The 57,671-nt window shown below is 45.1% G+C and carries 47 protein-coding genes, 7 tRNA genes and 1 other RNA gene (1 of these 55 running past the window's edge); 43 read left to right on the top strand and 12 right to left on the bottom strand.

Going from position 1 to position 57,671, the window contains the following annotated elements; genetic code table 11:
• Window positions 1–1,270: the 5' portion of a BamA/TamA family outer membrane protein gene (locus ABDW33_RS28295; protein WP_343693453.1), read on the bottom strand. Its footprint begins 1,142 nt before the window's first position; the window shows 1,270 of its 2,412 coding nt (coding positions 1–1,270); its start codon is at window positions 1,268–1,270; its stop codon lies beyond the left edge, outside the window.
• Window positions 1,271–1,376: 106 nt separating this feature from the next.
• On the opposite strand from ABDW33_RS28295, the gene ABDW33_RS28290 reads away from it, so the two are divergent.
• Window positions 1,377–2,108 (top strand): RNA methyltransferase, encoded by a 732-nt coding sequence (locus ABDW33_RS28290; protein WP_343693452.1) that lies wholly within the window; start codon window positions 1,377–1,379, stop codon window positions 2,106–2,108.
• Here ABDW33_RS28290 and ABDW33_RS28285 read toward each other — a convergent pair.
• Window positions 2,101–3,333, bottom strand: a complete 1,233-nt coding sequence (locus ABDW33_RS28285; RefSeq protein WP_343693451.1) for an FtsX-like permease family protein — start codon at window positions 3,331–3,333, stop codon at window positions 2,101–2,103. The genes ABDW33_RS28290 and ABDW33_RS28285 overlap by 8 nt on opposite strands.
• Window positions 3,334–3,428: 95 nt before the next feature.
• On the opposite strand from ABDW33_RS28285, the gene ABDW33_RS28280 reads away from it, so the two are divergent.
• Window positions 3,429–4,718, top strand: a complete 1,290-nt coding sequence (locus ABDW33_RS28280; RefSeq protein WP_343693450.1) for a DUF5103 domain-containing protein — start codon at window positions 3,429–3,431, stop codon at window positions 4,716–4,718.
• A gap of 44 nt (window positions 4,719–4,762) precedes the next feature.
• On the opposite strand, the gene ABDW33_RS28275 is transcribed toward ABDW33_RS28280, so the two are convergent.
• The 3 genes from ABDW33_RS28275 to ffs form a co-directional block, all read right to left on the bottom strand.
• Window positions 4,763–6,085: an NAD(P)/FAD-dependent oxidoreductase gene (locus ABDW33_RS28275; RefSeq protein ID WP_343693449.1), complete on the bottom strand. Its 1,323-nt coding sequence runs from the start codon at window positions 6,083–6,085 to the stop codon at window positions 4,763–4,765.
• A 264-nt stretch (window positions 6,086–6,349) separates the two neighbouring features.
• Entirely contained in the window at window positions 6,350–7,000 is a 651-nt protein-coding gene (gene fsa / locus ABDW33_RS28270; protein ID WP_343693448.1) for a fructose-6-phosphate aldolase, read from the bottom strand.
• A gap of 248 nt (window positions 7,001–7,248) precedes the next feature.
• Window positions 7,249–7,348: signal recognition particle sRNA small type (ffs, locus tag ABDW33_RS28265), an RNA gene on the bottom strand.
• A gap of 280 nt (window positions 7,349–7,628) precedes the next feature.
• Between ffs and ABDW33_RS28260 the strand changes: the two genes are divergently transcribed.
• Both ABDW33_RS28260 and ABDW33_RS28255 read left to right on the top strand, forming a co-directional pair.
• Window positions 7,629–8,075, top strand: a complete 447-nt coding sequence (locus tag ABDW33_RS28260; protein WP_343693447.1) for a DUF5684 domain-containing protein — start codon at window positions 7,629–7,631, stop codon at window positions 8,073–8,075.
• Between the two features lie 84 nt (window positions 8,076–8,159).
• Complete coding sequence (locus ABDW33_RS28255) at window positions 8,160–8,642, top strand: RDD family protein (protein ID WP_343693446.1); 483 nt, start codon at window positions 8,160–8,162, stop codon at window positions 8,640–8,642.
• Window position 8,643: 1 nt separating this feature from the next.
• On the opposite strand, the gene ABDW33_RS28250 is transcribed toward ABDW33_RS28255, so the two are convergent.
• Window positions 8,644–9,375: an RDD family protein gene (locus ABDW33_RS28250; protein ID WP_343693445.1), complete on the bottom strand. Its 732-nt coding sequence runs from the start codon at window positions 9,373–9,375 to the stop codon at window positions 8,644–8,646.
• A gap of 47 nt (window positions 9,376–9,422) precedes the next feature.
• Between ABDW33_RS28250 and ABDW33_RS28245 the strand changes: the two genes are divergently transcribed.
• The 5 genes from ABDW33_RS28245 (at window position 9,423) to ABDW33_RS28225 (ending at window position 14,781) form a co-directional block, all read left to right on the top strand.
• Entirely contained in the window at window positions 9,423–10,406 is a 984-nt protein-coding gene (locus ABDW33_RS28245) for a stage II sporulation protein M (RefSeq protein ID WP_343693444.1), read from the top strand.
• Window positions 10,403–11,236, top strand: coding sequence for a DUF4129 domain-containing protein (locus ABDW33_RS28240; protein ID WP_343693443.1), 834 nt, complete (start codon window positions 10,403–10,405; stop codon window positions 11,234–11,236). Before ABDW33_RS28245 ends, ABDW33_RS28240 begins: the two co-directional genes overlap by 4 nt.
• Before the next feature lie 71 nt (window positions 11,237–11,307).
• A complete protein-coding gene (locus ABDW33_RS28235) occupies window positions 11,308–12,462 on the top strand; it encodes a DUF4350 domain-containing protein (RefSeq protein WP_343693442.1) in 1,155 nt (384 codons plus the stop codon).
• Window positions 12,462–13,442 carry a MoxR family ATPase gene (locus ABDW33_RS28230; protein WP_343693441.1) on the top strand — a complete coding sequence of 327 codons (981 nt, stop codon included), beginning with the start codon at window positions 12,462–12,464 and terminating at the stop codon, window positions 13,440–13,442. Before ABDW33_RS28235 ends, ABDW33_RS28230 begins: the two co-directional genes overlap by 1 nt.
• Window position 13,443: 1 nt before the next feature.
• Entirely contained in the window at window positions 13,444–14,781 is a 1,338-nt protein-coding gene (locus tag ABDW33_RS28225; protein ID WP_343693440.1) for a DUF58 domain-containing protein, read from the top strand.
• Here the strand turns inward: ABDW33_RS28225 and ABDW33_RS28220 are convergent.
• From ABDW33_RS28220 to ABDW33_RS28210, 3 genes are all read right to left on the bottom strand, one after another.
• Window positions 14,770–15,405: a hypothetical protein gene (locus ABDW33_RS28220; protein ID WP_343693439.1), complete on the bottom strand. Its 636-nt coding sequence runs from the start codon at window positions 15,403–15,405 to the stop codon at window positions 14,770–14,772. The genes ABDW33_RS28225 and ABDW33_RS28220 overlap by 12 nt on opposite strands.
• A 258-nt stretch (window positions 15,406–15,663) precedes the next feature.
• Complete coding sequence (locus ABDW33_RS28215) at window positions 15,664–16,662, bottom strand: nitronate monooxygenase (RefSeq protein ID WP_343693438.1); 999 nt, start codon at window positions 16,660–16,662, stop codon at window positions 15,664–15,666.
• 18 nt (window positions 16,663–16,680) lie between these two features.
• The gene (locus ABDW33_RS28210; RefSeq protein WP_343693437.1) at window positions 16,681–17,268 is read right to left on the bottom strand and encodes a riboflavin synthase; all 588 of its coding nucleotides are present in this window, start codon (window positions 17,266–17,268) and stop codon (window positions 16,681–16,683) included.
• A 128-nt stretch (window positions 17,269–17,396) separates the two neighbouring features.
• Here ABDW33_RS28210 and rpsU point away from each other — a divergent pair, with 128 nt between their 5' ends.
• The 17 genes from rpsU (at window position 17,397) to ABDW33_RS28125 (ending at window position 30,331) form a co-directional block, all read left to right on the top strand.
• Window positions 17,397–17,594, top strand: a complete 198-nt coding sequence (gene rpsU, locus ABDW33_RS28205; protein ID WP_343693436.1) for a 30S ribosomal protein S21 — start codon at window positions 17,397–17,399, stop codon at window positions 17,592–17,594.
• 79 nt (window positions 17,595–17,673) lie between these two features.
• Window positions 17,674–18,618: a tyrosine-type recombinase/integrase gene (locus tag ABDW33_RS28200; RefSeq protein WP_343693435.1), complete on the top strand. Its 945-nt coding sequence runs from the start codon at window positions 17,674–17,676 to the stop codon at window positions 18,616–18,618.
• Window positions 18,619–18,871: 253 nt separating this feature from the next.
• The gene (raiA, locus tag ABDW33_RS28195; protein ID WP_116851500.1) at window positions 18,872–19,171 is read left to right on the top strand and encodes a ribosome-associated translation inhibitor RaiA; all 300 of its coding nucleotides are present in this window, start codon (window positions 18,872–18,874) and stop codon (window positions 19,169–19,171) included.
• Between the two features lie 274 nt (window positions 19,172–19,445).
• Window positions 19,446–19,519 (top strand) — tRNA-Thr (locus ABDW33_RS28190).
• An 83-nt stretch (window positions 19,520–19,602) separates the two neighbouring features.
• Window positions 19,603–19,684 (top strand) — tRNA-Tyr (locus ABDW33_RS28185).
• Between the two features lie 122 nt (window positions 19,685–19,806).
• Window positions 19,807–19,879, top strand: a tRNA-Gly gene (locus ABDW33_RS28180).
• Window positions 19,880–20,062: 183 nt separating this feature from the next.
• A tRNA-Thr gene (locus ABDW33_RS28175) sits at window positions 20,063–20,134 on the top strand.
• A 37-nt stretch (window positions 20,135–20,171) separates the two neighbouring features.
• Window positions 20,172–20,247: transfer RNA gene (locus ABDW33_RS28170), tRNA-Tyr, on the top strand.
• Between the two features lie 69 nt (window positions 20,248–20,316).
• Window positions 20,317–21,504, top strand: coding sequence for an elongation factor Tu (gene tuf / locus ABDW33_RS28165; RefSeq protein WP_116851501.1), 1,188 nt, complete (start codon window positions 20,317–20,319; stop codon window positions 21,502–21,504).
• Between the two features lie 114 nt (window positions 21,505–21,618).
• Window positions 21,619–21,689: transfer RNA gene (locus ABDW33_RS28160), tRNA-Trp, on the top strand.
• Window positions 21,690–21,785: 96 nt separating this feature from the next.
• Window positions 21,786–21,977: a preprotein translocase subunit SecE gene (gene secE / locus ABDW33_RS28155; protein WP_343693434.1), complete on the top strand. Its 192-nt coding sequence runs from the start codon at window positions 21,786–21,788 to the stop codon at window positions 21,975–21,977.
• Between the two features lie 2 nt (window positions 21,978–21,979).
• On the top strand, window positions 21,980–22,570 hold the full coding sequence (gene nusG / locus ABDW33_RS28150; protein WP_072360736.1) for a transcription termination/antitermination protein NusG: 591 nt from the start codon (window positions 21,980–21,982) through the stop codon (window positions 22,568–22,570).
• A gap of 149 nt (window positions 22,571–22,719) precedes the next feature.
• The gene (locus ABDW33_RS28145) at window positions 22,720–23,400 is read left to right on the top strand and encodes a response regulator transcription factor (protein WP_343693433.1); all 681 of its coding nucleotides are present in this window, start codon (window positions 22,720–22,722) and stop codon (window positions 23,398–23,400) included.
• 6 nt (window positions 23,401–23,406) lie between these two features.
• Window positions 23,407–24,768, top strand: coding sequence for a HAMP domain-containing sensor histidine kinase (locus ABDW33_RS28140; RefSeq protein ID WP_343693432.1), 1,362 nt, complete (start codon window positions 23,407–23,409; stop codon window positions 24,766–24,768).
• A gap of 83 nt (window positions 24,769–24,851) precedes the next feature.
• Window positions 24,852–26,138, top strand: coding sequence for a TolC family protein (locus tag ABDW33_RS28135; protein ID WP_343693431.1), 1,287 nt, complete (start codon window positions 24,852–24,854; stop codon window positions 26,136–26,138).
• 10 nt (window positions 26,139–26,148) lie between these two features.
• Window positions 26,149–27,243: an efflux RND transporter periplasmic adaptor subunit gene (locus tag ABDW33_RS28130; protein WP_343693430.1), complete on the top strand. Its 1,095-nt coding sequence runs from the start codon at window positions 26,149–26,151 to the stop codon at window positions 27,241–27,243.
• A 1-nt stretch (window position 27,244) separates the two neighbouring features.
• The gene (locus ABDW33_RS28125; RefSeq protein ID WP_343693429.1) at window positions 27,245–30,331 is read left to right on the top strand and encodes a CusA/CzcA family heavy metal efflux RND transporter; all 3,087 of its coding nucleotides are present in this window, start codon (window positions 27,245–27,247) and stop codon (window positions 30,329–30,331) included.
• An 82-nt stretch (window positions 30,332–30,413) separates the two neighbouring features.
• Here the strand turns inward: ABDW33_RS28125 and ABDW33_RS28120 are convergent, their stop codons facing one another.
• Entirely contained in the window at window positions 30,414–30,980 is a 567-nt protein-coding gene (locus tag ABDW33_RS28120) for a DUF1579 domain-containing protein (RefSeq protein WP_343693428.1), read from the bottom strand.
• Window positions 30,981–31,420: 440 nt separating this feature from the next.
• On the opposite strand from ABDW33_RS28120, the gene rplK reads away from it, so the two are divergent.
• From rplK to ABDW33_RS28055, 13 genes are all read left to right on the top strand, one after another.
• Complete coding sequence (rplK, locus tag ABDW33_RS28115; protein WP_072360740.1) at window positions 31,421–31,864, top strand: 50S ribosomal protein L11; 444 nt, start codon at window positions 31,421–31,423, stop codon at window positions 31,862–31,864.
• Between the two features lie 46 nt (window positions 31,865–31,910).
• Window positions 31,911–32,600 (top strand): 50S ribosomal protein L1, encoded by a 690-nt coding sequence (rplA, locus tag ABDW33_RS28110; protein ID WP_072360742.1) that lies wholly within the window; start codon window positions 31,911–31,913, stop codon window positions 32,598–32,600.
• Window positions 32,601–32,640: 40 nt separating this feature from the next.
• A complete protein-coding gene (rplJ, locus tag ABDW33_RS28105; RefSeq protein ID WP_343693427.1) occupies window positions 32,641–33,171 on the top strand; it encodes a 50S ribosomal protein L10 in 531 nt (176 codons plus the stop codon).
• 101 nt (window positions 33,172–33,272) lie between these two features.
• The gene (rplL, locus tag ABDW33_RS28100; RefSeq protein ID WP_083720868.1) at window positions 33,273–33,644 is read left to right on the top strand and encodes a 50S ribosomal protein L7/L12; all 372 of its coding nucleotides are present in this window, start codon (window positions 33,273–33,275) and stop codon (window positions 33,642–33,644) included.
• 248 nt (window positions 33,645–33,892) lie between these two features.
• Window positions 33,893–37,702, top strand: coding sequence for a DNA-directed RNA polymerase subunit beta (gene rpoB, locus ABDW33_RS28095; RefSeq protein WP_116851511.1), 3,810 nt, complete (start codon window positions 33,893–33,895; stop codon window positions 37,700–37,702).
• A 126-nt stretch (window positions 37,703–37,828) separates the two neighbouring features.
• Window positions 37,829–42,124, top strand: coding sequence for a DNA-directed RNA polymerase subunit beta' (gene rpoC / locus ABDW33_RS28090; RefSeq protein WP_343693426.1), 4,296 nt, complete (start codon window positions 37,829–37,831; stop codon window positions 42,122–42,124).
• A gap of 96 nt (window positions 42,125–42,220) precedes the next feature.
• A complete protein-coding gene (locus ABDW33_RS28085; protein WP_343693425.1) occupies window positions 42,221–42,907 on the top strand; it encodes a DUF4397 domain-containing protein in 687 nt (228 codons plus the stop codon).
• 182 nt (window positions 42,908–43,089) lie between these two features.
• Complete coding sequence (locus ABDW33_RS28080; RefSeq protein ID WP_343693424.1) at window positions 43,090–43,704, top strand: OmpH family outer membrane protein; 615 nt, start codon at window positions 43,090–43,092, stop codon at window positions 43,702–43,704.
• Between the two features lie 177 nt (window positions 43,705–43,881).
• Complete coding sequence (locus tag ABDW33_RS28075) at window positions 43,882–45,315, top strand: amino acid permease (protein WP_343693423.1); 1,434 nt, start codon at window positions 43,882–43,884, stop codon at window positions 45,313–45,315.
• An 884-nt stretch (window positions 45,316–46,199) separates the two neighbouring features.
• Entirely contained in the window at window positions 46,200–47,189 is a 990-nt protein-coding gene (locus ABDW33_RS28070) for a FecR domain-containing protein (protein WP_343693422.1), read from the top strand.
• Window positions 47,190–47,369: 180 nt separating this feature from the next.
• Window positions 47,370–50,561 carry a TonB-dependent receptor gene (locus ABDW33_RS28065; RefSeq protein WP_343693421.1) on the top strand — a complete coding sequence of 1,064 codons (3,192 nt, stop codon included), beginning with the start codon at window positions 47,370–47,372 and terminating at the stop codon, window positions 50,559–50,561.
• Window positions 50,562–50,631: 70 nt separating this feature from the next.
• Complete coding sequence (locus ABDW33_RS28060) at window positions 50,632–51,996, top strand: hypothetical protein (RefSeq protein WP_343693420.1); 1,365 nt, start codon at window positions 50,632–50,634, stop codon at window positions 51,994–51,996.
• Window positions 51,997–52,061: 65 nt separating this feature from the next.
• A complete protein-coding gene (locus ABDW33_RS28055; protein WP_343693419.1) occupies window positions 52,062–52,823 on the top strand; it encodes a hypothetical protein in 762 nt (253 codons plus the stop codon).
• Window positions 52,824–53,127: 304 nt separating this feature from the next.
• Here ABDW33_RS28055 and ABDW33_RS28050 read toward each other — a convergent pair whose 3' ends face one another.
• Window positions 53,128–54,465 carry a S41 family peptidase gene (locus ABDW33_RS28050; RefSeq protein ID WP_343693418.1) on the bottom strand — a complete coding sequence of 446 codons (1,338 nt, stop codon included), beginning with the start codon at window positions 54,463–54,465 and terminating at the stop codon, window positions 53,128–53,130.
• Window positions 54,466–54,490: 25 nt separating this feature from the next.
• Window positions 54,491–55,000, bottom strand: coding sequence for an RNA polymerase sigma-70 factor (locus ABDW33_RS28045; RefSeq protein ID WP_343693417.1), 510 nt, complete (start codon window positions 54,998–55,000; stop codon window positions 54,491–54,493).
• A 124-nt stretch (window positions 55,001–55,124) separates the two neighbouring features.
• Here ABDW33_RS28045 and ABDW33_RS28040 point away from each other — a divergent pair, with 124 nt between their 5' ends.
• From ABDW33_RS28040 to ABDW33_RS28025, 4 genes are all read left to right on the top strand, one after another.
• Window positions 55,125–55,733 carry a DUF4254 domain-containing protein gene (locus ABDW33_RS28040; protein WP_343693416.1) on the top strand — a complete coding sequence of 203 codons (609 nt, stop codon included), beginning with the start codon at window positions 55,125–55,127 and terminating at the stop codon, window positions 55,731–55,733.
• 3 nt (window positions 55,734–55,736) lie between these two features.
• On the top strand, window positions 55,737–56,741 hold the full coding sequence (locus ABDW33_RS28035; protein WP_343693415.1) for a glycosyltransferase family 9 protein: 1,005 nt from the start codon (window positions 55,737–55,739) through the stop codon (window positions 56,739–56,741).
• An 80-nt stretch (window positions 56,742–56,821) separates the two neighbouring features.
• A tRNA-Gln gene (locus ABDW33_RS28030) sits at window positions 56,822–56,892 on the top strand.
• Window positions 56,893–56,948: 56 nt separating this feature from the next.
• Window positions 56,949–57,671: carbon-nitrogen hydrolase family protein (locus tag ABDW33_RS28025; RefSeq protein WP_343693414.1), on the top strand; the 723-nt coding region annotated here is incomplete at its 3' end.

The following is a 57,671-nucleotide window of genomic DNA, read 5'->3' as shown; positions in this document are numbered from 1 at the left end:
TACCACCATTCAAACTCACATTCAGCTGGGTGGCTGACCGGCCTACATTCAGGTGTTTATAGTTCAGACTGATACCACTACCTACCAGGTAGTCAGATGATGTACTCACCTCAAAGTTGGCTCCCAGTTCCTGTCTGCGCTTAGGGGCCAGGAAGAGGTAGGTCTCCAGCGTATTAGGTTTTGTTTTGCTTTCTCGGAACTGCAGGGTCACGAATTGCCATGCACCCAGATCGTACAAATGACTGATGGCATCGTTGGTCTTTTGCTGAGAATAAAGCTGTCCGTTGTGCAGGCTGATAGAGCGTTGTATCACACTCGGTTTGAACATATTCTGGCGGTAGCGGATGATGAGGTCATTGCGTACCAGGCGCTTGAATAAAGTATCGTTGGTATTACCGTAGCTGGGATAATCCGGATAAACGTACACACTGTCCAGGTGATATTGCTGATAGCGGGTACTGGAGTCGTCCGGGTTCCTGATTTTTACAGCGATATCCATTTTCGGGTTATCCTGTCCTTTCTTTTCGTTATATACATTGATGATCCCTTCAAAAGGGTTCATGAGGTTGCGGAAGAGCGTTTTGTGGAGTGTATCGATCTCGAATTCGATCGCATCCCGGTCGAATTTATAATAACCAGCATTGCGTACTACCCGCATGAGTCGTTCCCTTTCGCTGCCCAGCAGTTCCTGTTTATAAGACATGCCTGTTTTGATGAGGGAGAGTTTTTCATTTTCCTGCACCAATTTAAGGATAGCAGAATCGGGTATTTCGTAAGTAATGCGGTTGATCACGAAGTTTTTGCCGGTATTTACCTGGTAGGTCACGCTGGTCTTTTGACGCTTTGTTGTTTCCTTATAGTCAACTGTTGCGTAAAAGTAGCCCTGGTTATTCAGGTAGCTCAGCATCCTTTTTACAGATTCCCTGGTTTTGACAGAATCGTAAATAACAGGTTCTTCCAGATTTCGCTTGGAAAGCATGAGGTTCCAGAACCAGTTGGATTTTTTCTCTTTATTTTTCTGGTTGTACAGCCATACTTTAATGCGGGTACCGAGGAAGGAGGTATTGGCCTGCTGCATCATCAGCTGCTTGGAAGAAAGGGATACGCGGATGTCCTGTTTTTCGGCGGAGGTAGCATCACCCTTTACATTCACCGTGTTTTCGATGTAGAGTTGCTGGTTTTTTTGCAGGTATTTTGTATTGGAACAGGCAGCCAGCACCAGTATGGTTATCGTTGCAAGAAGAAGATTCTGAAAGGGTGGCCGCTGCATCAAGTCAATACAATGTTTATTGTTTATAGCAAGAATTCCATGACGTACATAGAACCTTTCCCTGTGTGGCTTTGCCGATTAAAAGAATTCATGTAGGTTTGGCCCTATGTTGTCAAAGGCGCAAATTAAGTATATTCAATCATTACAGCATAAAAAATACCGTCAAAAATCTGGCCAGTTCATTGCTGAAGGTGATAAGATCGTTCCTGAGCTGATCTTCGGGGGAATGGCGGTGAGAGAAGTGTATGCTACGAAAGAGTGGATCAGCGGGCATGCGCACATCTTAACGGGAAAAGTACCAGTGATAGAAGTAGAGGCGCATGTCTTGAAACAATTATCTGCCCTCACAACTCCCAATCAGGCGCTGGCACTGGTGGATATACCGCCGGCAGCACCGCTGGTACTAAAAGGCAGTGTATCTCTCGCGCTGGAAACCATTCAGGACCCCGGCAATATGGGTACCCTGATACGGATAGCAGACTGGTTCGGTATCAAACAGCTCATTTGCACACCTGACTGTGTAGATGTGTATAACCCCAAAACCATCCAGGCAACCATGGGCAGTATTGCCCGGGTCAATATTATCGAAACTGATCTTTTATCATTACTGCATAAAGACGAAGTGCCTTCTTATGCTGCTACCTTGCATGGTACAGACATTACTACTTTCCGGAAACTGGCAGAAGGGGTGATCCTGATCGGCAATGAGTCGAAAGGTCTGAGTGATGCCGTGATTGCGGCTGCGACACACAAGCTGACCATTCCCAGGCTGGGTGGCGCAGAGTCACTGAATGCCGCTGTAGCAGCAGGTATAATCTGTGGAAGGTTGCTTATTTAAATTGTAATGCCTTTACAGGTGTAATCTTCCGTGTAACCATCGCCGGTACCGAAAGGATGAGCAGACATACTGCAAAAGTCCCCATGTTGATAATGAGCACCTGGTACCAGTGCAGGTCGATGGCCGCTGCTGACATGTAGTAACTTTCTTCGTCCAGCTTCAGGAAGCCGGTGGTTTTTTGCAACAGTGCAATACCCACACCCAGTATATCGCCTATTATCAACCCGGCCAGCACGATATAGGCCGCCTGGTAAATAAAGATATTTTGAATCCTGCTATTGCGCATACCGAGTGCTTTCAGGATACCAATCATATTGGTGCGTTCAAGAATGAGGATCAGGATAGCGGTGATCATGTTGATAACTGCTACAATGGTCATAATGATAAGGATGATGACCTCATTTTTGTTCTGTAGTTCCAGCCAGTCAAAGATATTGGGATAGATATCCTGTATAGAACGGACGAATAATTTATCGGGTACCCCATTCACCGCCTCTTCTGCGATTGTATTGATTTTACGATAGTCGTCCACAAATATTTCATAGCCGCCAATGCTACCTGCAGGCCAGTTATTTAGTTTGCGGATCAGTTCCAGGTCGCCGATCACGTAGGTTTTGTCATATTCTTCCACAGCCGTTTTATAGATCCCTGTCACCTTCAGCTTTCTGGCCCTGGGTGGGAGGCCTGCACCCTGTATGAAATAAATGATCAGGGGATCATTCACTTTCAGCTGTAGTTCTTTCGCCATGGTACTGGAAATGATGATTTCCGGTGCATAGCTGCTGTCATTGAAGTGAATGCCGCTACCTGACTGCATAAATTGTTGCAGGTGATTCCAGTTATAATGACGATCTATCCCTTTGAAAATCACCCCGGAAAGATCTTTCTCTGCCTTGATAATGGCCGATTTGGTGGCGTAAGCGTTAACAGTATTAATGCCCTTTACATTTTTCAGGTATTGGACCATAGCGGAATCCGCATCGAAGGGAATTTGTTCTGTAAGGGGACCGGCATTAGGCTGGTACTGGTTAATGTGCATATGCCCCCAGAAACTGAAGATCTTTTGCTGGATAGTCAGTTGAAAACCGTTTACCAGTGCGATTGCCAGTATCATAACAGCCACGCTGATAGCAGTAGCTACCACGGCAATGTTGATGATGAACCTGGAAAAGGAGCCGGACCGGTTAAAAGCGATCCTTCCGGCAATGAAGGATGATAAACGCATGAGACAAATGTATCAAATTTTTAGATGGGTAAAAGGGGGATTTGCCGCTAGCCGGTGAAAAGGTCGTACCTTAACAATTCCATATTAGATAAGTTATGATGATAAAGCCCTACTTCTGTATACCTGTAATCGGGCTGCTGTTATTCTTTTTACCAGCAGTAGCACAGGACAACACCTACGGACCTGGTCACATTTACTACAATAATATCAGGTCTGTAAAGCTGAATCAGTCCGGAGATCAAACCGCATTTCCCATTATCTCCCTGAATGGTGGGGATGCAGTGGACCTGTCGTTTGATGACCTGGATGCAGATGTCAAAGACTACTATTATACATTACAGTTGTGTAATTATGACTGGACACCTGTTAATATCAATCAGCTGGAATACCTGAGAGGATTTTCTGAAAACAGGATTACGAGTTATAAATTTTCAAGTATAGCGCTACAGCGATACACACATTATACACTTTCATTGCCCAATGCGAACTGTATGCCGATCAAAGCGGGTAATTACCTGCTGAAGGTATATACAGACAGTGATACATCGCAGCTGGCATTTACCAAGCGATTGCTGGTAGTAAGTAACAGGGGCGGGTTAAGTGGTGTGATACAGCAACCGGTGTCTCCAAAGGTATTCAAGACAAATCAGAAAGTGAATTTTGTAGTCAGTACAGGAGGATTGAACGTGGTGAATCCATTTGATCAGCTCAAGGTGGTGATCCTGCAGAATTACAGGTGGGATATTCCGATTGTGAATCCCAAGCCAATGTTCATAAAGGGAAATACCATTGAGTATAACGCGGAGCTGGATGTACAGTTTCCGGCAGGGAAGGAGTGGAGATGGATAGATCTGCGTAGCTTTAGATTGCAGACGGAGAGAGTGAAGCGGTCTGAGTATCATCCTGACGGAACAGATGTATATGTGATGCCGGATTATCCGAGGGGAAATACAATGTACTCATATGTGAAGGATTATAACGGCTTGTATTTTTTAGCTACCATCGACAATTATGATCCTTTTTTTGAGGGAGATTATGCTACTACGCATTTTACATTTCCGGCACCGGAGCCTTATGCAGGCTATGATCTGTATCTGATAGGGGAGTTGACGAATTATGAGTATAATGATGCAAATAAGATGGTGTATAACCCGCAGACAAGGGCTTATGAAGGGAAGATGTTTTTGAAGCAGGGTTTTTATAATTATGAATATGCATTACTGGATACCAGGGACCCGTATGCGAGGCCGAGTACGGCGGATACGGAAGGTGATTGGTGGGAGACGGAAAATAGTTATACCATCCTGCTGTATTATAAAGATCTGGGAGGTAGGTATGATGAGTTGGTATCGACGGTTACATTGAATTCAAGATTGAACAGATAAAAATAAAAAGGGGGGTATTTGAAAAAATATCCCCCTTTTATTTTTTATGACTGCACTGTTTGCCTCAATTTCACAATATTCGCAGCGCCTCTTTTTATAATAATTCTCGTACCTCTGTCAAAAGTAAAATACCTGTAGAACCAGTTAGTAAACACGACCAGTTTATTTCTGAATCCCAATAAGCTCATCAGGTGCACCAGCATCCACACGATCCAGGCAAAATACCCGCTGATCTTCATGCCGAAAAACTCTGCAATCGCCTTGTTACGACCAATGGTCGCCATGCTGCCGAGGTCTTTATATTTAAACGGTTTTAAGGCGGATTTCTGTCCCTTGGCCAGCAGGCGAATATTGTGTGCAACATTCACACCCTGCTGAATAGCAACCTGTGCCACCATTGGATAACCTTTAGGGAAGTGTTCAGGATCGTTCAACATCTGTGCGATATCACCTACAGCATAGATATTTTCATATCCTTTCACCTGGTTGAATTCATTGACAGTGATGCGTCCGCCGGGAGCGATGATATCAGTAGCGATGCCATTCAGCGGCACACCTTTTACACCTGCAGCCCAGAGTAAAGATTTACTGTGTAATTTTTCTCCGTTGCTGAGTGTGAGTGTTTCGCCATCATATTCTTTTACGAAGGTGTTGAGGATGACATTCACCCCCAGTTTGTGTAATCCATCCAACGCTTTCTGGGAAGATTTTTCACTAAAGCCGTTCAGTACGCGTGGGCTACCTTCTATCAGGTAGATTTTCATGAGTGATACCGGCAGTTCCGGATAATCTTTTGGCATGATATATTTGCGCAATTCAGCGAAGGCGCCCGCGAGTTCCACGCCGGTAGGGCCACCGCCCACCATAACGAAGTTCAGTTTAGATTGAATTTCGTCGGCATCGTTCAGTAGCAGACTCTCCTCAAATTGCTTGATCACGTAGTTACGGATCTGTACAGCTTCGATGAGCGACTTCATACCAATAGCATGTTCTTCAATCACTTTGTTACCAAAGAAGTTAGTGGTACTACCGGTAGCAATGATCAGGTAATCGTAGTGCAGTTCACCGATACCGGTTTCCAGGATATTATCGGCAGGGCGTACACCTGTTACTTCCGCCATGCGGAAGTAGAAGTTTTTCTGATGTTTGAAGATACCACGGAGCGGGAAAGCGATGCTATCCGTTTCGAGGCCTGCGGTAGATACCTGGTATAATAGGGGTTGAAATAGGTGATAATTGTTTCGATCAAGGAGAACCACCTGTACCGGGGCTCCTTTTAATTGTTTGGCTAGATTAATACCTCCAAAACCTCCTCCAACAATAACAACACGGGGTAATCCTGTATCTGGAACATTCGGCTGAATCATAAAAACATCATTTAGCGATCAATGAATATAAAGGAAGAAATAGCATGCCAATTGGGTAGGCATTGTGTTTTTAAACGCCGGAGTTTATAAATGCATATCAAAGTTATAAAACTTTCAGAAAAAAATGAAAGTTTAGGGCAGGAATTTATGAGGTTCCTGAAAAAGAATTTCTTTTTTGATGAAAAGCCGGTGGGTAGGGGATGTGCAAAAAAAATCCCCGATGTATTTACTACACCGGGGACTTATATACCATCTAAAAGTATACTACATTTTCTTAGCGTCCTCCAGGAACTTAGCCAGACCGATGTCAGTGAGCGGGTGCTTCAGCAGGCCCAGGATTGAATCGAGCGGGCAGGTACAAATATCAGCACCAGCTTCTGCACATTTCACAATGTGGAGGGCGTTGCGGATACTAGCTGCGAGGATTTCGGTTTTGAAGCCCTGAATGCTATAGATCTGAGCGATCTGAGCGATCAGTTCCACACCATCCCATGATGAATCATCGATACGACCGATGAATGGGGACACGAAAGTTGCACCAGCTTTAGCAGCCAGGATAGCCTGACCTGCAGAGAATACCAGTGTACAGTTTGTTTTTATACCGTTGTCAGTAAAATATTTCAGCGCTTTAACACCGTCCTTGATCATGGGTACTTTTACCACGATGTTTGGATGAATAGCAGCCAGTTTCTTACCTTCTTCAACCATTGATTGGAAATCAGTTGAAAGAACTTCAGCACTGATCGGACCGTCTACGAGCTCGCAGATGTCTGCATAATGTTTCAGGATATTCGCTTCACCTTTGATACCTTCTTTTGCCATTAGGGAAGGGTTGGTGGTTACGCCGTCGAGTACACCCAGGTCGTGCGCTTCTTTGATCTGTGCCAGATTCGCTGTATCTATGAAGAATTTCATGGTGAAATGTATTTAGTATGATTTTGTAATTAATTCAACGAAGTAAGTTATGCAACAATTAACACATTGTCAAGCATAATGTATTGCAAATATAGACCCATACCTTTATAGATGAATCTTAAATTTGAAATCAATAAGGAAAAAGCTGAAAATTACTTGGGTCATACCACACAGGCCATTCGTATGAAGAGAATAGTGACAATCAGCTATTGACGAGCGCCTGATGACCTGGAATAAAAAAGAGAAAAAAAAGGCAAGGTACTTACATCGCACCGCTACAACCGCCTACCCTTGCTACATTCCTGTCCTGGGGGAGTTCAGCAGGAGCTGGTCGTATAAGCCTTGCCGGCTGCAAATGTAGGACAATTGCAATAACTTCCAAACACTTTTTAAAAGAATCTATGAAAATCTTAAAAATTGCAGTATTTTGGAGAATACAAAATCATTGTTCGGGACACATTCTGTTATTGTAGCTATATGTTTGAGATCCCCCATTCAGCATTTGGATTGTTGTAGCCATTTTATGAGTATCCCCGACAAGACTTTTCTGAAAAAATATTATATTCTTTTAAAAAAGAATATTTATATTGTTAAAAATTAACCGTTCACCTAAAAATCAATTAACCTCATGGATTCAGCTTACGGCAATGGCTTAGGTAGCATCTTTGCTTTGTTAGGATTTGGCTTCATCTTTACCGGACTGGCAGTTAGCGTTTTTTCTCTCATCTGTCACTGGATGGTATATGAAAAAGCAGGTCAGCCAGGATGGGCCGTAATCGTCCCTATCTATGGTTTCATCGTATTCTGCCGTATCATCGGCAAACCATGGACATGGATCCTTTTATTGATCCCGCCCGTGTGTATTGTAGGTATTTTCATTATCTGGATTGGTGGCTCACTGGCACTGGCAAGGAATTTTGGAAAAGATACCCTCTTTGCCCTTGGCCTGATGTTCCTGCCATTCATTTTCTACGCGATCCTTGCATTTGACAAGAGCATCCGTTATAAAGGGCCTAACGGCGATGATAATACGCTGGATAACCAGATTGAAAGCATCGGCAAGCCTGCATTCTAGTCGTTTTTTGTTGTTTTTTTGCCATATTGATCTGCTGCCGGTTGCTCACAGGACCGGCAGTTCTTTTTTTAAATCTACATTGTTATGTATAACTTTCCGGAGGGGGACATCCTAAAAGAGTTTGATGAAATAATTATTCCACCATCAGCAGACAAGGGAGTCAGACTAGCCAATTACATGATTGACTGGGTTTTATCGTTTATTTTCCTGTTTGTCTTTGCACTGTGCCTGGGGGTAGTGTTATCCATGTTTATAAGCGATTTTGACGGGTGGCTGGACGAGAATGATGGCACTGTCAATGGCGTCTCTTACCTGCTCGCTTTTGCTGTCAGGCCACTTTACTATGTGATGATGGAGGGACTTATGCAGGGACGTACCGTTGGAAAATTAATTACCGGTACAGTTGCCATCCGCCTGGATGGAAAACCAATGACCTGGAAATATGTATTTGGCAGAAGCTATGCCCGTGAAGTGCCTTTTGAGGTATGGTCTGGTTTTGGAACTCCATGGCACGACAAGTGGACCCAAACGACTGTTGTTTACAGGAAAAACCTGATGACAAGGTAATTTATCGGGTGGTGTAATAGTTGTAATCGTTTAGTACCGTCTCCAGGAACTGGAAATGATCCATGTCTGTTTCGATCACTAACACTTCTTTTACTCTTGCTGCTACCCTGCCTACCAGGTCCTTGTTACCAGACTTGATAGCCTGGTCCATCAATACCTTGATCTTGTTCATATCTCTGTCAGACAGGCGAAGGATCTGGGGAAAGTGAGGTTCATAATTCAATGCAGACATATCCCGGTAAATGGTATCCTGTATACTCGATTTGTTTTTGGTATTGACTACAATGGTGCCGGCTACCACATCGCCCAGGCGCTGGTCATAACGGGAACGTACCATTGAGATTATAGGAACGGCACCATTCAGGAAGAAAAAACCCCACGGTGTTTCGATAAGACGGAACACCCAGCGGATCAGGTGCTGGCTGATACTTGGCTTACCACCGTTCATACTCCTGACTTTGAGGCCGAGCAACATTTTTCCGGGCGATTGCCCGTTCATTGTAATTTCGAAAAGCAGGTAATACATGGAAACTGGAACTACACAAAAGAGAATGAGCAGCACAGTCTGCGTATTCGAAGCAAGGTTCAGATTGTTCAGGGTTACATACATAGCTATGATAAAAGCTGCCCTGATGATAATATCAATGAACCAGGCCAGAAACCGCATGAGTATGTTGGCCGTTTGGAATTCCAGCTCTATATTGAAGGATGTAGGTATTTTTACATTAGCCATGTACAAATTTACTAATTAATGTATATGTTTGTTATAATGGATAACCCATGCGTGAGACTACTTTTATAAAGAAAAATTTACCCCGCTGGAAAAAATACCAGGAGGAACCAACCGAGGATCCGGATGAAATGGCTGCACGGTTTACCAGTTTGCTGGATGACCTGGCATATGCCAAAACTTTCTACAGTTTCAGCAAGGTCACAGGTTACATCAATAGTCTGGCAGCAGACATCTACCAACGGATCTACGGCAATCGCCAGGAAAAGGATGGCCGTTTCCAGCGATTCTTCTTATATGAATTGCCCCTGATCTTCCGTAAATATCATCGATTATTATTATTTACCGTCATATTTTTTCTTTTATTCTGTATCATGAGCGCATTTTCTGCTGCCCACGACGAAACTTTCGTAAGAGGCGTGCTGGGTGATGAGTATGTGAGCATGACTGAAAAGAATATCAGTAACGGAGATCCCTTTGGCGTGTACGGTACCGGTGATGAATTTGTTATGTTCACTGAAATCGCGTACAACAACATTTATGTAGCACTTAGCTGTTTTATTGGTGGTATCTTTTTCGGTATTGGCACTTTGTATATCCTCATGAAAAATGGCGTGATGCTGGGGGCTTTCCAATATTTATTTTTTGCCAAGGGGCTGGGACTAAAGTCGGTGTTGGTGATCTGGATCCATGGTACACTGGAAATTTCTTCTATCGTCATTACAGGGGCCGCAGGTCTTGTAATGGTGAGTGGACTGATCTTTCCCGGTACCCGTAAGCGACTGGACGCCCTGAAGAAAACTGCCAGAGATGCAATCAAGATGATGATCTGCCTGATTCCGGTATTCCTGACTGCTGCATTCCTGGAAGGATTCGTGACACGTCATACCAAAATGCCGATAGCGCTGAGTGTAAGTATACTTTTACTCTCGCTTGTATTTATAGTAGGTTATTTCGTGGTATACCCTATTCACGTATACCACAGGGGATTCAGATTAGATGAAGCCGGCAAAGTTATAAAACCTGTGAAATGAGGGAAGGATTGAAAGCATTATTCATTGCATTACTACTATTGCCAGCAGGCCTTTACGCCCAGGATGTAGCAGTCGATTCTGCAGGTCCGGGAGCGGCTCTTATTCCAAAGGTTTCGGCCGATATTGATACAGCAGAGGCCATTGCCCCGGCAACCCCGCTGTATGACGAAGCAGTACCTATGGACGCAGATACGGTAGACGATTATGATCAGGCATCTTCCCTGCTGATCCGCAAGGTTCCTGCCGATGTAAGAGAGAAGTTCAGTAAGGACAAGGAGCTGGTCTATCATCAGCGTTCCCGTAAGGCGGCCCCTTCCAAAATGAATTTAGAGTGGCTGAATGTAATTTTCCTGGGGATTTTTTACTTCTTCCGCGTATTCTGGTGGCTGATTGTCATCTTGGTGCTGGCAGCTATGGCAGGTGCCGGTTTTGTATATCTCCGTAGGAACGGGTATGTATTTAAGTGGGATAAAAAAGAAGCTGTTAAGGAGGACGTTCAGCTGGAAGAAATAGACCATGAAGCCATTGCCTACGAATCTCATATTCAGCAGGCCATTGCCGAAGGAAAATTACGGTTGGCAGTACGCCTGATGTACCTGCAGACAATACGGGTACTGGCCGACAAAGACATCATCGTGTACAGTAAGGACAAAACAAATGCTGCTTACCTGCGCAGTTTGTCGCAGACGCAGTGGCATAAACCGTTTGCAAGGCTGACTGTAGATTACGAATATATTTGGTACGGTGAAGTGCCTTTGAATGGTGAGCAATTCTCGACTATTCAGGGGCAGTTTAAACAATTTTTGAACGAATTAGGCTATATCCGGTGAAAAGAACGATTGGAATAATCATCGCTTCAATATTCTTACTATTACTTTTCATCGTAATAGTAGTTTCCAACATGCAGTCCTTCTCTCGTGATGAAGACCTGCACCTGGAGAAGCAAACATTTTCTTACAAGGATAAAGCTCCCGGCGGCTGTTATGTCATGTTCGAATCACTGCCGTCGTTTTATGACGGAGGACATCCCAGCGTAGTCTCTAAACCATTTGCTGCCAGCGTAAAGAAAGACCAGACCCTGGCTAGTGGAGAAGGTGTCATCTATTACCTGGTGACAAACAAATTGTACACCAGTGTGCAGGATGTGGATGCGATGGTTGAGTTTGCGGACAGGGGAAATCAGTTGTTTATCGCTGCGGTAGACATGGACAGTATACTCATTAGCAGATTATATACAAAGATTTCGGAGACATCTGCCGGCAGCATTTTTGAAAAGCCACATGCGGAAGAGCATTTCGTCAATCGTTCACTGTCGCCCGATTCGGTGTATGCAAGGGATTCCATAAGGGATGGACGTTATTTTACCTTGCTCGATACGGCAAGAACAACCATCCTTGGTACTGATCGCCTCCACAGAGCAAATTTTATAAGGATCAATGTCGGTAAAGGACAGGTTTTTCTGCTGTTGCAACCCTCTATCCTCACTAACTACTTCCTGCTATATAAGCAGAATCTTGGCTTACTGGAGAAAACGGCAGCGTACACATATGGATATGCTGCTGTGTACTGGGATGAATTTTATAAGTATAACCAGTATCCGCACAGTGGGGACTTCAGTCAGTGGAGTGTGCTGATGCGTTATCCTGCCTTGCGCTGGGCCTTGTGGCTGATGGTGGCATTGCTGGCGCTGTATGCCATTTTTGAAAGTAAAAGAAGACAACGAATTATTCCTGACAAAGTGATGTTGACGAATAACTCACTGGAATTCGTGGAGGCCTTGGGGCAGTTGTATTACCAGCAGCATGACAATGCGAACCTGGCGAAAAAGATCACACTGCAATGGCTGGAATTTGTTCGTACAAGATATTATCTGAACACAAATATTTTAAGCGATGAGTTCATTCGTCGTTTATCACACAAAGCAGGTTTGCCATTGGCAGATATAGAAGCAATTATTGACAGCATCCATTTTGTGCAGCTGGCAGATAAGATCACCGATGCATACCTGAAGGAGTTTTATAGTAAAATACAGGCGTTTTATTTAAATACTAAATAATGGAGGAAACAACATTTCATCCCCGTACAGATTTTTTTGCATTGCACCAGGGTGTAGCAGCTATACGGGAACAGATAGGAAAAGTAATTATCGGTCAGCATGAAATGGTGGACCTGCTCATCACCGGTTTGTTGACACAGGGACATGTATTGATTGAAGGTGTACCGGGAGTAGCAAAAACACTGACGGCAAAACTGATGGCGAGATGTATTGACGCTGATTTTTCCAGGTTACAGTTCACGCCTGATATTATGCCAGCCGACGTGTTGGGTACCTCCGTATTCAATCCGGAGACGAGGAACTTTGAATATAAGCGTGGCCCGGTTTTCAGTAACCTGGTGTTGATTGATGAGATCAACCGTGCTCCTGCCAAAACACAGGCTGCCCTGTTCGAAGTGATGGAAGAAAGGCAGATTACCAACGATGGTACTTCGCATCCTTTGCCGGCACCATTTATGGTTGTTGCTACCCAGAACCCGATTGAACAGGAAGGTACTTATCGCCTGCCCGAAGCGCAGCTGGACCGTTTCCTTTTTAAGATCGAGGTGAAATATCCTTCTTTGAATGAGGAGATCACCATGCTGCAGTCTATGCACTTATTCAATGGTTTAAGTGATCTGACCACGATGGTGGATAAAGTGGTGACTGCCAGTCAGGTTATCGAATTCCAGGCACTGGTAAGGAAAGTACATATTGAAGATAAACTGTTGCAGTACATTGCCGCCCTTACACAGGAGACCCGTGTAAATGCTTCCCTGTACCTGGGTGCATCTCCACGTGCTTCAATTGCCGTGATGAATTGTGCAAAAGCAACCGCGGCTATGAATAACCGCGATTTCGTAACACCGGATGATATTGTGAACATGCTGCCCCATGTACTGCGTCACCGTATTATGCTGACACCTGAGCGTGAAATGGAGGGCATCACAACAGACGAAGTGATCGCCCAGATCGTCAAAGCCGTAGAAGTACCGAGGTAATATGAAGAAACTATATCTGGCATTATTCTTTACCACCCGCCTGTATACAATGTTAGGTGCACTGGCGTTGTTATTCATACTGGCGTATTTTTTCCCGGTGTTGTATCCGATCGGCCTGTTGATCGTAGCAGGGTTGGGATTGATGCTGCTGGTAGACCTGTTTTTCCTGTTTACCGCAGGCAGGGAGCCATTCCCTTTGTCGAGGGTGATGGCGCAGCGCTTCAGTAATGGAGATGACAACACCATCCGGCTGCATGTAAAAAACAATTTTCGTTTTCCTGTTATAGTCACTATCCTGGATGAATTGCCCTTTCAGTTCCAGCTGAGGGATTTCAAACAGAAGGCACTGATAAAACCGGGAGAGTCAAAGGAAATTACCTATACACTGCGCCCGGTGGAAAGAGGAGAATACCAGTTTGGCAATACCAACTCATTTATCAGGAGCCCGATCGGATTGGTGCAAAGGCGTATTGTGCAGGAGAATGGGGAAACGGTGAGCGTGTATCCGTCATTTTTACAATTACGCAACTTTGAGTTATACACATTCGAGAATCGCACAGGCGAAACGGGTGTGCATAAGAAAAAGATGATCGGCCAGAGTATGGAGTTCGATCATATCAAAGAATATGTACGTGGAGATGATGTGAGGAGGGTGAACTGGAAGGCGACTGCCCGCAGAGGTGGATTGATGGTAAATAATTATGTAGAGGAGCGGTCGCAGCAGATCTATTGTGTGATTGATAAGGGAAGGGCTATGAAAATGCCTTTTGAGGGCATGACATTACTGGACTATGCCATTAACTCTTCACTGGTATTCAGCAACATTGCCTTGCAGAAAGGGGATAAAGCAGGACTCGTAACGTTGATGGAGCAGCAGGTAGATGTATTACCAGCCAGCAGTAAGAAAGTTCAGCTCAACAAGATACTGGATACCTTGTATGCGCAGGAAACACAGTGGCAGGAGAGTGATTACGAAAAACTGGTGGTAACCCTGCGGAGTCATTTCAATCAGCGTTCCCTGCTGGTGTTGTTTACCAACTTCGAGTCATTATCCGCTTTACAGAGACAGATACCTTACTTACGCCGGTTGTCGAAGTATCATTTGCTGCTGGTGGTATTTTTCGAGAATACAGAATTAAAGAAAATTACGCAGGATACGGCGGTAACAGTAGAGGATATTTACAGGCAGGTGATCGCGCAGAAATTTGCCTACGAGAAAAAGCAAATGGTGCGTGAGCTGGCGCAGTTCGGGATCTTATCCCTGCTCACAACGCCGCAGCAGTTAAGTGTGCACCTGGTCAACAAATACCTTGAGTTAAAGTCCCGTTCACTCATTTAATTTTTTAACAGGAATAGTGGTGAGTGCCTTCAGGCGCTCATCATTTTTGTATATAGCAGTCACGTTTACAGATTGAACAGCAGTTTCATTGTCATTAATCAGCAGGTCCTGTCCTAATAATTTACCTTCACTTACTTCGATGCTTACGGCGCTGGTATCCAGCGGGAATATTCTACCGGAGCTATAGATTCCCTCTACATTCAGATAATAACGAAATCCCCGTTTCAGGCTATCGGCATAATGATGAAAGCGGATGCTATCCAGTTTCGGCAGCGTCAGATCAGTCGTAATAGACTGTGGGATATCTGCGGCAGTAATGGTCAGCTGGATGGTATATTGCTGGCTGACCAGTGTTTTTCTGTCCAGGAGCAGGTAGCCATTTTGAAAGGCACCGCTGCTGGGTACCACTTTGACCCGGTTCCAGTTGTAGTTACCGTGCAGAAAACCATTGGTGGATCTTACTTCACCATTGCTGTAGGCGATATAGAGGCCTATAGGAATTTTATTATAAAGTTCTGGCAGGGCGGTCGAGTCGTAAACGGCTTTGATGGACTTCACTTCTTTTGTCTGGCCGGCGGCCAGGATGGTAAGGAAAATAAGGCAGGTGGTGAGGAATGGTTTCATGCGGGAAAGGTATAAAAAATCGTTCCAAATTTGATGTGACGGTAGTATCGCTATATGTTGTCGACGTTACCAATCCAGCATTATAAGTACACCAAAAGGGCACCAATATATCACCTCAATATCGATTGGATATTGAGGTGATATATTGGTGATGGTTTAGTGACCTCTTAGAGACGTGTTGATATGGGGGCTTCATCGAAGGAGCGCCCTTGTCAACGTGGACTAAAGGTGGACTTGTGTAGTATAATGAATTGATTATTAGAAAGTTTCGCTGATGTCTCTGGCAGTATTCAGGGTGAGCTTCGTTTCTGTGATCAGGTGATGGACAATTTCTTCGATACTGCTGATGTCTTTGACGAGTTCAACGCTTTGGCCGGCGGACCATAATTGCTGGTAGTTCCCGGGTTTTACGGCCTGTTCCAGTTTTTTCATGCCCCTGAGTTGTACGAGCATTTTGAAATATTTGCGGGTACGGGCGTTGTTATTGAGGAGTTTTTCGAACCAGTTTTGTTTGTACCCGATTTTCCGGGCGGCAGGGGTATTAATGATATTGCAGGGGGTACCTGAGAGGCGTTCGGTGAGCACGATATCGTCCATGCCGTAACTGAGGATGGCGTTTTTGTATTCATCGCTTACGGATGCTTCATGACTGGCGATGAAGCGGGTACCTATGGATACGCCGTCGGCGCCGAGCAGGAGGGCGCTGGCTATTTGGCTGCCGTGGGCAATGCCACCGGCGGCCACGAGTATTTTGCCGGGGAAGTGTTCCTGGAGGGAGGGAATGAGTACGTGCATGGGGTAGGGGCCTGCATGGCCACCGGCGCCTGCGGTAACGGCAATGAAGCCATCGCAGCCAGCTTGTGCGGCCTTTTCGGCATGGGCCAGGTTGGTGACATCACAGAGTACTTTGGCGCCATAGCTGTGGGCGGCGGCAATGACTTCTTTCGGACTACCCAGGGAGGTGATGTAGAGGGGAACTTTGGCGTCGGCGCAGATCTGGAGGTGTTTAGAATAGAGTGGGTTTGTTTTTTGAACAATGAGATTTACGCCATAGGTTCCTTGTGGGGTGTGGGTGCGGTGGAGGTTGAGGCGGTCGAGGACCTCTTTGAGCTCCCCTTCACGGCGGTAGTTGAGGGACGGGAATGTACCGGCGATGCCTTGTTCCATGGCAGATCTGACCATAGCTTCGTTACTTACCAGAAACATGGGGGCCATGATCACCGGGTATCGGATGGCCAGGGTTGAGGTCAATTTCATACGTGTATTTTTATAGGCCTAGCTGACTGTTTTCTGCCGTGCGACGTACTTACCCAGGATATCGAATTCCAGGTTGATGATACTGCCGGCGTGAACAGACGATATATTGGTATGTTCGTAGGTATATGGAATAACAGCGATGCTGAATTCATCGTTGGTCACATTGAAAACAGTGAGGCTGATACCATTAAGACAGATGGAGCCTTTTTCCACGATGAGACCAGCGAACTGGGCAGGGAAGTGGAAGCGGTATTCCCAGCTACCATTTAGGGGGGTGCAGGAGAGGCATTCGCCGGTGGCGTCTACATGTCCCTGCACGATGTGCCCGTCAATGCGGCCATTGAAGAGCATGGCTCTTTCCAGGTTGACTTTCTGACCTGGGGTAAGCAGGCCGATATTGCTTTTCTGAAGGGTTTCAGCGACCGCTACAATCTGGTAGAGGTCGTTGTCAATGTGGGTAACGGTGAGGCAAACCCCATTGTGGGCGATGCTTTGGTCTACTTTTAATTCGGGAGTGAGGGAGGAGCGGACGGTGATAACCATATTGCTTCCTTCCTTCTTTGTAGCTATAACTTCGCCTAGTGATTCAATTATTCCTGTAAACATGAAACGAAATTATGGAAAAAAGTGGAGGAGAATGATGACGACAGGCACCCATAAAATTCAAACTTTAGTTTGTTTTTTTTGAATTAAATGGTTTATCTTTGCCTTCCTGAAAAAAAGAGGTATTTATTATGTTAATTATCGATTCTAAAGATTGCGAAAATATTGACAAGGCGCTCAAGAAATACAAAAAGAAATTTGAGAAAGCGCGTATCCTGTTACAGCTGAGAAGCCGTCAATCTTTCACAAAACCTTCTGTTAAGCGTCGTACTGAAGTTCTGAAAGCTGTTTACAAGCAGCAGCTGGCTACAGGTAAATTTGATGCTTAATACCTGATTACGGATAATTCCAACGCAAAATATGTGATGATTGTAAGGTTTTCGTAACTTTACAATCATCAATTTTTTTGTGTTGAGCGAAGTATTACCCCCGGTAGTAGACCGTTTCCTGGCTTATATTCAGCTTGAAAAGCGCTATTCGGCGCATACATTTGCTGCCTACCAGCAGGATCTTATCCAGTTTTTCACTTTTTTACATTCTCAATATGGCGATGTGTCCTTACCAGGCATATCGCATTCACATGTCCGTACGTGGCTGGCTGGATTGATGGAAGAGGGGATGATAGCGAAAACTGTTAACCGGAAAATTTCCACGCTCAAATCGTTTTTCAAATATGCATTGCGGCAGGGGGAGATTGATCAAACTCCCATGACAAAAGTGACGGCGCCTAAGGTAGGTAGCCGGTTACCGCATTTTATAGAAGAAAAGGGGATGCTGGCAATTGAAGATAATCGTAGTCTGCGGAAGGGGGCTGAGAATAAGCCTATATTCGGAGATGATCTGAAGGGGAAAACCCACCGGCTGATTTTTGAGTTACTGTATCATACAGGAATACGATTATCGGAGTTGATAGCTATTAAGGTGAGCCATGTGGATATATCCAGGTTGACGATTAAAGTGCTGGGGAAGGGAAATAAGGAGCGCATCCTGCCAATCAGCCCGATTTTGGCTGCTTTGATAGGGGAGTACCGGGATTGCAAGCGGAAGGAGTTGGCAGAATTTGATATGGAAGTGTTACTTGTAAATCCGGAATCGGGGCGTAAATTATATCCAAAGTATGTATACAATGTGGTGCGGCATTATCTCTCTGCTCACCAGATCACTACGATCAATCAAAAGAGTCCGCATACCTTGCGGCATACATTTGCAACACATTTAATGAACAACGGGGCCGATCTGAACGCGGTGAAGGAGTTGCTGGGGCATTCCAGCCTGGCTTCTACGCAGGTGTATACGCATAATACCATTGAGAAACTGAAGGAGGCTTATAAGAAGGCGCATCCCAGGGGGTAGGGAAAACATTGTTTACGCAGGCTTATAGCAGGGAGGTGAAATTTTCAATTTTCCTGCATTTATATATTAACAAAATATTACTAAATGGTTATGGAAAGAATCGCTTAATTCACTAAATTAGTAATGAGTTCTTTATATGTTGTTTTTCATTTGTCAATACACTCTCATGCCATTAGTAAAAACTGATTGAAAGCCTATGACGTAATGTTACGAGCATGTACAAGATTGTTATAACTAAAAAAAATTTAGTGCTATGAACGTTCAAATTCAAACTGTGCATTTTGATGCGGATTCCAAATTGATTGATCATGTGAGCAAAAAAATCGCGAAGCTCAACACTTTTTATGATAGGATCATCAGCGTGGAAGTTTTCTTAAAGTTGGATGGAATAGCCCATCAAATTAAGGATAAAGTAGCCGAGATAAAAGTGCACATCCCGCGCCAGGACTTATTTGTAAAGCACGAAAGCAAATCCTTCGAAGAATCCTTTGACCTCGCATTTGACTCCGTCGTTAACCAGATCAAACGTACTAAGGAGAAAAAATTTCAGTAAAATCTTAAAAATATTTTGGAATTAATAATCTGTTTACTACCTTTGCCATCCCGAAACAAAAAAGGGATCGGGCAAAGGTAGTAAAGTTCTTTACTGTAGGGCATTTAAGCCCAAACGATCAGGTACTAAAAAAAAGTACGGGTGCTGAAAAAAAAGATTTTGAAAGTTACAAAATACTATTATTTTTGCACCCTCTTAAGACAGCGACTGAGGAGCTAATAAAGCAACGAAAGAAGCACTTAAGAGCAAGTACACCAGATATAATACTTGGTATGCCAGCATAGCTCAGTTGGCCAGAGCTACTGATTTGTAATCAGTGGGTCGGGGGTTCGAATCCCTCTGCTGGCTCCGGAGAAATTCCGAAGCAAACATAATAACACGAGTCCCGCAACGGATGAAGAGGTTTGTAAGGTATTTCGGGAGTAAAGAATGGGCAGGTTCCAGAGCGGCCAAATGGGGCGGACTGTAAATCCGCTGACTACGTCTTCACAGGTTCGAATCCTGTCCTGCCCACAACGTGCAAATGTTCCGCCTTTGCCCAATAGCAATGGCGGAACAGTTTTGTTAAGAAGAGGGGATAAAAGTGAGAGCGCCATAACAATTAAAGAGTTCTTTCTGATATTATTTTAACAAATGCGGGAGTAGCTCAGTTGGTAGAGCGACAGCCTTCCAAGCTGTAGGTCGCGGGTTCGAACCTCGTCTCCCGCTCATAGTTAGTTACGAAATTGCTTCGTGATAACCTTGGGCGGAAAGTTTTGCAGAAGTATTACACTGGTTCCGTTCAGGTAGAATTCTCCAAAGCTTTATGAATATTGTTCGTCGTTCAAACTGGTTTGTAAAAGAACCGGAGGGCTGGTGGGCGATATAAAGTTCTTTAAAAGTAATTAGTATGCTGTTGTAGCTCAGGGGTAGAGCACTTCCTTGGTAAGGAAGAGGTCGAGAGTTCAATTCTCTTCAACAGCTCAAACGGATTTATTCGATAGTCCGGAATCCAACATTTCGTTGTAGCTCAGTGGAAGAGCGGTTTCCGGTAAATGTGCCGGTAATGGTCATGAGTTCAATTCTCATCAGCGGTACAAGTTTGTAAAACCGTTTTAACAAAACACAATCAATACAATCTTTACAAACCATCTAAAAAAAATACAATGGCAAAAGAAACCTTTAAGCGGGATAAACCCCACGTAAACATTGGTACCATCGGCCACGTTGACCACGGTAAAACTACCTTAACTGCTGCCATTACAAATATTTTGGCAAGCAAGGGTCTGGCTGAGAAGAAAGGATATGATGAGATCGATGCTGCACCTGAAGAAAAGGAAAGAGGTATTACCATCAACACTGCACACGTAGAATACCAGACTGCTAATCGTCACTACGCTCACGTTGACTGTCCAGGTCACGCTGACTATGTGAAGAACATGATCACTGGTGCTGCGCAGATGGACGGTGCTATCCTGGTGGTTGCTGCTACAGATGGTCCGATGCCACAAACTAAAGAACACATCCTGCTCGCTCGTCAGGTAGGTGTACCTCGTATCGTTGTTTTCATGAACAAAGTTGACCTGGTAGACGATCCTGAACTGCTGGAACTGGTAGAACTGGAAATCCGCGAGCTGCTGAGCAAATATAACTACGATGGTGACAACACTCCAATCATCAAGGGTTCAGCTACAGGCGCTCTGGCTGGTGAAGAGAAATGGGTTGCTGCTGTAGATGAGCTGATGGCTGCTGTAGATGAATACATTCCTCTGCCTCCTCGTCCAGTTGATCTGCCATTCCTGATGTCTGTAGAAGACGTATTCTCTATCACAGGTCGTGGTACCGTTGCTACCGGTCGTATCGAACGTGGTAAAATCAAGGTTGGTGAACCAGTTGAAATCGTTGGTCTGATCGAAAAGCCACTGACTTCTACTTGTACCGGTGTTGAAATGTTCAAGAAACTGCTCGACGAAGGTGAAGCTGGTGACAACGCTGGTCTGCTGCTGCGTGGTATTGAAAAGAAAGATATCCGTCGTGGTATGGTTATCACTAAACCAGGTACTATCACTCCGCACACTGAATTCAAATGTGAAGTATACGTACTGAGCAAAGAAGAAGGTGGTCGTCACACTCCATTCTTCCAGAAGTATCGCCCTCAGTTCTACTTCCGTACTACGGACGTAACTGGTGAGGTTGAACTGCCAGCTGGTGTTGAAATGGTTATGCCTGGTGATAACATCGGTCTGACTGTGAAACTGATCGCTCCAATCGCTATGGAAAAAGGTCTGAAATTCGCTATCCGCGAAGGTGGACGTACCGTAGGTGCTGGTCAGGTTACTGAAATCGTTAAGTAATCACTTTTTTCAGCATAAAAGCCATTAGCAATTCGCAAATTGCTAGCCGTTAATCAGATTTTTTAGTAAATTCGGTTTCGGTCTGAAATAAGCAAACTGCTAATGGCTTTATACACGGGCATAGTTCAATGGTAGAATAGAGGTCTCCAAAACCTTTGATCAGGGTTCGAATCCTTGTGCCCGTGCAGTGTAAAATTGGTGAAAAGTGAAAGGTGAATTGTGAATTTCATTCGCCATTCGCTTTTCACCTTTCATGTTTTCAAACGGTTAATTTAAAACCAATGAACAAGATCAGAAATTACTTCCGGGAATCCTATCATGAACTGGTGCATAAAGTATCCTGGCCTACCTGGCAGGAACTGCAATCCTCAACAATGATTGTCCTGATCGCTACTGTGGTGATTACCCTCATTGTTTGGGGTATGGACGCCCTTTCTAACGTGGTGTTATCACAGTACTATAAAATGTTCTAATAATGATTGAAGCATCCAATAACCCTGCAGAAGAAACAAATGTTCCGACTCAGGATACCAAATGGTATGTACTGAGAGTGGTAAGTGGAAAAGAAAAGAAAGTAAAAGAATACCTGGATATTGAGGTGCGTCGTTCTGATTGGGGAAATGTAATCACACAAATCTTCTTACCTGTTGAGAAAGTGTATAAAGTACAGGCCGGTAAGAAAGTGATGCGCGAAAAGAACTTTTATCCCGGTTATGTAATGATCGAAGCGATCGATGGTAAAATGACCGATGAGGTAATCCAATCCATCCGCAACGTTTCCGGTGTTATTCACTTCCTTGGTAAAGAAAAGCCGATCGCTCTGCGTAAAGCTGAAGTAAATAAAATGTTAGGTAAAGTTGATGAACTGTCTGATTCCGGACTGACCATGAGCGAGCCTTTCATCGTAGGAGAAACTATCAAGATCATCGATGGACCTTTCAATGACTTTAACGGTATTATCGAAGAAGTAATTGAAGACAAGAAGAAACTGAAAGTAACTGTGAAGATCTTCGGTCGTGCTACCCCAGTGGAATTGAACTTCATGCAGGTTGAAAAAATCAGCTAAAGATTTTAGGTTTTTTAATAGGAGCCGTTCCGCAAGGAGCGGCTTTTTTTTATGCCCCGATATGCGCTGACAAATAGAGGATAGCACCACCTACCATCTTTTAATCTTATTATAATCTCTTATTTTTCAGTAATCGGTACCTTTGCAGGGTGAAGATACTACTGATAGAAGACGAGCCCAAAGTCGCCGCTTTCATCAAAAAAGGACTGGAAGAAGAACAACACCAGGTGGAAGTAGCTTACGATGGAGAAATCGGGCATAAAGCAATCATGCAGCACGATTACGATGTGATCATCATGGATGTGATGCTCCCATATATGAACGGCCTGCAATTAAGCAAAAGCATCCGCGACCAGGGTATCCGTACCCCAGTCCTCATGCTCACCGCCCTCAACAGTACCCCCGATATCGTAGACGGCCTCAATGCCGGCGCAGACGATTACCTGGCCAAACCATTTCACTTCAGTGAACTCCTGGCCAGAACGAACGCCCTGCACCGCCGCACCGCCAAGTTCAAAGCCTCCGCTACCAAACTGAACTTCATGGACCTCACCCTGGACCTCGATACCAAAACAGCCTCCCGGGAAGACAAAGAGATCATCCTCACCGCCAAGGAATATGCCCTGCTCGAACTGTTTATGAAGAACTGCAATAAAGTCCTCTCCCGTGCTTTCATTGCACAAACCGTATGGGGACTGGACTTCGACAGTGGTACCAATACCATCGATGTATATATCAACTACCTCCGTAATAAGATTGAAAAAGGATTCTCCGGCGACAGGTTAATTCATACCGTAGTCGGCATGGGTTATGTGATGAAGACGAAATAACTGGTTATGAAAATACGTCACCGGCTTGCGCTGCAATTCTCTCTTATCTCGGGTTGCATCCTGCTAGTCATCTTTATACTCGTATATCTCCTGCTACAGAGTTATGTGAACAATACCTTCTTTAGTCAGCTGGAAGATCGTGCCCTTATCACTGCACAGGTATTCCTTGAAAAAGACGAACTGGCCAGGAAAAAATGGAAAGACGTTGAAAAGAAATATATACAGGCCATCCCCGGCGAAGATGGTATGATCTACGACGAAGCCAATCAACCCGTGTTCATCGAACCTGGTTCCGTCAATATACCTCCTGCCATTATTCAGGCTGTACGCTACCATAAGAAATATCGTTTTCATCTCAGAGGCAAACCCGCTGTAGGCCTTTATTATACAGATAACCAGGGCAATTTCGTCATCTTCGTTACCGCCGGCAACGAAGCCGGACAGGCACAACTGATGCATAACCTCTGGATCTTAGGGGGCACATTTGCACTCGGTATGCTGATGGTCTTCCTGCTGGGGCAGTGGTTTTCTTACCGTGCCCTGCGCCCTATTAACTATATCAACAGGCAGATGAAAAATATTCGTGCTTCTAACCTGCACGCCCGTGTGAAAAAGAGCCGCAACGATGATGAAATAGATGAACTGGCCAGTAATTTCAATGACCTGCTGGAACACCTGGAAAAGGCGTTTCAAATGCAGCAATCCTTTGTCTCCAATGCATCGCATGAATTGCGCACCCCGTTAACCGCCATTATCACCGAACTGGAAGTCATTCTCCAGAAACAGCGTAACCAGGATGACTATGTCAAAACCCTGCGCTCTGTATTGGATGAATCAGCCAAGTTAAAAACCATTACCAATGGCCTGCTGGAACTCACTCAGGCAGATACTGATACTCATGCAGGTAAAGAACATATCCGGCTAGATGAACTCCTGTGGGATCTGCGGGAAGAATGGGCCAGAAGACACCCGGAACAGTTACTGAATGTGCAGATGCTGCAATTGCCGGAAGACGCAACCAGACTGGAAATTACCGGTAACCGGGAATTGCTGATACTGGCTATTAAGAACATCATTAAGAATGCTTTTAAGTTCTCCAGTAATCAACCTGTAGAAGTCGTACTGGATTGCCAGCAGGAACAGTTGTTAATAACTATTACCGATCATGGGATTGGTATTTCCCCGGATGATGCTGCACGTATTTTCCTGCCATTGTTCCGTGCAAATAATGCACGTATATATCCCGGTTTTGGTATTGGACTATCTATGGCACAGAAGATCATCCAGGCACATAAAGGACATATTACAGTCAGCAGTGAACCCGGTAAGGGCAGTACATTTAACGTTTCCTTCACGACTACACATTAAATCTAATCAGTTTTTAATTTACATCTAACGAGCCCCTAATACAGCCGTTGCAATTTTACATGCGTTAAATCTTAGCAACGATCATGTATTTGAAACGTGTATTATTTCTTTTCCTATATCTGGCAGTCATCACATCTGTAGCGCAGGCACAGATGGATACTGTACGTTATACATTGGCAGATGCCGAAAAGATCTTTCTCGAAAATAATTTATCACTGCTTGCCGGAAAACTGGAAATCCCCATTGCAGAGGCAAAGATCCTGCAGGCAAAAGCATGGCCCAATCCTAACCTGACCATTGATAATATACAGTTGTATACCAATGGTACTACGGAGGCAACACCCCCATTATTTGGTAATTTCTGGCGGGACAGGACTTTTGCTGCACAACTGGAACAGTTAGTCTATACTGCCCGTAAGCGCAAAAAGAACATTGACCTGGAATCCCGCAATAAAGACTTTGCTGCCGGTAATTTCCTGGACCTGTTACAATCGCTGAAGGCCGACTTCCGGCAGACGGAAGCTTCCTTGCTATATCTCCAGCAAATACAGGGCGACCAGTTAGTACAAATAGGAGTAGTAAATACTTTATTGAAAGCCCAGCAAGCCATGTTAAAGCAAGGGAATATTTCACAGACAGAAATGTATCGCATCAAGGCATTGCAGATTTCATTGCAGTCGGATATCAATGCAACGCATGAAGACCTGACAGCGCAGCAGGAACACCTGAAAAACCTGCTGGCATTGAACCCCACCGTTTACCTGGTGTTGGAAGATCCAACGCCTACCGCAGAAATGGTCAGCGAATTACAACAACATCCGTTACAGGAGTTACTCACACAAGCTACACAACACAATGCCGGCATCATGGCCGCTCAGCAGCAGAAAGCGGTGAACGTGGCGGCACTGACTGTGGAAAAGGCAAATGCGGTACCTGACCTGACATTGAATGCTAACTATGAAAGAGCAGGAAATGTACAGAACAACTTTATGGGTGTAGGCGTCAGCATGGACCTGCCTTTTTTTAACAGGAACAAAGGCAATATCAAAGCCGCACAATTAGCCGTGCAGCAAAGTGACCTGCTTGAAAAGAATAAGATTACAGAAGTAAATAATGCGGTGGTTAAAGAATGGACAGATCTGCACAAAGCGATTGGATTGTATGAGAGCATCGATACGGACTACCTGGATAAACTCGATACAATGGTAGAGGGTATCAGCCGCAACTTTGTAAACCGGAATATGAGCCTGCTGGAATTCCTGGACTTCTTCAGCTCATTCCGTGACAGCAAGCAGCAATACTATGCTGCTATTAAGAACATCAGTATCAAAAAGGCTACGCTTAATTACTTAACCGGAACGGAGTTATAAACAACGCATTATGTACCGCATATTTTACATAGGACTGGCAATGGTATTGTTATCTGCCTGTCACAATTCATCTACCACCACAACTACAGAGCAGGCACCGAATACCTGCATTATTTCTCCCAGTCTGAAATCGTTGATCCGGCTGGCACCACTGTCAGAAGCACCTGTACACGGAGAACTGGAACTGACAGGGAGTGTAAGCTATGATCAGGACCACCTGTACCGTTATCAATCACTGGCCAGTGGTGTAGTGAGAGATGTACGTTTCAATCTCGGGGATTATGTGACCAAGGGACAGGTATTGGCAGAAATAAAAACTACAGAACTGAGTGATCAGTCAGCAGAGCTGCATAAGGCGGAAGCCGCGCTGGCATTGTCTGAAAGGCAGCTGAGGGCGACGACCAGCCTGCATGATGACGGCATCGCATCCGACAAGGAACTGCTGGAGGCACAGAATGAAGTGGCCGCGGGTAAACTGGAAATAAACAGGATCAGGGAAACACTCACTATACAGGGCGGCAGTGTGGATAAAGGAGTATTACTGATCCATGCGCCGATGAGTGGTTATATCGTGGGAAAGAAAATGACAACCGGTTACCAGGTGAATGCCGGTGATGATGATCTGTTTATCATTTCTGATCTGAAGAAGGTGTGGGTCATGGCAAATGTGTATGCGGCACAGCTGGGAATGGTAAAAGCAGGACAGGAAGTAGCGATCAGCACGACTGCTTATCCCGGGAAGGTATTTGCAGGTAAGATCGCGCGCCTCTCCAACATCTTTGATCCGGAAGAAAAGGTGATGAAGGCAGTCGTGGAAATAGACAATGCCGGGCTGGAGTTAAAACCGGATATGATGGTGAGTGTGAATGTACATATGAACATGGAAGAGAAGGCATTGGCTGTGCCATTGGATGCGGTGATCTTTGACGACGATAATTACCATGTAGTAGCGTATCACAATGACTGTGACGTACGCGAATTAACCATTGCACCACTCTCGCACGATAAGCAGTATTACTATGTGAATGAAGATGTATTGCACAAAGGTGACACCATCATCAGCCGCAACCAGTTACTGATCTATAACCAGCTGAAAGGAAGATAGTATGAATAAGCTCGTAGAAAAGATAGTTGGCTTTGCACTGAAGAACCATACGTTGGTATTGTTCTTTACTTTCCTCCTGATTGTAGCTGGTGTAGTTGCCATTAAGAATACGTTGATAGAAGCCTATCCGGATGTAACGAATACCCGTGCACGAATTATAACACAATGGCCGGGCAGAAGTGCAGAGGAGATAGAGAAATTTGTGACATTACCTATTACCAAGGAAATGAGTACGATTCCGGGGAAGACGGATGTACGTTCTATATCGCTCTTTGGTTTGTCGGTAGTGACCGTAAATTTCGAGGATAATGTAGAGGATTTTTATGCGCAACAGTACGCGAGTAACCGTATGCGCAATGTTGATCTGCCGGCGGGTGCAGATGCGGAGATCGAGCCGCCTTATGGTGCTACGGGAGAGATTTTCAGGTATGTGATCAGGAGTAAGGACCGGCCTATCCGTGAATTGTCTGCCTTGCAGGAGTGGGTAATCAGCAGGGAGCTTTTATCTGTACCTGGGGTGGCAGATGTAAATAGTTTCGGTGGGGAAGAGAAGAGTTATGAGATCAGGGTGAATCCGACAGAGTTGTCGAATTACGGTTTGACGGCGCTGGATGTATTCCAGGCGATTGGTAAAAGTAATATTAACGTAGGTGGAGATGTGATTCAGAAAGGGAGCCAGGCGTATGTAGTGCGTGGTGTGGGCTTGCTGGAGAAGACGGCTGATATTGAAAATATCCTGATCACGAATGTAAAGGGAACACCGGTATTAGTAAAGAATGTAGCGAATGTAATTGTGACGGGCAAACCCAGGTTGGGAAGAGTGGGGTTGAATGGGGATGATGATCTGGTAGAGGGGATTGTGATCATGCTAAGGGGAGAGAATCCCAGCAAGGTGATTGAGAAATTGCGGGAGCGGATTACAGATCTGAATACGCGTATCCTGCCAAAAGATGTAAAGATAGAGCCGTTCCTTGACAGAACGGAGCTGGTAGATAAGACCATTACAACTGTTACACATAATCTTATAGAGGGGATTTTGCTGGTATCCATTGTTGTGTTTGTGTTTCTATATAACTGGCGAACTACAGTGATCGTGGCATCCGTGATTCCGCTGGCATTTTTATTTGCTTTGCTGATGTTGCGGATCCAGGGGCTGTCGGCTAACCTTATCTCCATTGGTGCAGTAGATTTTGGTTTGTTGCTGGAGGGGACGATGGTGATAGTCGAGCATGTATTCGCCAGTATGGACAAACGTGCCCGCGAGATGGGCATGGAGGCATTCAACGCTATGCCAAAGGATGGGTTCATACGGGATAAAGCGAAAAGTGTGGGCAAGTCTATCCTGTTTGCACAAGTGATATTGATCGTAGCGTTGATGCCTATTTTTACTTTTCAGAAAGTGGAAGGAAAGATGTTTTCGCCGCTGGCGTTTACATTGGGATATGCATTGCTGGGCTCTCTTTTATTGAGCCTGACGTATGTGCCGGTAATGTGTAAGCTGTTGCTGAATAAAAATGTGGTCGATAAGCATAGTGCTGTTACAGAGTTTTTCAGGAAGATCATTTTCAGGTTGTTCCAGTTTGCGACCAGGTACAGGAAGGGTACTATTATCGGGTTCTTTGTATTGCTGGGTGGTTGTATACTGGGGTTTGGCAGTATGGGAACGGAGTTTATTCCCAAGTTGAATGAAGGGGCTATATATATCAGGGCGACGTTGCCAAGTAGTGTGAATCTGGATGAATCGGTGCGACTGACGAAGGAGATGAAGGCGCAGCTACGGAGTTTTGATGAGGTACAGTTCGTGCTCACACAAACAGGGCGGCCTAATGACGGTACGGATCCTACCGGTTTTTTCAACATTGAGTTCCATGTGCAGCTGAAAGATGAGGGGCAGTGGAAGCATCATATTACGAAGGAGCAGTTGTTGGAGCAGATGGAAGCGAAGTTGCGGGTATACCCGGGAATCGTGTTTGGGTTTAGTCAGCCGATCATGGATAATGTGGAAGAGTATGTGGCTGGGGTAAAGAGTGCATTGGTTGCGAAGGTGTACGGCAATGATCTGCCATCGCTGGAGCGGACGGCGGATAGTATAGCAGCGGTGATCAGGGGAATCAGGGGAATAGAGGATGTGAATGTATTCAGGAATATTGGTGCACCGGAGCTGAGGATTAAGTTGAGTGAGGCGAGAATGGCGAGATATGGAATAAGTATGGAAGATGCGCAGGCGGTGGTAGAGATGGCGATAGGGGGTAAGGCGGCTTCTACGTTCTATGAGGGAGAGCGGATGTTTGAGATCAGGGTGCGGTATGATCAGCATTTCAGGCAATCGGAGCAGGAGATCAGGAATATATTGGTACCGGCGGCGGGCGATGCCAAAGTGCCTTTGTCAGAGATTGCGGATATCGGGTTCTTTACGGGGCCGGCGTTTATTTACAGGCAGGGAAGTAGTCGTTATATAGCGGTAGGGTTCTCGGTGAGGGGTAGAGACCTGGGGGGTACGATAGCGGAGGCGCAGGCGAAGGTGAAGAAGCGGGTGAAGTTGCCGGAAGCTTACAAACTGGAATGGGCAGGGGAGTTTGAGAGTCAGCAAAGGGCGACGGGAAGGTTGGCGTATATCGTACCGATATCATTATTGCTGATAGGGTTTTTGTTGTATATCAATTTCAATAACCTGAAGGATACGTTGTTGTCATTGATCACGGTGCCGTTTGCATTTATGGGTGGGTTCTTTTCCTTGTGGATAACGCATACAATTTTTGGTATTTCGGCGGGGATAGGTTTTATCATTTTATTTGGTGTGGGTACGATAGACGGGATTATATTGATATCGGTGATGAAGAGTTACTGGGAGAAGGGAATGCCATTGAAGGAGGCGATAGAGAATGGTGTAAGGGATAGGATCAGGCCGGTGTTTATGATTGCGGTGATGGGGTCTTTGGGATTATTGCCTGCGGCCTTGAGTCATGGTATGGGATCGGAGATACAGAAGCCGTTGGCGATCATGATAGTGGGGGGATTGGTTGTGTGTATGTTGCTAAGTTTGATGGTATTGCCGCAGTTCTTTTACTGGGCGTACAGGAAGAAGTAAGAAAAAAACCGCTATTTGTATTTTGCAAATAGCGGTTTTTTCTTTGTGGGCCTGTGGGTGGCGGGAAAAGCGGCAGTGGGAATTACTTCCTTCTGGTGAGGTGCATTTCCATGCTTTTAATGTCTTTTCCGTCTTTGACGTAGTACATTTCCATGGTATGGTGGTCATTGTCCTGGATGGTGATGACTTCTTTCATCTCGATATCTTTTCCCTGCATGGGATCGTAGGTTTTGCCGGTGAGGGTGAGGGAGTGGGAGGCATCGTTCCAGGTGCCCTGCAGGAGCATGATACCGGTGCCCATGTTGTCGATCCATGAGTTCTGGAAGATCTTTTTGGCGTTGTCATAGGCAAGGAGGCCACGGCCTTCGAATTCCATACCGTCGATGTTGCTTTTGTGGACGGATTCCTGGTAGCGGCCGCCGAGGATCATTTTATTTTCGGCGGTGCCATTGGATTTGGAGGGAGGGGCGCCGGGTGCCATCCAGAAGGTCAGTTCATAGTCCCAGGTGCCATCGGAGTGGGCGAGCATCTGGTGGACTTTTCCCGGGGTCATATAATCCATCCAGGCTTGTTGTGCAGCGGCCTGATCTTGTGCAAAGAGGGGGGCGGCGGCGAGGATGGGGAGACAAAGGAGCAACAGACGTTTCATAATGAGGTGGATTTTAGATATTTAGGTAGTGAATAATAATGGTTTTGGTAAGGTCGGCGATTTTGGTGGAAAAATGAAAGGCGATATAAGAAATAACATAGCGGAAGTGGAGAAGGTTGAGGGCGGGGGCAACAATAAATTTATGTCAGTGAGGCTGGGAATTCCGGTAAATTCCATTAGATTTGCGAGAGAGGGGTGCCGGAACTCTTTGTTAACCTTCCCTATATGCATACATACCGGTATAGTTTTGCAATAGAATTGTAAAATTTTAACCCCAAATAGATGATAATAGCAAAAAGGATGCCCGAAAGCAAATTCTTTTTGTGATTTATTATATTATTATATACCTTTGCATCCCCTTCAAAAGGTAATTTTTTTCTCCTTTTAGCTTTGGGAGTCTCGCAAGAGACGAGACGTTTCACCAAATAAATTATTTAAACATGGCAAAAGAGATCGCTACGTACGTGAAATTGCAGGTTAAAGGCGGCGCGGCCAACCCTGCACCTCCGATTGGTCCTGCCTTGGGTTCCAAGGGTGTGAACATCATGGAGTTCTGTAAGCAGTTCAATGCCCGTACCCAGGATAAGGCTGGTAAGGTATTGCCTGTATTGCTGACAGTTTACACAGACAAGTCTTTTGATTTCGTAATTAAGACTCCTCCTGCAGCTGTACAGTTGCTGGAAGCAGCCAAATTGCAGAGTGGTTCCAAAGAGCCAAACCGTAACAAGGTTGGTAAAGTTACCTGGGCTCAGGTTGAAGCTATCGCTACCGATAAGATGGCTGACCTGAACTGTTTCACTAAAGAGAGCGCCATGAAGATGGTAGCTGGTACTGCCCGTTCAATGGGTATTACTGTGGATGGTAACGCTCCATGGAGCAACTAATTGTTTCACCTGTGTATAACGGGTTAACTTTTTAAAACATTTTGCAATGGCAACTAAGAAAAGAAAAGTAGCTGATACAAAAGTGGACAAGAACAAGATCTACTCCCTGAAGGAGGCGTCCACAATTGTAAAAGACATTAACTGCACTAAATTCGACAGCTCTGTCGATTTACATATCCGTCTGGGCGTTGATCCCAAGAAAGCAGACCAGGCTATCCGTGGTTCCGTAACGCTTCCCCACGGTACTGGTAAAACTAAACGCGTTCTGGTACTTTGCACGCCTGACAAAGAGGCTGCTGCGAAAGAAGCTGGAGCTGATCATGTTGGTTTGGATGAGTATATCCAGAAGATCGAAGCTGGCTGGACTGATATCGATGTAATCGTAGCAACTCCTGCTGTGATGCCTAAGATCGGTAAGCTGGGTAAGATCCTGGGTCCCCGTAACCTGATGCCTAACCCTAAGACTGGTACTGTTACGAACGATGTAGCGGCAGCAGTAAACGAGGTAAAGGGTGGTAAGATCACCTTCAAAGTAGACAAGGCTGGTATCATTCACGCTTCTATTGGTCGTGTATCATTTGCACCTGAAAAGATCGAGCAGAACTCTCAGGAACTGATCAACGCTATTATCAAGCTGAAACCTGCTACTGCTAAGGGTACTTACCTGAAAGGCCTGGCTATGGCGAGCACAATGAGCCCTGCCATCACGGTTGACACTAAATCTGTTCAAAACTAACTGATTCGCCGGCTGGCAGATCGACAAACTGAGAAAAGCTATGAACAAAGATCAAAAAAATGAAGTGATTGAACTGCTGAAAGGTAAGTTCTCTCAATATAGCAACTTCTACATCACAAACACTGAGTCTCTGACTGTTGAGCAGGTTAACAATCTGCGTCGTGTTTGTTTTGACAAGAACGTGGAAATGAAGGTGGCTAAGAACACCCTCATTAAGAAGGCACTGGAATCTCTGGATGCTGAAAAATATGCAGGTGTGTTTGAAGCACTGAATGGTGTAACTGCCCTGATGTTCTCTGATTCTCCAAAGGAACCAGCTGTAATCATCTCTTCTTTCCGTAAGGACAACAAGAAAACCGAAAAGCCTGAGCTGAAAGCTGCTTTCGTAGGTGATGAAATCTACACTGGCGATGCGCAACTGGCTAACCTGGTTAAAATCAAGACTAAGAACGAACTCATTGGAGACGTTATTGGTCTGTTGCAATCTCCTGCTAAGCGTGTTATCGCTGGTTTGCTCGAGAAGGCAAAGAAAGAGGGCGCAGGTGAAGCTGTTGCTCCTGCAGCTGAATAAGCTGGTAGTGGGTGTAACAAACTCACGCTTAATAAATTATGGCTTCCAAGTCACAATATAAATCATCAATCTAACATTCAAATTCTTAAAAACATTATACAATGGCAGACGTTAAAGCATTAGCCGAACAATTAGTAGGTTTAACTGTTAAGGAAGTACAAGAACTGGCAGACGTTCTGAAGAGCGAATACGGTATCGAACCAGCTGCTGCTGCAGTTGTTGTTGCTGCAGGTGGTGGCGAAGCTGCTGCTGCAGAAGAAAAGACAGCCTTCAACGTTATCCTGAAATCTGCAGGTGCTAGCAAACTGAACGTAGTTAAGATCGTTAAGGATCTGACTGGTCTTGGTCTGAAAGAAGCTAAGGAACTGGTAGACGGTGCTCCAAAGGAACTGAAAGCTGGTGTTAGCAAGGCTGAAGCAGAAGACCTGAAAGCTAAGCTGACTGAGGCTGGCGCTGAAGTTGAAATTCAGTAATTCTTTGCTTAAAGATACCTCTTTATAAAGGTCAAAAGTGCTTTTGGCACTTTTGGCCTTCTTCCCTTTGGGAAAGTGTCTTTTTCGGAGCGTCAAAAGGGGGAAATCACCGGGTCGGTGGATTTGACAATTAGGAGAAGACAGAAATTTTTGAGGGTAATTGGCAAAGAATCCTTAATTTCCCCGATTCATGTTGTGATCTACACCTCACAATATTATATAAGTTAATATAACTGCTAACTTCGAATATGTCTCTAAAAAAAGCCCAAACAAGTGAAAGAATAAACTTTGGAAAGATCAAACAAGTAACTGAGACACCGGATCTGTTGGCTATCCAAATTCAATCTTTCAAGGATTTCTTCCAGTTAGAAACCACACCAGACAAGCGTAACAATGAAGGCCTTTTTAAAGTATTCAAGGAGAACTTCCCGATCACAGATACCCGCAATATCTTCAATCTGGAGTTTCTGGACTACTTTGTAGACCCTCCGCGTTATACCATAGAGGAATGTATTGAGCGTGGGCTTACCTATTCTGTACCGCTGAAGGCCAAACTGCGCCTGAGCTGTAACGATGAGGAGCACGTAGACTTCCAGACGATTGTGCAGGACGTGTTCCTTGGGAACATACCCTACATGACTCCGAGAGGTACTTTCGTGATCAACGGAGCCGAACGTGTAGTTGTATCTCAGCTGCATCGTTCTCCTGGTGTGTTCTTTGGTCAGTCTATCCACCCGAACGGTACTAAAATCTACTCTGCAAGGGTGATTCCGTTCAAGGGCGCGTGGATGGAGTTCGCAACAGACATCAATAATGTGATGTATGCGTACATCGACCGTAAGAAGAAATTCCCCGTAACTACGCTGTTACGTGCTATCGGGTACGAAACAGATAAGGACATCCTGCAACTGTTCGGGATGGCTGATGAAGTAAAAGCAGACAAGAAGAGCCTCGATAAATACGCTGGCAAGAAACTGGGCGCCCGTGTACTGAGAAGCTGGGTAGAAGATTTCGTTGATGAAGATACCGGTGAGGTGGTGAGCATCGAACGTAACGAAATCGTGCTGGAGCGTGACAGTATCCTCGACGAAGCAAACATTGAGACAATCGTTGACATGGGTGTGAAGAGTGTATTTGTGCAGAAAGAAGAGGTGAGTGGCGACTTCTCCATCATCTACAATACTTTAAATAAAGATACATCCAACTCCGAGCTGGAAGCCGTTCAGCACATCTACCGTCAATTGCGCGGTGCTGATGCGCCGGATGATGAAACAGCAAGGGGCATCATTGATAAATTATTCTTCTCTGACAAGCGTTATGATCTGGGAGATGTAGGCCGTTATAAGATCAACAGGAAACTGGGTCTGCCTACACCACTGGACATGAAGGTGCTGACCAAAGAAGACATTATCGCGATCATCAAGTACCTGGTACAGCTTACAAACAGCAAGGCGGAAATCGATGACATCGATCACCTGTCTAACCGTCGTGTACGTACCGTAGGTGAGCAGTTATATGCTCAGTTCGGTGTTGGTCTGGCTCGTATGGCCCGTACCATCCGCGAGAGAATGAACGTTCGTGATAATGAAGTATTTACACCAGTAGACCTGATCAACGCGAGGACATTGTCTTCCGTAATCAACTCTTTCTTCGGTACCAGCCAGTTGAGCCAGTTCCTGGATCAAACCAACCCGCTGTCTGAGATCACGCACAAGCGTCGTATCTCCGCGCTGGGCCCCGGTGGTCTGAGTCGTGAAAGAGCAGGTTTCGAGGTACGTGACGTACACTATAGCCACTATGGCCGTCTCTGTACTATTGAAACACCGGAAGGTCCAAACATCGGTCTGATCTCCACCCTTTGCGTACACGCTAAGGTGAATGATATGGGCTTTATCGAAACACCATACCGCAAGGTACAGGATGGTAAAGTTGATATGGAGGCTGTGAAGTTCCTGAGCGCTGAAGAAGAGGATAGTGTGAAGATCGCGCAGGCAAACGCGCCGCTGGATGAAGTGGGTAACTTCGTAAATGATAAGGTGAAATCCCGTGAAACCGGTGACTTCCCAATCCTCGATAGAAGTGAAGTGGAATATATGGACGTTGCTCCGAACCAGATCGTGGGTCTGAGTGCTTCCCTGATTCCGTTCCTTGAGCATGATGATGCCAACCGTGCGTTGATGGGATCAAACATGCAGCGTCAGGCAGTTCCGCTGATCAATCCACAGGTACCTATCGTAGGTACTGGTCTGGAAGGAAAGGCAGCCCGCGACTCCCGTCTGCAGATCACTGCAGAAGGTCGTGGTGTGGTTGAATTCGTTGATGCCAATGAAATCCATGTTCGTTACGAGCGTGACGAAATGCAGAAACTGGTATCTTTCGAAGATGATCTGAAGATCTATCACCTGACTAAATTCGTTAAGACCAACCAGAGCACCTGTATCAACCTGCGTCCTGCCGTTAAGAAAGGGCAGCAGCTGGAATTTGGTGACTTCCTGACTGAGGGTTATGCAACCCGCGGTGGTGAGTTGGCCCTGGGTCGTAACATGAAAGTGGCGTTCATGCCATGGAAGGGTTACAACTTTGAGGATGCGATTGTAATTTCTGAGCGTGTAGGCCGTGAAGACCTCTTCACTTCCATACACATCGATGAATATGAGCTGGAAGTACGTGACACCAAACTGGGTGAAGAAGAACTGACACCAGATATTCCAAACGTAAGTGAGGAAGCGACCAAAGACCTGGATCAGAACGGTATCATCCGTGTAGGTGCACACATCAAGGAAGGCGACATCCTGATCGGTAAGATCACTCCTCGTGGTGAATCTGATCCTTCTCCTGAAGAAAAACTGCTTCGTGCGATCTTCGGTGACAAGGCTTCCGATGCGAAAGATGCTTCCCTGAAGGCACCTCCAAGCACAGAAGGTGTGGTAATCGACAAGAAATTGTTCAGCCGCGCTAAGAAAGATAAGAACTCCAAGACCCGTGAAAAAGCGGCACTGGAGAAACTGGAAAAAGTACACCAGAAGAACGAAGAAGACCTGCTGGAAGTGCTGATGAGTAAGCTGTTGACACTGCTGAAGGACAAGACTTCTCAGGGTATCACCAACACTTACGGTGAAGTATTGATCTCTAAGGGCTCTAAGTTCTCTTCCAAGAACCTGGCTAACATCGACTTCCAGAACGTGAATCCACTGGGCTGGACTACAGACGATGTAACCAACGATCAGATCAACACACTGCTGCATAACTATAACATCAAGTATAATGAAGAACTGGGACGTTACAAACGTGAGAAGTTCAACATCAGCATTGGTGATGAGTTACCAGCGGGCGTACTGAAACTGGCTAAGGTATACCTGGCCAGCAAACGTAAGCTGAAAGTGGGTGATAAGATGGCGGGTCGTCACGGTAACAAGGGTATCGTTGCCAAGATTGTACGTGATGAAGACATGCCATTCCTGGAAGACGGTACACCGGTAGATATCGTACTGAACCCACTCGGGGTACCTTCCCGTATGAACCTGGGTCAGATTTACGAAACTGTACTGGGTTGGGCTGGTCTGAAGATGGGCGTTAAGTTCGCTACACCTATCTTCGATGGTGCTACTACAGAGGAGATCGCAGATTATATCAATAATGCAGGTCTGCCAAGCTTTGGCCATACTTACCTGTATGATGGCGAAACCGGTGAGCGTTTCCACCAGAAAGCTACCGTGGGTGTTATCTACATGCTTAAGCTGAGCCACATGGTGGATGATAAGATGCACGCCCGTTCAATCGGACCATACTCTCTCATTACCCAGCAACCGTTGGGTGGTAAGGCGCAGTTTGGTGGTCAGCGTTTCGGTGAAATGGAAGTGTGGGCACTGGAAGCATACGGTGCATCCAACATTCTGCAGGAACTGTTAACCATTAAGTCTGATGACATTGTAGGCCGTGCCAAAGCTTATGAGTCTATCGTGAAAGGCGATAACATCCCGAAAGCAGGCGTACCGGAATCATTCAATGTATTGATTCATGAGTTACGTGGTCTGGGTCTGGATCTGAAATTTGAATAGTAGTTTAAGCTATAAATAGCTCCAAGCTGCAGGAAGCAGTCCCGAACAAGGGGCGGGCGGCCTGTGGCTTGCAGCTTATAAAGCCGGAACTCTTTTTCCATGTGAATTTTCTTTAAACAACATACAATGGCCATCAAGAAAGAAAATCGTCCTAAATCAAACTTTAATAGCATTACCATTAGTCTGGCGTCTCCGGATAGTATCCTGGAGCGTTCCTATGGCGAAGTGCTGAAGCCGGAAACTATCAACTACCGTACTTATAAGCCGGAGCGTGATGGTTTGTTCTGCGAAAGGATATTCGGCCCTGTAAAGGACTATGAGTGCTACTGCGGTAAATACAAACGTATCCGTTATAAGGGTATCGTATGTGACCGTTGTGGTGTGGAAGTGACAGAAAAGAAAGTACGTCGCGAAAGAATGGGCCACATCCGTCTGGTTGTACCTGTTGTTCATATCTGGTATTTTAAATCTCTTCCAAATAAGATCGGTTACCTGCTGGGTATGAGCTCCAAGAAACTGGAGACTATCGTGTATTATGAAAGATACGTGATTATCCAGGCGGGTGCTAAACAGGAGAAAGGCCTTAACTATGGCGATCTGCTGACCGAAGAAGAATATCTCGACATCCTGGATACCCTGCCAAAGGATAACCAGCTGCTGAGTGACGATGATCCTAACAAGTTCATCGCGAAAATGGGTGCTGAAGCGGTAGAAATGATGCTGGCCAGAATTGATCTGGATAGCCTTTCTTACCAGCTGCGTAACCAGGCTGCTACTGAAACCAGCCAGCAACGTAAAGCGGAAGCCCTGAAACGCCTGAGCGTTGTAGAAGCTTTCCGTGAAGCAAATGGTCGTGTTGAAAACCGTCCTGAATGGATGGTGATGCAATATATCCCTGTTGTTCCACCAGAACTGCGTCCGTTAGTTCCGTTGGATGGTGGTCGTTTCGCGTCTTCTGACCTGAACGATCTGTACCGCAGGGTAATTATCCGTAACAACCGTCTGAAACGCCTGATCGAGATCAAGGCACCAGAGGTGATCCTGCGTAACGAAAAACGTATGCTGCAGGAAGCGGTTGACTCCCTCTTCGATAACAGCCGTAAATCAAATGCGGTGAAAGCGGAAGGTGGTCGTGCACTGAAATCCCTCTCCGATGTACTGAAAGGTAAACAAGGTCGTTTCCGTCAGAACTTGCTCGGTAAACGTGTTGACTATTCCGGTCGTTCCGTAATCGTGGTAGGTCCTGAACTGAAGCTGCATGAATGTGGTCTGCCAAAAGATATGGCGGCAGAGCTGTTCAAACCATTCATTATCCGTAAGCTGATCGAAAGAGGTATCGTTAAGACGGTAAAATCTGCGAAGAAACTGGTAGACAGGAAGGAAGCAGTAGTTTGGGATATCCTTGAAAACGTACTGAAAGGACACCCGGTGATGCTGAACCGTGCTCCAACACTGCACCGTCTCTCCATTCAGGCATTCCAGCCTAAACTGGTGGAAGGTAAAGCGATCCAGTTGCACCCGCTTGTGTGTTCTGCGTTCAACGCGGATTTCGATGGTGACCAGATGGCGGTACACGTACCGTTGAGCAATGCTGCGATCCTCGAAGCACAACTGTTGATGCTGTCTTCACACAACATCCTCAACCCACAGAATGGTACACCAATCACCCTGCCTTCACAGGACATGGTACTTGGTCTGTATTATATCACCAAGGGTAAGAAATCTACCCCTACTGAAAAAGTAGAAGGTGAAGGTATGGCCTTCTATTCTGCTGAAGAGGTAATCATCGCTTACAACGAACAGAAAGTGAACCTGCACGCTAACATCCGCGTAAAGGCCACTATCCGTAACGAGAAGGGTGAGTTGGTGAACAAGCTGATCGAAACCACTGTAGGTCGTGTGATCTTTAACCAGCACGTTCCAAAAGAAGCTGGTTATGTGAACGCACTGCTGACGAAGAAATCTCTTCGTGAGATCATCGGTGACATCATCAAATATACTGACATCCCTAAGACTGCGAAGTTCCTGGATGATATCAAGCAATTAGGTTTCCGTACGGCGTTCCGTGGTGGTCTGTCCTTCAACATCAATGACCTGATCATCCCAGAGGTGAAACAGGTGATGATTGATGGTGCAGCCAGCGAGGTTGACGAAGTATGGGATAACTATAATATGGGTCTGATCACGAATAACGAACGTTATAACCAGATTATCGATATCTGGTCTCGTGTGGATACCAAAGTAACTGAAACGCTGATCCGTGAGCTGGCGAATGACAAGCAGGGCTTCAACTCTGTATACATGATGCTTGACTCCGGTGCGCGTGGTTCCAAACAGCAGATCAAGCAGCTGGCAGGTCTGAGAGGATTGATGGCCAAGCCACGTAAGAGTGGTTCAACTGGTTCAGAGATCATCGAAAACCCGATCCTGTCCAACTTCAAGGATGGTCTGAATGTATTGGAATACTTCATCTCTACGCACGGTGCGCGTAAAGGTCTCGCGGATACGGCGTTGAAAACAGCGGATGCTGGTTACCTGACCCGTCGTCTCGTAGACGTTGCACAGGACGTAGTTATCAACGAGGAAGACTGTGGTACACTGCGTGGTATCGCTACTTCAGCGCTGAAAGACAATGAAGAGATCGTAGAACCATTATATGATCGTATCCTCGGTCGTACCTCTCTGCAGGATGTATTTGATCCTCACACTGAGGAGCTGATCGTTGAAGCAGGTGGTCTGATCGACGAAGATATTGCTCACCGTATCGAAGCAAGTGCAATTGACACTGTTGAGATCCGCTCTGTACTGACTTGCGAAAGCCGCAGAGGTGTGTGTGTGAAGTGTTATGGTAAGAACCTGGCAACCGGTTATATGACTCAGCGTGGTGATGCAGTAGGTATCATCGCAGCACAGTCCATCGGTGAGCCTGGTACTCAGCTGACACTGCGTACCTTCCACGTGGGTGGTGTGGCTGGTTCTACATCTGTTGATACCGGCTTACAAGCTAAATTCGAAGGTACCGTACAGTTCGATGGTCTGCGTACCACTACATACGAAAACAACGAAGGAGATAAAGTACAGGTGGTAATTGGCCGTACAGGTGAATTACGTATCGTAGACGTGAAGAACGATCGTCTGCTGATCACCAACAATATCCCTTACGGTTCTACTCTGCTGGTAAAAGATGGCCAGAAGGTAGCGAAAGGTGATATTATCTGTACATGGGACCCATACAACGCCGTTATCGTATCTGAAATCGCTGGTAACATCCGCTTCGATAGCATCATTGAAGGTATCACCTTCCGTGAAGAGGCTGACGAGCAGACAGGTCACCGTGAGAAAGTGGTTATCGAAACCAAGGATAAGAATAAGATCCCTTCCCTGTTCGTAGATGGTAACAAGGAAGTGAAATCATACAACTTACCGGTAGGTTCACATATCGTAATCGAAGAAGGTGAAGCTGTAAGAGCAGGTCAGGTAATCGTGAAGATCCCACGTATCCTCGGTAAGCTGAGAGATATCACGGGTGGTCTGCCACGTGTAACTGAACTGTTTGAAGCACGTAACCCAAGCAACCCTGCTATCGTATCTGAGATCGATGGTGTTGTTGCCTTCGGTAACATCAAACGTGGTAACCGTGAGATCATCATCGAGAGCCGTGAAGGTCAGATCAAGAAATACCTGGTTCCATTGACACGTCACATCCTGGTACAGGACGGTGACTTCGTGAAAGCGGGTACTGCACTGTCTGATGGTTCTATCACTCCGGCTGATATTCTCTCTATTAAAGGTCCATTTGCCGTACAGGAGTACCTGGTAAATGAGATTCAGGAAGTTTATCGCTTACAGGGTGTGAAGATCAACGACAAGCACATTGAGGTGATTGTACGCCAGATGATGCGTAAGGTGAACATCGAAGATCCGGGTGATACCCGCTTCCTCGAAGGAGATACCACTGATAAGTTTGAATTCTTTGAAGAAAACGACCATATATTCGATAAGAAGGTAGTAACAGAAGCTGGTGATTCAACCGTGTTGAGAGCTGGTCAGATCGTTACCCTGCGCCAGGTAAGAGAAGAAAACTCTCTGCTGCGCCGTTCGGACAGAAAACTGGTAGAGTACCGCGATGCGAAACCAGCTACTTCCAGCCCGCTGCTGCAAGGTATTACCAAGGCGTCTCTGGGTACACATAGCTGGATCTCTGCTGCGTCCTTCCAGGAAACTACCAAAGTACTGTCTTCTGCTGCCATCAACGGTAAGATAGATGACATGCTGGGTCTGAAGGAGAATGTGATCACAGGTCACCTGATCCCTGCAGGTACAGGTTTACGCGAATTCGAAAACATGATCGTAGGTTCCAAAGAAGAATACGATATCCTGGCATCTTCCAAAGAAGTGTTCCAGTTCGACGAAGAAGAATAAGCGAAACGCTCAAACTATAAAAAAATGTCCCGCGCGTAGTGCCGGGACATTTTTTTTACGTGTAACTTTCGGGCAATTTTATAAACAGGTTTGATTGTGAAAAAACTCATTGTACTACTGGTCGTCATAGCAGGGATCTGGGCTTGCAACAAGGATAGCGATAGTTCTATCCCTGTTACTACTTCATATATAAATGTGTTTATTGCCAATCCGGATGCCAGTTATGATGTGGTATTGGATACTGCCACGCTGGGCACCGGTCTGACGCTGGGACAATACACTGACTATAAATCTTTTACTGCAAAGCGTTATAATCTGTACTTCTTTCCTACCGGGAACAGGACGGATACCCTGATCCAGGGACAAATCAGTCTGCGGAACAACCATCATTATTCCGTTTTCTTTGAAAGGAACCGTAATGGTGTATTGCAGCTACTGGCTACAGAAGACCAGGTGGGCACAAATAGCAAAACGGTGGGCTACTTGCGGGTGGTGAATCTGAGTGATTCTTACCTTACTACAGGTGCTTCCATTATATTGGATTTTGATGTGGACAGTACAAGAGCTTATACCAACATAGGTTACCTGGGAGCAAGTGTTTTCAAAGAGATTACACCCGGTGCACATACACTTGATATAAGGAGTGTGTCGGATTCAGTGAGCAGGTTGTATAACAATGCAGCTAATTTCACTATTGAGGCAGGCAAGAGTTATAGTTTTGTTGCTTACGGGAATGTGTTAAAGTCAGATAGTTTCAAAGTAGTGACACTGCAGCATAAATAAATTTCTGAAGCTGTTCACAGGCCATCCTGTCTGCTTTAGAGAATGAGGGGAGCGAGGGTTGTGCTTAAATGTGAAAGAGTTGTTAAGAAACTGTAGACATTAGTATTATAACGTAAAAACCTTATTTTAGCCGTTTAATTTTTAAAATGTATTTAAGGAGATTAAAAAATCCACCTAACAACATGCGCACTAAACAAATTGTGAAAAGCGGATTATTGGCAGCATTCGCAGCCGGAACATTTATGGCTTGTCAACAACCTGCTAAACAGGGGAATACCGAATCAACAACACCTGCAGCAGGTACCAGCGCGTCGGCCGCTTCAAACGGTCTCGTTATTGCTTATGTGGATATTGATACTGTAGAAGCTCATTACAACTATTTCAAGCAAAAGAAAACCGAGCTGGAAACTAATCAACAGGCTATAGAGAACGAACTGCAGGCGAATGTACGTGCATTGCAGAACGAAGCTGCTGATTTCCAACGTAAAGCTAACACCATGACCCAGTCAGAAGGTGAGGCTGCTCAGCGTACCTTGTATCAGAAACAACAGCAACTGGAAGGCAAAGCGCAGAATATGCGTGCCAAGTATGCTGAACAGGAAAACAAGTTCAACGAAGAGCTGCAGAAGCGCCTGAACGATTTCCTTGAGAAATTCAACAGCGACAAGCGCTATGCATACATCATGTCTTACCGCACAGGTGCAAGCAATATCCTGTACAAAGACAAAAAGTATGACATCACTCCGGAAGTAATTAAAGGCCTGAACGAGGCAAATGCAACTGAAGAGAAAAAATAAATAGTTGCTATAGCAAAAACATATAAAAAAGTTTTTAACTTGGAATCCCGTTCCGTGAAGTTTCAGTAGTACTGAAGCGTTTACGGAACGGGATTTTTGGTAGTTACAAGCCAGTTGTTTTTATGAGTAATTCCACGTGGTTACTGGCTGTATACAACAAATCAACTAAAATCTATTATGAGTAACCTGGACACTAATAATCACCAGACGGCTTTCCGTCCCAGCCTTAGTTTGCTGGATGCAACCATGATCGTAGCCGGATCGATGATCGGATCGGGTGTATTTCTTGTATCTGCAGAGATCACCAGGACCATTGGTGGTGCCGGATGGCTGACCCTCATGTGGGTATTAGGTGGAATTGTGACCATTATAGCAGCTGTTAGTTACGGTGAATTATCGGGTATGTATCCACGGGCAGGTGGTCAGTATGTGTACCTGAGAGAGGCTTATAATCCCTTTGTAGCATTTTTATTTGGCTGGACACAATTTGGTGTGATTCAGGCCGGTACGATAGCAGCCGTAGCTGTTGCATTTGCAAAATATTCAGCTTTTATCATTCCATTTTTCAGTGAGGATAACATCCTGTTGGATCTCGGGTTATTTACCGTATCGGCAGCGCAGGTGCTGGCGATCATTTCCATTGTGGTACTCACCTGGATCAACACCAGAGGGATCAGGAACGGAAAGATCATTCAGACAGTATTTACGCTGGCAAAACTGGTGTCGCTGTTTGGTTTGATCGTATTCGGCTTTTTCCTGGGAGCGAAGGCAGAAGTGTGGTCGGCTAACTGGGAACATGCCTGGGATGCAGTGAGTATGACGAAGGATGCAAACGGGCAGATTGTGACAACGGCGTTGTCGGGTCTGGCTTTATTTGGAGCAGTCGCGATTTCAATGAAGGGGTCATTGTTCAGCAGTGATGCCTGGAACAATATCACGTTTATAGCGGCGGAGATTAAGAATCCGCAGCGGAACATAGGCAGGGCTTTATTCCTGGGTACATTTCTGGTAACCATAGTATATGTAAGCGCCAACCTGATGTACATAGCTGTATTACCATTACAGGAAATTGCATTTGTACCCAAAGACCGCGTCGCTGTTGCAGCAGCTACACATATCTTTGGTAATGGAGGAGCGATAGTGATTGCGATCATGATCATGGTATCGACCTTCGGTTGTAATAATGGATTAACCCTGGCCGGCGCCCGTATCTACTACACTATGGCGCAGGACAAATTGTTCTTCAGGAAGGCAGGCGAGCTGAATCAATTTAATGTTCCAGCCAACGGATTATGGATTCAATGCCTTTGGGCTTCTTTATTATGTTTGACCGGGAAATACGGAGATTTGTTAACCATGGTGATATTCGGGGTACTGATATTTTATGTGATCACGATCCTGGGTATTTTTATCCTTCGCCGTAAGCAGCCGGATATGCCCCGACCTTATAAAGCGTTTGGTTATCCTGTATTACCTTTGTTGTATATAATAGTTGCAGCATCATTAGCGTTGTTATTATTGAAATTCGAATTCAACTATGCTATATCGGGCCTGGGTATTATCCTGTTAGGTATTCCGGTGTACTTTATAGCAATGGCGCGGTCCAAATAACTAAAGAAGACAACAAAAAGGTGTAATGTGACACAAAAGTTGTATGTAAAATGGTTGGAAAATTATGCGGCTGCTGTTGAAATTTCAGTGAATTGATGTAATTTGCATAGAGACTTCCGGACGGACCCGACGAATTGGTTTGTGTGTAACCCTTGACAAACACGTATGAATAGAAGACCCTTTGTCAACACTGTGTGTACCTGATGGGTAATTCATCATAGTCATCACAACTACAGACGCGAAGGCCCACAGAATTACAGATCGATAAGGATGGATGAGTGTCAACAACTTTCGGATAATGTGTAAACAAGTATTGTTGCATAGCGTAGCCTTGTCATTGTTTCCCGGATAGATGTAGCAGTCAGTTTCCTGAGCATTAACAACGAGTCGTTTCCCGGACAGGTAAGCGCCAATTTGAGTATGAACAGCGAATTTGCCTGGATAGACATAGCAGTTATTCTTTGAGCATAAATAGTGAAGTCATTGCCCAGGCAAGTATGGCGAGGCCAATTCCTGGAGGTAGCACAGCTTATTTCCCGGGCATGTAGCGAAGTTGTTTCCCGCGCGGCTGTATAGTGATTATTTCCCGTACAGTTGTATCGAAGTAACCGAAAGACTCAAATGAAATTCAAAAAGACATTTACTGATTTTATAAATCATTCAAGATATTTTTCTCATTGGGTGGGGGCTTATAGATATGTTAGGATCTTAAGCCCCATGGTAAACCATTAAAAGCCTACACGATTTGCATTCTCGAACATTCACATGACAATCTTAACAACAAGCGTAAGGTATCTACCTTACGCTTTTTTTTGTCCCTATGTTAAGCAATTATTAACTCCGTTTTTTGATTAGTACTCCCGCTATTTTGCATCGTACTATCTATGCTGACCACAGAAAACAAACAGCATAGTTTATCCGCCACCAAAATGAACATTGACAATTCACTACTGGAAAAGTACTTTAAAGGGAACTGCACAGATGACGAAGTGAAGTTGGTAGAAGCCTATCTGTCTCAACCGGAAACACCTGCAGCAGATGATTGGTTTGAGCAGATGTATGAGCAGAGTATAGCGACTCCTGTAATAAGTATGAAACGGAACCCTTTCCGTCGATGGTATAGTGTGGCTGCCGCAGTAGCGGTATTGCTTGCTGTGTTAGGTTGGATGTGGCAGTTGCAGCGTAGTGCAATAGGGAAGAATTTAGTCGCTTTCACATGGGATACGCTGGCCAATCCTGGTAAAGACATCAAACGTTTGGCAATGACGGATGGGTCTGAAGTATGGCTGGCCCCGCATTCATCATTAGTATATAATCAGAAATATAACGACAGTACCCGTGAGTTATGGTTGCAGGGTGAAGCCTATTTCAGGGTGAAGAGTGACCCGGCAAGACCATTTAGTGTACATACAGGCAGCCTGGTAACCACCGCTCTTGGAACTGCCTTTAACATTAGCACCACGGGTAGAGCAGATGGTAGTATCCAGGTAAGCCTGTTAGAAGGGAAAGTATCGGTAGCTACCTCCATTTTTTCCTGCATACTGCAACCCGGTCAAATGATAGCATGGCGTGATGACCTGGTTTCGTTCGCTCCTGTCAATTTCAACCTGCAGGAAGTGAATGACTGGAGACAGGGCAAAATGGTATTTGATAAAACCCTGCTGGTCGATGCCTTCGCCCGTATACAGGCCCGTACCGGATGTAAGATTATTATAGACCCATCGATTAAGAAGGATCTCAAAGTATCAGGAACATTCCCGGCCTCCACACCGGTTGAAAATATACTCGAAGTGATGCAATATGTACATGGATTTAAAATCGAGAAAAGAGGAAATAACACATATGCGATAGTTACACCAACAAAAAACAACTAAAACTAAAACTGTATAAGAAGTATAAATGGGAATTGATCTTTAATTAAAGAGACACATCAATATTAACTGTACTGGCGTATTGAAACGCCACCTTAGGGGACAACCCGAACATCATTATTAAACTTAAAGTAATTCTAAAGTATGCAAAAATCTACACAAAGATTTTGTAATGGGGAAGTTATGCGAACATGGAAGGCTTTCCTGTTGTGTTTTTTACTCGCAGGAATCCCTGTGGCGCTGTTAGCGCAGTCTTACCAATCTCTGAATGACAAGGTCACTATTAACCTTGAACACACAAATGCAGCAGCTGTTGTAAAATCGCTTGAACAACAAACTGGTTACACCTTCGCTTACGACCCGGAATATTTACAGCATTGTTCACTGGAAAAAGTGAAGTTCAATGTCAGCGCTTTATCTGATGTATTACGATATCTGGATGATTATGCGCCGATTGATATTTCCTACAATAATAAAACGGTAGCACTGAAACAGGGTAAACAGATGAAATTGTCCGGCACAGACAAAGGTCATGTAACTGGCAAAGTGTTGGATGCAAAGAATGAGCCCTTACCCGGTGTAACTATTCAGGCTGATAATGGCCAGGGTACTGTGAGTGGCGTGGATGGTACTTATGAGTTAAACCTGGAACCTGGTACCTATACGCTTACATTCAGTTATGTGTCATTCGATACACGCAAGGTCACTGACGTAACTGTAAATGGAAAAGAAGTAACACCGCTGAACATCATTTTGAAAAGTTCTAAGTCACAGCTGCGGGAGGTAACCGTGACTGGTAGTTATAAAAAAGCATCTGTAGAAGGTTTATATGCCCTGCAGAAAAACAGTGCCTCTATTACAGACGGTATCAGTGCTGAACAGATCAACCGTACACCTGACAAAAATATCGGTGAAGTGTTGAAGCGGGTGAGCGGTCTGTCTACTATGGAAAACAAATATGTAGTGGTACGTGGTCTCAGTGAACGTTATAACCAGGCGGTGCTGAATAGTCAGGTAATGCCCAGTACAGAGCTAAACAGGAAGAACTTTAGCTTCGATATTGTGCCTTCCAACATTGTTGAGAATGTAATTGTAGTGAAGACACTTACTGCTGATCGGAGTGCTGAATTTGGTGGTGGTTTGGTAGAAGTTAATACACTGGATATTCCCAACACCAGTTTTTTAAATATCAGTGCGGGCGGTAGCTATAATGACAAGACGACTGGTAAACCATACTTGTCTTTGAAGAGAGAGAACAGGGAGTTTTTTGCTACGGTAGCTTCGCACAGGAACCTGTTAGGGTCACTGGATTGGAAGAGTACAACGGATGTAATCAATAAGTACAATGCCACCGGCAAAGGGGCCTCTCAGTTCAGCAACAACTGGGGTTTGTACCAGTACAATGCACCTGTATCACAGAATTATCAGTTATCAGGTGGAAAGGTATTCAATGGCAAGGGTTCTAACCAGTTTGGTTTTGTGGCATCCGGCGGTTATCGCAATACCTATTCCACGCAGGATATAAGAATGAGCCGGGATGGTTTTGCCGGGCAGCTGGATGGGCCGGCATCAGAATATGCAGGTTATAAGGGACAGCGTTTTGGCTTTACTACCAATGTTGGTGGACTGTTAGGTCTTGGGTTCAGGAACAGCAGGCATCGTGTGGGATTTCAGAGCCTGTACCTGCGAACACTGGATGAGCAGCTTATCATTGGTTCCGGTTCGGCAGGTAATGGGGGCATACAGCTGGGGTATTATGACCTCACTGCTCAAACTACCTTATGGCAGAATCAGTTGAAAGGCGAACATAACCTCGGCAACCATGGTATCAAGTTCAAATGGATGGGTAGCTATCTGCGCCTGGACAGGCAGAAGCCGGATAATCACCAGGTGACTTCACCATTTATCAAGTCTGACTCCTCATCATTGGCTGAATATAGCATCACAAGTGCCTACAGCAATGCGATCAACACTGGTGCATTACGCTGGTGGAGCCGTGCGTTGGAGAATAATTATAACTGGGATGCATCTGTATCTATACCATTCCGCATCAATGCTGGTAAAACAGCTATCAATACCACTGCAAAAGCTGGTTATGCAGGATGGAGCAAAGATCGTTTGTTCTATGTGCTGAATGTAGGAACTACCTTCGATAACCATGGTTATTATCAGCCACTGGCAACAGCCTTCAGCAGTAACAATAATGTAGACTTTTACTTCAACAAATTTGGTGATGATTTTCATCGTACCGCGGCACTGCATGCAGGCTATGGTATGATCGACAGTAAGATTGGGGACCGTTTTAGGCTGGTAGCGGGATTACGGGCTGAATATTACAATCTGAACCGAACAAATGCTGCACTGGATTCCCTGTTCAAATACATCAACAGTACCAGGGATGGTGATAATAAATTTGATTACAGCGAGCTGTTGAACAGGGAGAAGAACCTGCACCTGTTCCCTTCTGTGAACCTGACTTATAGTCTCACCTCTTCTATGAACCTGCGTGCTGCATATGCAAAGAGTATCATCCGTCCTGACCTGCGGGAGTTGTCCTTCTTTCGTGAGTATGACTTTGAGTTGGGTGGAGCTTATGAAAGTGAACTGGTACGTTCTACCATGGCACAGCATGTGGACTTCAGGTACGAGTGGTATCCCGGTGCAGGAGAGATTATTTCCGTGTCCCTGTTCTACAAGAAGTTTGACTACTCTATGGAAATATACGCCGATGAGCAGAGTGGTGGCTTATATAAGCTGAGAAATAACAAGAAGGCAGAGAATTATGGATTGGAGCTGGAAGTACGTAAATCACTGGCATTTACAGATGTGCCGGTATTGCGTAACCTGACATTGTATGGCAACTTCACTATGCTCGATGCATACGTGACCCCTATGAAAGTGAATTACAACTCACTGGACCCAAATAATTCGCTGAAAGTAACGCCGGTAGAAACCATCGGCAAGAGAGAGAAAAGGCCCCAGACAGGTGCGAGTAACTATATAGTGAATGCGGGCGCCTTCTACGATATCAAGCCAGTGTCTTTAAGCCTGGTATACAACTACATTTCAAACAGGATGTTCCGTCCTGACGAAGCATATAAATTCTCATTATTCGAACGTCCATTGGAAAGCCTGGATGGTCAGATAGCAGTACGTTTTTTCAAAGGTAAAGGCGAGATCAAGTTTAATATTTCCAACATTCTGAACAAGGCCAGTCTTGTATACCAGAACCGTTTTGAAGATGACCCGGATGTTACAGCAAACAAGAAGGATCCTTCGACGAAACAACTGATGTATAAAAAAGGATTGGATGTGATCAATTATGAAGCGAAGCCAGGCCGCACCTACAGTACTACTATCAGTTACAAGTTTTGAGTAAACGCGTTTCACTAATATATCCTGATCAGGTATGCAATTTTTAACCTTTAAGAAAACATCAAAAAAGATGAAAAGAAGACCCTTAGCATTAGCCCTCTTGTCCGTAACCGTACTGGGCGCTGCAATGATGAGCTCTTGTAAAAAAGACGCAACTACCAGTGCTCCTCGTTCAGTATCAGCACCTGGCGTTATTCCTTCTAACCCAACTTTAAGTGGTGTATTAGGAACCGGCCATACTGTAAAAGATACCATCCATCTGGTAGCATCAACTGCATGGCACCTGAGTGGTTTGGTTTATGTTGACTCATCAGACGTATTGATCATTGATGCTGGTACAAAAATTTATGGTAACCTGAGCTCTTCTTCCAGTGTTCCTGGTGGTGGTCTGGTTATCACCCGTGGTGCTAAAATCCTTGCAGAAGGTACTGAATCCAGCCCAATCGTATTCACATCGGCGGCTACTACTCCAGCTTCAGGCGACTGGTCTGGTGTTGTTATCTTAGGTAACGCCAGCACTAACCACACTGGCCGTGTACAGGTAGAAGGTATTCCAACAAATCCTCCTGCTGATGCCACATTCGGTGGTTCCACAGGTACAAACGATGCAGACAACTCTGGTATCCTCAAGTACGTTCGTATCGAGTACGGTGGTTATGAACTGTCAACTGATAATGAAATTAATGGTCTTACACTGGCTGGTGTAGGTAGCGGTACTACTATCGACTACGTTGAAGTTTTCAAATCAAAGGATGACTCTTTCGAGTGGTTTGGTGGTACAGTAAATGCATCTCACCTGCTGTCTATCGACGGTCTGGATGATATGTTTGATACTGACAACGGTTACCGTGGTACTATCTCCTATGCACTGGGTGTGTCTGATACAACCCGTGCTGACAAGAGCCAGTCTAATGGTTTTGAAAGCGATAACAACGCTACTGGTACTTCAGCTACTCCACTGACCAATCCAGTTTACAACTACGTAACTATCGTAGGTGTGTCTAACGTTTGGACTTCACTGAAAACAAATGGTGCGCCTTCTGGTACTGGTAAATACGGTCGCGCTGCTCACCTGAGAAGAAATGCCCGTTACACAATCAACAACAGTATCTTCCTGGGCTTCTATTATGGTGTATCAAGAGATACTCAGTTCGGTAACGCACAGGGTACATTCACCAACACTTATGCTGAAGCATTCTCTTATCCATTCCTGACAGAAGTAAATGGTACTAGCCAGGCGGCTGTAACTCCTGCTGGAACTCAAGGTTCTTCTGTAACAAACTTTGCTAACGGTTATATCAACCTGGCCGATCCATTTGATCGTTCAAGCATCTCTAACTTCGAAACAACTTTTGCATCTCCTGATGGAGGTACAGCTGGTGCTTTTGCTAACGGTAACTGGGCTTCTTCCGGTACCTGGGTTAGATTAAGATAGTCTTTACCTCGTAACGTATAAGGCAAATTGCCTTATACGTTACTTTTTAATTTGAAATAAATAACATGAAAAAAGGATTTTTACTGCTTATTCTGGGGATTACTACTTTCGTTGCATGCCGTAAAGGTTCATTGCCGGAAGAAAACTATTTTGGAAGTGTTGCTGTTTCACAGGTGGGTACGACCGATGCTGTGGACCTGGATGTATACTTCGATGGAAAGAAACTGGGTAAGATTTTGGCGGATGGTTCGCTGGCAGGTTTTATGCTGAAGGCAGGTGCGGCCGGAAAATTAGCCATCTACAGAGCGGGTTCGGATACCCTGGTAGCTGATACAACAGTTAAAATACCTCAAAATGAGGCTATTTCAGTAAAGGTAATATCTTCGCTGGCATTAGGTGCTAATGGGTTTATTAATGGCGGTGAGGTAGGAGCGGATTCTGTGAAGGTTCAGCTCATCAATAGTTTGAATACAACCATATATCCTTACCCGAATGGTGTGGATGTCTGTGTATATACATATGTTAGTAATAAACTGGCCGATTCTATAATGACGATTAAAAATGTAATGCCAGGGAAATTAGATCCCCGTGTGATTACATTGCGACATGTGGATTCTTTAGGCAAAGGTATTTTTTACGTGGCCAAATTGAAGGATCCAGCTACTGGTCAGTTTATCAGGCAGGCTGCCAGCAATGTGGTTATGTTTTCATTTTTGAACACTTCTGCGGGTTACAACGGGCACTTAAACCTAATTCAATATTATGATAATGGAGGAGATGCTACCACAAACAAAATCCTGGTTAAGGTCACTACGCTCTTACAATAGAATTTATTATTAACCTGCTTAGGACTTAGCAATTAAAATAGCAAAGCAAACGAGTGTGCTGTGTCTACAGCGGTACTTTATATTGGTCTATTATTGTTTGTTGGCCCCTTGTTATTTTTCGAAGAGAATCGTTAAATATGCACCTGATGAAAAAGCCCTCTTTCTTTTTTTGCTTATTTCCATTCAAATTTTTCTTTGATAAATGTTGATTTAAGTATACTGTTTTAACAGTATCGACTTTACCTGACATTATATAACAATCCCCATTTAAGCATACAAAGCCAGCTGTATCTACAGTCGGCTTTTATCTTGGGCAAATTAAAATCTCCATGGAAGCAGGCTTCAATCGGGTATCAAAATAGTGTTTTATAACAGGAGAGGAGTTTACCAGCCGGCCATTTCCGCTGATGATGGCAATTGCTTTGGCTATAAGTGGATCTCTGTGGTCACCGAGTGGAGAGAGGGGCTGTGTAGCCATTTCATCGATGGTATAATCAGGTGCAATTCCACTGGTATATTCACCCACATCTTTAGCATTGTACAATCTGTAGGTCAGTGGCATAATTGTCCATGGCACCCGCTGAGGAGAACGGTTATCGCTGATGATGACAGCGCCTTTATCTTTTCCGTAAGTAGTTTCACCAATCTGGATGACTTGTGTATAGGGCTTTAGGGTATTGAGGGTTAGTTCTGCAGCAGAGGTGGTACCTGGGCCGGTCAGTACAAATATCCTGGATAACCCCAGCCGCTTGTCTGACAGAGAAGAAAAGTTAATCGCGGAACCGCTTTCCGGCACAGCAAGGGCTGATTCATACGTAATATTGTAGGATCCAAGATGGCTATTGCCCTTGTATTTTGCAAACAGGGTGGAGGCCGAAATATTTGGAACGATCATGGCATTGAGCATGGCAGCGGCTGCCACACTGCCACCGGGATTATACCGGAGATCGAGTATCAGATCGGAAACACCTGCAGATTTAAAAGACTGGAACACCTGTTGCAAAGCGTTATTGTAAGAATCATTGAAATAGTTATAAAAGAGATATGCGACCACTTTGTTTTGCACAAGGAAGGTATCCTGCAGGTAAATAGGGTTTTCTGACAGACCCTGTGCAGGAATAGTAATAGCGCTACCTGATTGCATGGTAAGGGTAAAAGAAGATTTTGCCAGCATGCTTTCACTGAGGGTCGTAGCATTAGTGGTCGTAACAGGGGTTCCATCTACAGCCGAGAAAGCATCTCCTCTTTTGATACCTTTTACGTCAGCCACAGAACCTGGAATAACCAGCTTAATAATTCCCAATGCACTATCTCCGGAGGCGATGATGGTAAAGTCAATCCCAAACTGGTACAGCATATATTTGGGATAGGTGAAGTAATCATTTATTTTATATAATAGGGAGAACTTGTCATCCTTGTATTTCAGGGTCGTGAAAAAGTTGGGTGCACTCAGGCTGGTATCTGCTTTTGCAGGCAATGTCTCGTTCCAGATGTAGAAGTATTTCATACTATCCAGGATCCAGTTGTTGATCTCCGATTGTGTGACGGGGCCTGTAGGAGTGATAGGGGCGACGTCCTTGTCTTTGTGGCAGGCTGTAAAATACAGCAAAATGGCTAAAGCAATAATGACCTGACGGTACATAATAATATGGGTTGAGTTGGGTAAATCACATGTCGTAGTGTGCCATCATCTCTTTTCTGATGTATTGCAGGGCAAGGTTGAGATGGTTTCTTACAGTAGCTGGTGATAAGCTGAGCTGATCGGCTATTTCCTTATAACTCTTCCCTTTGTCACGGCTCAAAAGGTAGATATTCCGGCGCTGTTCCGGCATTTTTTCAATCAGTTTCTGGATCTGTTCGCGGAATTCTTTGTGTAATAAGGTCTGGTCCTCCGGGGAATGGCCGGAAGACGAAATATGGGCAAGAGATTTCCGTTCCCGGTAGAGTTTCCGGGTTTCGTCGATAACAATATGTTTTACAAAAACGAATAGCAGGGGGAATACGTCTTGTCCTGCCTGTACTTTATGTATGTTTTCCCATAACTTAATAAAACATTGTTGCGTTACTTCCTGCGCCCTTAAACGGTCGTCAGTGAGTTTGTATGCGAACCTGTACACTTTTTCCCTGTTGGCTTCAAATAACTGGCCAAAGAGAATCCTGGATGGGTTATCAGACATATAGTTTGATATAAGGTTGCTAAAATGCGAATTAAATGTAAGCACCATTTGTTACTTGAATGTTAAAGTTCCGGGTATTAAAATCTCTATACACCTATTTAACCATTTTGTATACATTTGCTTCATGTTTACAGAACTTTGCAATCAAATATTTGATCAGAGCATCGCTGATTATCATGTACATAACAGCGTATATCAACCTATCCGGAACCCTTACGAAAAAACAGCGATAGAGCATCTGTTATATCTGAAAAACTGGATTGACACAGTACAGTGGCACCTGGAAGACATCATTCGTGATCCATTGATTGATCCGGTGAAAGCATTGGAGATTAAGCGCTGGATTGATAAATCCAACCAGGAGCGTACTGATGTTGTAGAATATATTGATAGTTATTTCCTTGAAAAATATAGTGATGTAGCGCCTGTGGCAGGAGCTTCCATTAACACTGAAAGTCCGGCCTGGGCAGTAGACCGTTTGTCTATCCTGGCGCTGAAAATCTATCATATGAGGGAGGAAGCAACCCGTACAGATGCAACCCCTGCGCATCGTGAAGCCTGTCAGCGTAAGCTGGATGTGCTGCTGGAGCAAAGGAGGGACCTGGGGACAGCGATCAACCTGCTGCTGGAAGATATTGCCGGCGGTAAAAAGTATATGAAAGTGTACAAGCAGATGAAGATGTACAATGATCCTTCACTGAACCCTGTGCTCTACAAGAGTGCCTCCAATTAGCCTATGAGGACGTTACTGGCTATTCGTTTTTCGGCTATGGGAGATGTGGCGATGACGATTCCCGTGATGCAGCGGGTATTGCAGACGCATCCTGATGTGGAAATTGTTTTTGTATCAAACAAGAACTGGGAGGCTTTGTGTGCAGGAATTCCCAGGTTACATTTTTTCCCGGCTGATCTGAAGGGGAAGCATAAGGGAGTGAAAGGGTTATACCGGCTTTTTAAAGCTGTGCGGTCTGCGTATCGTATAGATGCGGTGGCGGATCTGCACCAGGTATTGCGTTCACAGATCGTGCGGACGTTCTTTAGGTTAACGGGGCGTAAGGTGGCAGTAATTGATAAGGGGCGCGCCGGAAAAAAAGCGCTTGCTGCCAGGGAAAATAAGGTATTGCAGCCATTGAGGAGCACGATAGAGCGGTATGCGGATGTGTTTCGTTCATTAGGATATGAGGTGGATATGAGTGCAACACCGCCAGTATTTGGCCGTCGTGATTTGCCGGCGGGTATGGAGGCTAAAGGAAGTTTTAAATGGATTGGTCTGGCACCGTTTGCAACATATAAAGAGAAAACGTATCCTTTTGATAAAATAGCGGCATTATTAGGAGAGCTGGTGGCGCGTGTGGATACCAAAATATTGCTGATGGGAGGTGGTGCCGGGGAGGTAGCGAAGCTGCAGGAGTTAGCGGTGCGTTATCCACAGGCCATAGTGGTAGCGGGGAGGTTTAAACTGCCGGAAGAGTTGGCTATTATTAGTCAGATGGATGTGATGATCAGTATGGATTCGGCGAATATGCATCTTGCTTCCTTATTTGGGGTGCCGGTGGTATCGGTGTGGGGAGCTACGCATCCGTTTGCAGGATTTATGGGATATGGCCAGCAATTGGAGCGGGCAGCGCAGATCGATTTATATTGCAGGCCTTGTAGTATATTTGGGAACAAGCCTTGTTTCAGAGGTGATCATGCGTGTATGGAGCAGTTGCCGGAGACAGAAATTTTGGGAAAAGTTTAAATTTTTTTGGTGGGTTAGAAAATTTTACTAATTTCGCCATCCCAAATAACAACAGCGAGTTGTTGAAATGAGGGAGGTATTGTCCTATAGTATAATGGTAGTACATCTGATTTTGGTTCAGACTGTCTAGGTTCGAATCCTGGTAGGACAACAGAAAATCCCCGCTCTAAGAGCGGGGATTTTTGTTTTTTGGATACATTTGTTTTTATGAAAATCGCATTAGCCTCCCCGCCGTTTCCCTCATCAATACAGGATGGGTTAACCTGGACAGAAAAGTTAGTCAAAGAAGCTGCTGAGAAGCAGGCGGTAATTATTTGTTTCCCGGAGTCATTTATACCTGGTTATCCGGGTATGGGGTATGTGCCTGCGGAGCGTACAGCTGAAAAGTTACAACGTGCTTTAGAGAGGGTGTGTGTGATTGCGGCAGAGAATAGGGTGGCTATTGTGATGCCGATGGATTGGTATTCATCAGAGGGAGAGTTGTTGAATGTGGCGTTTGTAATAGATGCTGATGGGCAGGTGCTGGGGTATCAAAGTAAAAATCAACTGGATCCAACGGAAGAAAGTTATTGGGTGCCTGGTACTGAGCGGCGTATTTTTCTGATTGATGGTGTGAAGATTGGTATTACAATTTGTCATGAAGGTTTTAGGTATCCTGAGTCTGTGCGATGGGCGGCGCAGCAGGGGGCGCAGATTGTATTTCATCCGCAATTTGTAGCGAGTGATGTGGCGGGGGCATTGCCGGTGGAGTGGGGGAGTAAGGGGAATTCTTACCATGAGAAGGCGACGATGATGAGGGCGATGGAGAATACGATTTTTGTGGCGAGTTCTAATTTTGCGGATGCGAGGCAGTTGGCGGCGTCGGCGTTGATAACGCCGGAGGGGGAATGTTTGGTGTATGGGGAGTATGGGGTACCGGGAGTAGTGGTG

This window comes from Chitinophaga sp. (assembly GCF_039596155.1).
Taxonomy (GTDB): domain Bacteria; phylum Bacteroidota; class Bacteroidia; order Chitinophagales; family Chitinophagaceae; genus Chitinophaga.
This window is presented reverse-complemented; position numbering and strand designations above follow the sequence as displayed.

Coding starts and splice junctions, on each gene's coding strand:
- secE (WP_343693434.1), top strand. CDS start 21,786: ATGAACAAGATCAGAAATTACTTCCGGGAATCCTATCATGAACTGGTG.
- ABDW33_RS28035 (WP_343693415.1), top strand. CDS start 55,737: ATGAGGACGTTACTGGCTATTCGTTTTTCGGCTATGGGAGATGTGGCG.
- ABDW33_RS28225 (WP_343693440.1), top strand. CDS start 13,444: ATGAAGAAACTATATCTGGCATTATTCTTTACCACCCGCCTGTATACA.
- ABDW33_RS28210 (WP_343693437.1), bottom strand. CDS start 17,268: ATGTTTACAGGAATAATTGAATCACTAGGCGAAGTTATAGCTACAAAG.
- tuf (WP_116851501.1), top strand. CDS start 20,317: ATGGCAAAAGAAACCTTTAAGCGGGATAAACCCCACGTAAACATTGGT.
- ABDW33_RS28280 (WP_343693450.1), top strand. CDS start 3,429: ATGATGATAAAGCCCTACTTCTGTATACCTGTAATCGGGCTGCTGTTA.
- ABDW33_RS28065 (WP_343693421.1), top strand. CDS start 47,370: ATGCGAACATGGAAGGCTTTCCTGTTGTGTTTTTTACTCGCAGGAATC.
- ABDW33_RS28215 (WP_343693438.1), bottom strand. CDS start 16,662: ATGAAATTGACCTCAACCCTGGCCATCCGATACCCGGTGATCATGGCC.
- ABDW33_RS28040 (WP_343693416.1), top strand. CDS start 55,125: ATGTTTACAGAACTTTGCAATCAAATATTTGATCAGAGCATCGCTGAT.
- ABDW33_RS28135 (WP_343693431.1), top strand. CDS start 24,852: ATGTATTTGAAACGTGTATTATTTCTTTTCCTATATCTGGCAGTCATC.
- rpsU (WP_343693436.1), top strand. CDS start 17,397: ATGTTAATTATCGATTCTAAAGATTGCGAAAATATTGACAAGGCGCTC.
- rpoC (WP_343693426.1), top strand. CDS start 37,829: ATGGCCATCAAGAAAGAAAATCGTCCTAAATCAAACTTTAATAGCATT.
- ABDW33_RS28230 (WP_343693441.1), top strand. CDS start 12,462: ATGGAGGAAACAACATTTCATCCCCGTACAGATTTTTTTGCATTGCAC.
- ABDW33_RS28140 (WP_343693432.1), top strand. CDS start 23,407: ATGAAAATACGTCACCGGCTTGCGCTGCAATTCTCTCTTATCTCGGGT.
- ABDW33_RS28290 (WP_343693452.1), top strand. CDS start 1,377: ATGTTGTCAAAGGCGCAAATTAAGTATATTCAATCATTACAGCATAAA.
- ABDW33_RS28250 (WP_343693445.1), bottom strand. CDS start 9,375: ATGGCTAATGTAAAAATACCTACATCCTTCAATATAGAGCTGGAATTC.
- ABDW33_RS28080 (WP_343693424.1), top strand. CDS start 43,090: ATGCGCACTAAACAAATTGTGAAAAGCGGATTATTGGCAGCATTCGCA.
- rplJ (WP_343693427.1), top strand. CDS start 32,641: ATGAACAAAGATCAAAAAAATGAAGTGATTGAACTGCTGAAAGGTAAG.
- rpoB (WP_116851511.1), top strand. CDS start 33,893: ATGTCTCTAAAAAAAGCCCAAACAAGTGAAAGAATAAACTTTGGAAAG.
- nusG (WP_072360736.1), top strand. CDS start 21,980: ATGATTGAAGCATCCAATAACCCTGCAGAAGAAACAAATGTTCCGACT.
- ABDW33_RS28245 (WP_343693444.1), top strand. CDS start 9,423: ATGCGTGAGACTACTTTTATAAAGAAAAATTTACCCCGCTGGAAAAAA.
- rplK (WP_072360740.1), top strand. CDS start 31,421: ATGGCAAAAGAGATCGCTACGTACGTGAAATTGCAGGTTAAAGGCGGC.
- ABDW33_RS28070 (WP_343693422.1), top strand. CDS start 46,200: ATGCTGACCACAGAAAACAAACAGCATAGTTTATCCGCCACCAAAATG.
- ABDW33_RS28130 (WP_343693430.1), top strand. CDS start 26,149: ATGTACCGCATATTTTACATAGGACTGGCAATGGTATTGTTATCTGCC.
- ABDW33_RS28220 (WP_343693439.1), bottom strand. CDS start 15,405: ATGAAACCATTCCTCACCACCTGCCTTATTTTCCTTACCATCCTGGCC.
- ABDW33_RS28055 (WP_343693419.1), top strand. CDS start 52,062: ATGAAAAAAGGATTTTTACTGCTTATTCTGGGGATTACTACTTTCGTT.
- ABDW33_RS28260 (WP_343693447.1), top strand. CDS start 7,629: ATGGATTCAGCTTACGGCAATGGCTTAGGTAGCATCTTTGCTTTGTTA.
- ABDW33_RS28050 (WP_343693418.1), bottom strand. CDS start 54,465: ATGTACCGTCAGGTCATTATTGCTTTAGCCATTTTGCTGTATTTTACA.
- ABDW33_RS28060 (WP_343693420.1), top strand. CDS start 50,632: ATGAAAAGAAGACCCTTAGCATTAGCCCTCTTGTCCGTAACCGTACTG.
- ABDW33_RS28240 (WP_343693443.1), top strand. CDS start 10,403: ATGAGGGAAGGATTGAAAGCATTATTCATTGCATTACTACTATTGCCA.
- ABDW33_RS28075 (WP_343693423.1), top strand. CDS start 43,882: ATGAGTAACCTGGACACTAATAATCACCAGACGGCTTTCCGTCCCAGC.
- rplL (WP_083720868.1), top strand. CDS start 33,273: ATGGCAGACGTTAAAGCATTAGCCGAACAATTAGTAGGTTTAACTGTT.
- ABDW33_RS28125 (WP_343693429.1), top strand. CDS start 27,245: ATGAATAAGCTCGTAGAAAAGATAGTTGGCTTTGCACTGAAGAACCAT.
- ABDW33_RS28235 (WP_343693442.1), top strand. CDS start 11,308: ATGCAGTCCTTCTCTCGTGATGAAGACCTGCACCTGGAGAAGCAAACA.
- ABDW33_RS28045 (WP_343693417.1), bottom strand. CDS start 55,000: ATGTCTGATAACCCATCCAGGATTCTCTTTGGCCAGTTATTTGAAGCC.
- ABDW33_RS28275 (WP_343693449.1), bottom strand. CDS start 6,085: ATGATTCAGCCGAATGTTCCAGATACAGGATTACCCCGTGTTGTTATT.
- ABDW33_RS28120 (WP_343693428.1), bottom strand. CDS start 30,980: ATGAAACGTCTGTTGCTCCTTTGTCTCCCCATCCTCGCCGCCGCCCCC.
- fsa (WP_343693448.1), bottom strand. CDS start 7,000: ATGAAATTCTTCATAGATACAGCGAATCTGGCACAGATCAAAGAAGCG.
- rplA (WP_072360742.1), top strand. CDS start 31,911: ATGGCAACTAAGAAAAGAAAAGTAGCTGATACAAAAGTGGACAAGAAC.
- ABDW33_RS28285 (WP_343693451.1), bottom strand. CDS start 3,333: ATGCGTTTATCATCCTTCATTGCCGGAAGGATCGCTTTTAACCGGTCC.
- ABDW33_RS28255 (WP_343693446.1), top strand. CDS start 8,160: ATGTATAACTTTCCGGAGGGGGACATCCTAAAAGAGTTTGATGAAATA.
- raiA (WP_116851500.1), top strand. CDS start 18,872: ATGAACGTTCAAATTCAAACTGTGCATTTTGATGCGGATTCCAAATTG.